This is a genomic window from Stenotrophomonas sp. NPDC077461, from assembly GCF_049545475.1.
GTDB classification, from domain to species: domain Bacteria; phylum Pseudomonadota; class Gammaproteobacteria; order Xanthomonadales; family Xanthomonadaceae; genus Stenotrophomonas; species Stenotrophomonas nematodicola.
The window spans coordinates 1-57,671 of sequence record NZ_JBMWDO010000015.1 but is presented as its reverse complement, the minus strand read 5'-3'; the positions used below and the strand labels follow the sequence as shown (position 1 = coordinate 57,671).

Here is a 57,671-nt window from a genome sequence, read left to right as displayed (position 1 = left end):
AACTGCAGGTCGGTGCCGCGCAGCAGCAGATGGTCGCCCTGCGCGTGGGTGGACGCGATGGCCTCCAGCGTCCCGACGGCCAGGGGGGCGCGCGCGACCAGCAGCGCCAGGTCGTCCGCGAGGTTTCCCGTGGAGGGCAGCCAGTCGATCCGTGCCTGCGGCAGGACCACCTGAAGCGACTCGCTGAAGCCCTGCACGACCGGATAGCCGGTCCGCAGGATTTCATGGCGGTCGACCACCGCGCTTACCGCCGCCTGCAGGCGCGCGGGATCCAGCCCGGCGCCCAGCGCCCAAGCATGCACGCCGATGCGCCCGGCATGATCGGCCGGGCGTGCTGCCAGGCGGGTCCGCTGTTGCTCCGAAAGGCTGTACCCGGTGTGTTCGTCCTGCATGTCACGTCCCCTCAGTAGTCGTTTCAATGGCCATGCCGCGCTGCGCCTGGGCCATGCCCGTCAGCACCCTCCTCTGCCCCTGGAAAGGCTCCCGACCGTGCACGACGAGCATGTTGTCCAACCAGACAACGTCGCCGGCCTGCCAGTCGAACCGGGTCATCTCGCGTCGATAGATGTCGCGCAGACACGTCAGGTGGTCCGGATCGATATCACCGCCGTCCCCGTGGAAGGTATTGGTCGGCATGTCATGTGCGGGGAAGGTGCGCATCAGCTCCGCGCCGATGCTCGGCGGCAGGGTGCTGACGTTGAAGAAGGTGGCGTGATTGAACCAGAGCCGCTCGCCGGTCTGCGGGTGCGGCACCATCGCGTTGCCGATCTGGCGCGTCATCAGTCGATCGCCGGACTTCCACACGGTCTCGATGCCGACGCCTGCGCAATAGCGCTCGACCTCGGCACGGTCATCGGTCTGGAACACGGTCGGCCAGGGCAATCCGAAGCCATCGCCATAATTGCGGACGTACAGGATCTGACGTCGCTCGAACGCCTCCACGATGTGCGGCGGAATCGCCGCGGTGATCCGGCGGGTCGATCCAAACGGCGTGGCACCACCCGTGGACGACGGGAGGGCGCAATGAAAGTAGAGGTGAAGCGGATAGACCGGCGAGTAGGAATGCTCGTTGTGCGGGAAAATCCACTGGTCGCTGGGATAGTCGGTGGACGTATAGATGTTGCCGGCCACGGTGGTGCGCGGCGAGGCGCGGAACCGGTACTCCAGCGACGCGCCCGACCCGGCGACGATGCATTGTTCGAAGGCGGCACTGGTGCCGACCGCGAAGCCACGGAACAGCAGTGCGCCGTGTTCAAGCAGCAGGGCGGCCAGTTCCTCGCGGTTGGCCTGTATCCACTCGCCGAGGACCTGCCCGGGCGACTGGGCGGTGAACACCAGCGGCAGGCCGGACTGCGCATGCATCACCGACCGTGTCACGCGCCCGGCACCCGACACGCTCATCCCGCGCCGGCGCGTGCCGCGCAACCCGCTGGCCGCGTCCTGTTCCATCGTCATGCCTCACTCCTGTCAGCCTGGGCGGCAACCTTGCCGCTGATTGGTCGTCGCTTGACCATGCCGATTCTGCCGGCGGCCAGTCGTTCATCCTGTTCCCGGCGTGCCTGGTCGGCCGCATGCAGCTCAGCCAGCAGCGCATCGACCGGCACCCCGGTCTGCTCCACCAGCCGCTGCAGCAGCAGGCACAGCTTGCCCAGCCAGCGCTCACCCGCGTCGGCGTCGAACAGCAGCCGGTTGTACTCGATGCGCAGCCCCGCCCCGGCGTCGTTGCTCCAACCGGTCACCACCATGTCCAGCTCAGCCGACTCGCGCGCATGCGGCCAGGCGAGCACCTGCACGCCGGGCAGCTGCAGCGGTGGCACGGGCGCGTTCTGCAGCACCAGTTTGTGCTGGAACAGCGGCGCGAAACGGCGGTCGCGGGGCAGGTCCAGCGCGGCCACGACCTGGTCGAAGGGCACGTCCTGGTTGGAGTGGCCGTCGATCGCCAGCGCCTGGACGCGCGCCAGGTACGCGTCCACCTGTTCGCCGGGCTGCAACCGCACGCGCAGCGCGAGCAGGTTGACGAAGAAGCCGATCATGCCTTCCATCTCGGGACGGGTGCGGTTGGCGACATCGGTGCCGATCACGATGTCCCCCGCGCCGCTTTCCTGCGCCAGCAGCAGCGCATAGGCCGCCAGGTACAGCGAGAAGCGGGTGGTCCGGCGCTGACGCACGAACCCGACGATGGCCGATTCCAGCGATGCATCGAGCTGGCGCGTCACCACTCTGCCGTCGAAACTGCGTTCAACGCTGCGGCGTGCCGGATCGGCGATGCTGGCGTGCGTCTGCGCCCCCGCCAGTGTCTGCGTCCAGTACGCCAGCTGCCCGCTGGCCATCGCCTGCCACTGCGGCGACCGCTGCCAGGCGGCCACATCGATCGCGTCCGGCGAGCGTACGCCAGGGGCCGGGCCGTCGGCCGCGCCGATGCTGCGCAGGTAGTGCGCCTGCAGATCGGCGATCAGCACGCCCATCGACCAGCTGTCACCCACGATATGGTGCAGCGCGACCGCCAGCACCAGGTCGTCTTCGCCCAGAGAGACCAGCAGGACGCGGATCAACCCACCCTGCTCCAGATCGAACGGCCGGGCGGCGAAGTCGCCCAGGATCCGATCGACCTCCCCGGTCTGCAGCGGCCCCTGCGCGACCGTGACCCGTTCGATGTCGACCGTGGCTGCCGGCAGCACGCGCTGCCAGGGACGGCCGTCCTCTTCGAAGAATGCCGTGCGCAGCGGAGCATGATCGGCGACCAGCGCTTCGAAGGCGGCGCACAGGGCAGCGTGATCGACGCGTCCGCTCAGGCGCGCGGTGGTCAGGATGGTGTTGGCGCCTGCACCTCCCTCATGGCGTTCAAAGAACCACATCCGCTGCTGGGCGGCGGACAGCGCCACCTTGCGGGTGCGTTGTGCGGCGTCCAGTGGTGACACGTCCGGTAGCGGCGTCGCGGCCGGCGCCGGCGATGCCTGTCGCGCCCGCTCCACCACGTCGCCCAGCGTGGGGGCGGACAGGAACTGGTCCAGCGTGATGCGGCTGCCCGTGGCGGCACGCAGATGCGCGATCAGTTGGGTCGCCACCAGGGAATCGCCACCGAGATCGAAGAAGTTGTCCGCCGGACCCGCGTGCGCGCGCCCGAGCCGCTCGGCGCAGAGGGTGAGCAGCAGCGAGGCCAGTGCATCACCGGACACCGGTGCCGTCTCGTGCCGTGGCTGCGCAGCGGCCTGCGTGGACGGTACCACCGCCGCCTTCGGCGGCGCAGCCATGCCTGGGCGTTCGACCCAGTGGCGACGCCGCTGGTACGGATAGGTCGGCAGCGGGACACGGCGGCGCTCACCTGCGGGAGGCACGTTCCAGACCACACCGGCACCGTGACACCAGAGCTGCGCGTGGGCGCGCGCCATCGCCGCCGCCTCGTCGCCAACGGCTGCTGGATGCCCGAGGGTGGACAGTGCGACCGCGGCGTGCGCGCCGTCGGCCAGCGAGTGCCGTACGAGCGAGGTCAGCCCCTGGCCAGGGCCGACTTCGAGCAGCAGGTCGCTGCCACCGGCCAGCAGCGTGCGTACGGCGCGGTCGAACCGGACCGGGCTGCGCAGGTGGTCCACCCAGTAGTCGGACCGGGCGCAGTGCCCTGCATCGACCCAGTCGCCGGTGACGTTGGAGACGAACGGACGCACTGCCGGGCGCATCCGTACCGAGTCCAGCACCGCCCGGAATGCAGGGACGGCACTTTCCACGAGGGGCGAGTGGAAGGCGTGCGAGGTCACCAGGCGGCGTCGCGCGATGGTGGATGCCAGCTGCGTGTCGAGCGCGTCGATGTCTGCTGCGGTGCCTGCCACCACGCAGTGTCCTGGCGCGTTGTAGGCCGCAATGGTCACGCCCTGCGGCAACAGCGGCGCAAGCGCGTCGGCGGGAAGCGCGACGCTGAGCATGGCCCCCTGCGGCGTTTCCTGCATGACGCGCCCACGCGCCACGACCAGCGTCAGGGCGTCCGCCAGGTCGAAGACCCCGGCCAGGGTGGCGGCGACATACTCGCCCAGGCTGTGCCCGAGCATCGCATCGGCCTCCAGACCCCGGGCCTGCCATGCCTTGGCAAGCGCATGGCTGACCAGGAAGATGGCCGGTTGCGCCACCTCGGTCTGGCGCAGGCATTCGGCCGCCGCCCCATCGCCCGGCTGCAGCAACAGCGCGCGCAGGTCGTGCGGAAGCAGGCGCCGCAGGAGCTGTTCGCCGGCATCGAACGCGTCACGGAAGGCCGGATCGGCGGCATGCAGCGCCGCCGCCATGCCTGGATACTGGCTGCCCTGGCCAGGGAACAGCATGGCCACCCGCGCGCCAGGCTGCGCCACGCGCGTCCCGGCATCCGGCCGCCGCAGGGCCTCAACGGCGTCCTCCAGCGTCCGCGCGACGACCGCGCGCCGCAGCGGCAACATCCGCCGCCCCTGCTGCAGGGTATGGGCCACGTCGCACAGCGCCAAGCCGGCGTTGGCCTGCAGATGGGCCGCCAACGCGGCGCTCGACTGCGCCAACGCCACCTCATCCAGCGCCGACACGGGCAGCACGTGGATGCCGCCCTCCCGCCCCGGCGCGCGCGGCGGCGCCTGCTCCAGCACGGCATGGACGTTGGTACCGCCGATGCCGAAGGAACTGATGCCGGCACGGCGCGGCCGCGCCCGCGTTAGCCAGGGCGCAGGGTTGGCTGCAATCCGGAACCGCGATCCGCTCAGCTGCAGCGCCGGGTTCGGGGTGACGAAGCCCACCTGCGGGGGAATCAGCCCATGCGCCAGCGACAGCGACGCCTTGATCAGTCCGGCAACGCCGGAGGCGGCATTGAGGTGCCCGATGTTGGCCTTCAGCGAGCCAAGGTAGCACGGCTGCGTTCCACCCGCGCCGTAGGTCGCATGCAGCGCGTCCAGTTCGATCGGGTCGCCCAGCCGGGTGCCGGTGCCATGCGCTTCGATGTAGTCCACCTCGGCCGGATCGACCGCCGACACCAGCAGCGCCTCGCGGATGACCCGTGCCTGCCCTTCCGGGCTCGGCGCGGTGAAGCCGATTTTTCCGCGGCCGTCATTGTTCATCGCCGAGCCACGGATCACCGCGTGGATGTGGTCGCCATCGGCGATCGCGTCCTCCAGGCGCTTGAGCACCACCATGCCGACACCGCTGCCGGGCAGCGTGCCGGCCGCGGCGGCGTCGAACGGACGGCAATGCCCGTCCGGCGAAAGGATGCCGCCTTCGTTGTAGGCGTAGCCGCTGGTCTGCGTTGCCAGGATGGACGCCGCCCCGGCCAGGGCCATGTCGGTCTCGTACTGAAGCAGGCTGCGGCAGGCCAGGTGGACCGCCGCCAGCGAGGACGAGCAGCCGCAGTTGACGTTGAGGCTGGGGCCGCGCAGCCCGAGGGTGTAGGAGACAAAGGTGGGCGCGAAGTCCTTCTCGTTGTGCAGGTACAGCGGGTGCACGCCCACCCTGTGCACGATGTCCGGCGAGGCCAGCAGATGCTGGTACAGATACCCGCTGGTGCCCACGCTGGCGTAGATGGCAATCAACCCCGGATAGGTGGCGGCCACGTAGCCGGCATCCTGCAGGGCGGTTTCCGAGCACTCCAGCAGCGCCTTGTGCTGCGGGTCCTTCAGCTGGGCGTCGCCCGGGGTGATACCGAAGTAGGCCTCGTCGAAGTCCTCGACGGCCGCCATCACCGCCGCACGACGGACATAGCCGGGGCGTGCTGCCGTGGCTGCATCCACGCCGGCCGCCTGCAGCGCAGCGGCGTCCAGATCGACGATGCACTCCCGACCGTCACGGATCGCCGCCCAGAACGTGTCGGTATCGGGCGCGCCCGGGAACCGTCCGGCCATCCCGATGATGGCCACGGCCTGCGCCGGCACAGAGGTATCAGCCATCGGTACGTACCTCGCGTTGGCGCTGCAGCGCCGCGCGCGCCTTCTCCGCACGGCGCGCCATGTCGTGCTCGGCCGTCGAAGCGCCCTGGCCCGTCGCCGGTGCCGACGATGCGTCGTAGAAGCGCGCCTGGGCGGCGATGGTGGTGGCCTGGAACAGGGTCACGATCGGCATCTCCCTGCCAAATGCGGCGTCCAGCCGTGCCTTCAGCTGCACCAGCAGCAGCGAGTGGCCGCCGCAGTCGAAGAAATTGTCTTCCACGCTGACCTCGTCCACGCCGAGCAGCGCGGTCCAGATCGCGGCGATGTCGTGCTCCCGCGACGTGCGCGGCGCAACCACGGCGCGGCCGCTGCCTCGCTGGCGGCTGGCAGGCGGCAGCGCGCGCCGGTCCACCTTGCCGTTGGCGGTCACCGGCAACTGCTGCATCCACACCAGCGCCGACGGCACCATGTGGGCGGGCAGGCACGTGTGCAGCTGCGCTAGCAGCGCCGCATCGCCGGGACGCACCACACCGGTGGGCACCAGATACGCCGCCAGCCACGCGTCCGCGCCGGCCTCCTGGGCAACCACCACGGCGGCGCCGACCCCGGGCAGACGGCCGAGCACCGCCGCCACCTCGCCCGGTTCAACGCGATGGCCGCGGATCTTGACCTGGTCATCGGCGCGACCGAGCAGCTGCAGCGCGCCGTTCGGCCAATAGCGGGCACGGTCACCGGACCGGTACATGCGCGTACCGGGAGCATCCTCGCCGGACACCGGCTCGGGCAGGAACCGTTCGGCGGTCAGGTCGGGCCGGGACAGATAGCCCTGTGCCACGCCGGCACCGGCGATGTACAGCTCACCGATCACGCCGACCGGACAGGGCTGCAGCTGTGCGTCGAGCACATGCAGCCGCAGGTGTCCCAGCGCTCGGCCGATGGGCAGGCCGGCATGATGCGGTGCGCCTTGCGCCTCATGGGTCGCCACGCCGATCGTGGTCTCGGTCGGGCCGTAGTGGTTGACGACCCGCAGGTCGGGCCGACGCTCGCGCAGGCGCGCCAGCAGGGCCGGTGCCGCCGCCTCGCCCCCCAGCACCAGGCACTGCCGCGGAAGCACGGCCTCGCCCCCCGGCACCTCCAGCAGCGCGGCCAGATGGGATGGGACGATCTTGAGACAGTCCACCGGATATTGGGCCAGATGCAGGCTCAGTCGAGCCGGGTCGAGCACGGTGTCGGACGGCACGATGTCGAAACAGCGCCCGGTGAGCAGCGCGCCATACAGCGCCGTGTAGCCGAGGTCGGCGGTCCACGTGGAAAGCGCGCTCAGCGACGCCGACGCCTCCAGCCCCAGACGCTGCTCGATGGCCTGTACGTAGTGGCATACCGCCTGGTGGCTGACTTCCACGCCCTTCGGTCGGCCGGTGGAACCGGACGTATAGATCACATAGGCGATCTGCAGGGGATCGACCGCTATCCGCGACGGGCGCACCGCCGCTTCGGCCCGCGCCGGCAACCGCGTGACATCCAGCGTCGCCATGCCGTCCAGCGACGCCCAGCGGTCCGTCGCGCCGGCATGCACCAGCACGCGCGGCGAGGCTTCGGCAAGGATGTCGGCAAGCCGCTGCGTCGGTGCGTCCGGGTCCAGCGGTACGTAGGCAACGCCACAGCGGAGCGCGGCCAGCATCGCCGCGATGCACGCCGCGTCGCGCGGCAGCACCAGCGCGATCCGATCACCGTGCCGTACGCCGAGGTCGAGCAGCGCATCGGCGATGCGGCCCACCTGGTGATCCAGCGCCGCGTAATCCAGGACCGTCTGCCCGGACCGGACCGCCGGCGCATGTGGGAACCCTGCCACACATGCATCGAACAGGGCATCGGCACTGACCGGACGCGCCGGGGTGACCGCAGGCCCGCACAGCGGGGTGTACCCCGCCAGCGGCGCCTGCAGCAGCGCGCTGCGCATCTGCTCTGCCAGCACGTCGATATCGGCCGCACTGAAGCAGCGGGCATCGAACACGAATTCAAGCATCCACGCGCCCGCGTCGATGCCCGCCCGCAGCACCAGCTGACCCGGCATGATGGCCAGCCCGCTGTCGCCGCGCCACCGCGCACCGCCGTTGCCGCCGCTCGTGCGCCACTGATATCCGTGCACAGGCAAAGGCAGGGCCGGATCGAAATACTCCTGATGCCGCCGCGCCTGCGCGAGCGCGTCCGCCATACGCGCCGCGCTGTCGGCCGCCGTCAGGCCGCAGGTATCGCAGCGCAGCGGAATCGCGCGGGCGACAGGCCCGATCACCGTGGCAAGTTCGTCAAACCTGCGGCCGTGATCGAACAGCGTCAGGTCCAATGCGCCCACGCCGCACCATCGGGAGAGCACGCCGTGCCAGGCGAGCAGAGCCTGCAGTTCCGGTTCGACCGGACCGGTCACGCCGCTCTCCACCCGGTAGTTCCGCCGCGCCGGGGTGACGCTGGACGAGGCGGCATGGCGCGCGAACGGCAGCCGTGCCGCGTGCGCGGCGTCTGCGTTGAGCGAGGACCAGAACGCGCGCCCGGCTTCGGCGACCGGGCTTTCCAGGACGTCGTGCATCCACTCGGCGATATCGATGTACTGCGTGTCGGCCACGAACGGCTCGGACGCGGCCAACGCCTGCGCGAGCAGTGCCAGCGCGGCGTCATCGGCGATCCAGGTGGGCGCGCGCAGCAGCAGGTGCCGAGGGCCGGTCGCTGCGTCCAGCAGCGCCACCGCCAGGTTCGCCTGCCGGCTCGCGCTGCAGTCCAGCCAGGCATCGACCAGCGTGTCGACGTCCGCGTCCGCCTCCGCCTCCGTCGCCAGCCTGCCTGCGACCACATGGCAGCGCGCCGTTTCGCGGACGTACTGCACCGGTTCGCGCAGCCCATCCACCTGGACAAGTTCGACCCGCAGGATTTCCAGCTCGGCAGCCAGCCGCTGCAGCCGCGCTGCCAGTGCATCCGGCGTCAGCGGCGCATCCAGAGCGAACACTGCGGCGCTGTACCCCGTTCCCGTGCCGCGTCCCTGCCATGCATGGCGCTGCAGGGGTGACAGACGATATCCGACATCAGTTTCCAGCATGGTTTTCCTTCATCCCTTGAAGTCCAACTGCGTTCCTGGCTGACAGTGCTGCAACGGTTCAGTCCGTCATGGCCACCAGAATCCTCCTGGGGCCGCGAAACGGCATGCGACCGTGCGCGAACAGCATGTTGTCCAACACCAGCAGGTCACCACTCTGCCAGGGGAAGCGGATCGCATGGCGTTCATAGCAGCCACGGATCTCTTCCAGCACGCTGTCCTCTATTTCCCCCCCATCGCCGTAGCACGCATGCCGGGGAAGGTTGTCCCTTCCGCATGCGGCCAGCAGCATCGCCCCCTGGTCTTCCGGCAAGGAAGACACATGGAACAGGTGGGCCTGGTTGAACCAGACCTTCTCGCCGGTCAGTGGGTGTGTTGCAGACGCCTGGCATACCTGCCAGGTGCGAAGCCGTTCCCCTTCCCGCCACGAGAACCCGATGCCCGCCTGGGCACAGAATGTTTCGACCTCGCTGCGCGATTCAGTCTGAAACACTTCCTGCCAAGACAGGTCCAGTTCACCGTAGTTGCGAACATACATTATTTTTCGCCGTTCGAGGCGCTCGCGAAGCGCCGGATCGAGCGACGCATACACTTTCCTGCTGTCGGCGATCGGCGTCTCACCGCCTTCGGCGCTCGGCTGCTGCGCATGGAAATAGATGACGCCCGGCCACGCATGCGTGTACGAGTTCTCGTTGTGCAGCGGAATGGCGTACTCGGCGGGATACTCGGTGGAGGTGTAGATGCGGTCGTCCAGCTGCGTGCGCGGCGTCGAGCGGTTCTCGTAGGTCAGCCGTTCGCCGCCGCCCAGCGCATCCACCACGCCTTTGAACACGGCCACATCGTCGATGCCCATGTTGCGGTACAGCAAGGCGCCGTGCCGCAGCAGGCACTCGCGCAACTGCGCGCGATGGGTGCGGGTCCAGGCCACGGGATCGATCTGCGCCCCGGCGTTCGCCTGCAGGCGCCGAGGTATCGGATGCCCGTCGGCGAAGTCCAGCTCCTCCACCAGGTTGCCCGACACCGGCACCTGGCGCCGCCCGCTGCGCTGGCGCAACAGGGACAGCGAGGACGGCGATTCGATCTCACTCATGGTCGACGACTCCTTCGTTGATGATGGCGTTGCGCCGACGACTGCGCGCCAGCATGCCGTGGGATGCTTCCTGCAACGATGCCGCCTGGCGCGCCTGCGCGGCGTCCTCGATCCGTGCCAGTGCCTCGATCAGCGCTTCCACGGTCTGCGTGGGTGCTGCACTGGAGACGTCGAGCAGGTGCGCGAACTGTGCCGACAGGCGCTCAGCGGTGGCGCGGGTGAATACGTCGGTGTTGAAACTCAGGCTGCCACGCAGTTCGCCTTCCACCTCCTCGATGGTGAACTGCAGGTCGAACTTGGACGAGCCGGCGTCCACACCCACCGGCTCGACCATCAGGCCGGGCATCGCCTCCTGCTGGATCGGGACGTTCTGCAGCACCAGCTTCACCTGGAACAGCGGGGTGTGGGCCAGCGTGCGGGGATGGCCCACCGCGTCCACCACCTGGTCGAAGGGCGCGTCCTGATGCGCATACGCATCCAGGGCGGTCTGACGTGCGCGCCGGAGCAGTGCCTCGAAGGTGGGATCACCAGCAAGATCCACGCGCATGACCACCTGGTTGGCGAACAGGCCGAACACCGCTTCCAGGTCCCGCTCGGCGCGGTTGGCCACGGTCGCTCCCACCGCGATATCGCGGCTGCCACTGGCGTGCGCAAGCACCACATCCAGCGCCGCGAGCAGGTACATGTACAACGTGATGCCCTGCTTGTTGCACTGCGCGACAACGCGATCCCGCACGGCGCCGCCGATGCGCAGGTCCACTGTGGCGCCCCGGAAGCTCTGCACGGCCGGCCGCGGCAGGTCGGTGCGGATCGGCAGCAGCGCGGGCAGGCCGGCCAACCGGGCACGCCAGTAGTCCAGCTGCGTCCCGGTGACACCCTCCATCTGCAGCGCGCGTTCGCGCGCGACGTGATCGGCGTAGCCCAGCCGCAACGGCGGCAACCGGGCGCCCTCGGTACCGCCTGCATAGAGTGCCGCCAGCTCGCGCAGCAGCAGCGCCATCGACCAGCCATCGGCGGCAATGTGATGCACGCTGAGCAGCAGCACATGCTGCACCGGCCCGATCCGCACCAGGGTGAACCGGTGCACCGGCCCGGCCGCGAGGTCGAACGGCGCTGCGGCCTCTTCACGCGCGATGACCTCCAGCGCCTCCGCGTCGCAGGCGATCAGCCGCATCGCGTCCGCCATGCCCTCATCCACCACCCGCCGCGGAACGCCGGCGTCGTCGACAAAGCGCGTGCGAAGGGCGGCGTGGCGCTCCACCAGGTGCGCGAGGCAGTCGCGCAGGCGCTCCTCGTCGAGCACCCCGTCAAGGCGCAGCGCGGTGGTGATGTTGTAGGTCGCGTCCTGGCCCTGGAGACGGTCCAGGAACCACAGACCACGCTGCGCATAGGACAGCGCGCCATCGTCGGCGACCGGCCCCGACGGCGCTCGACGGGAGATGCCTGCAGACCGCTGCGCATCGATGCGGGATGCCAATCCAGCCACCGTGGGCGACTCGAACAGCGCGCGCACCGGCAGATCAATGGAGAACGCCTCCCGCGCGCGGACCACGACCTGGGCGGTCAACAGCGAGTGCCCGCCCATCTCGAAGAAGTTGCTGTCGCGGTCCACGACCGGCCGGTCCAGCACTTCACTCCAGATGCCGAGCAGCAGTTCCTCGCTGGCCGACAGGGTACCGGGCGCCACCGGCAGCGTCGCCGCCTGCCCGTCCGGCAGCGGCAACTGCTTGCGATCCACCTTGCCGTTGGCCGACAAGGGGAAGGCCGCGAGCGTCACGTAATGCCACGGCACCATGTAATGCGGCAGGCGCTCGGCGAGTGCCTCCCGCAGCGTGGCCGCCACCGGTCCGCCGGTCTCCGAGGGCCGCACGTAGGCCACCAGCCGGCGTTCGCCCGGCGTGTCCTCGCGGACGACCACGAGCGCATCGCCAACGCCCGGCTGCTGCTGCAGCGTTGCTTCGATCTCGCCCAGTTCAATGCGATAACCGTTGACCTTCACCTGGAAGTCGGCGCGCCCCAGGAACTCGATGTTGCCGTCGTCCAGGTAGCGCCCCCTGTCGCCGGTGCGATAGAGGCGCTCCCCCGTGCCGGGATGGACAATGAAGCTGGCGGCGGTCTTCACCGGGTCGCGCCAGTAGCCGAGAGCCAGGCCGACGCCGCCGATGAACAGGTCGCCCTCGATGCCGATCGGGCAAGGCGCCAGCCTTGCATCGAGCACGTAGAAGCGCTGGTTGGCCAGTGCCTTGCCGTACGGAATGCTGGGCCAGGACGGGTCGACCTCGCCGATGGGATAGAGAATGGACCAGATCGACGCCTCGGTGGCCCCGCCCATCGACACGATCGCGCCGCCGGGGAAGCGCGCCCGGTAGCGCTGCGGCAACGACAGCGGTATCCAGTCGCCGCTCAGCATCGCCAGCCGCAGGCTGCCGGGCAGACAGCGGTCCTGCCGCTCCAGCTCGTCCACCAGCAGCTGCAGCAGCGCCGGCACGGAATTCCACAGCGTCACCCCGTGGGCCTGCAGCAGCTGCGTCCAGGCGGCCGGATCCTGCTGCGCGGACGCGGCAGGCATCACCACCGCAGCCCCTGCTGCCAGCGGGCCGAAGATGTCATACACGGAAAGATCGAAGCTCAGCGACGATACCGCCAGCACGCGATCCCGCGCCTCCACGTTGAAGCGCGCATTGATGTCGCGGACGGTGTTGACCGCGCCGCGATGATCGATCATCACGCCCTTGGGTTGCCCCGTCGAGCCGGAGGTGAAGATCGTGTACGCCAGATCGGCCGCCACCTGCAGTGCGGGCACCGGCCCCTCCAGCAGCGCATCATCGGCGTGGATGTCCAGCCGTGCCACGCCCGCGGGCAGCACATCGCCGCAGGCGACACCCGGCACCGACAGCACTGCGGCTGCCTCGCCGTGGCCGACCAGGAAGGCACGGCGCTCGGCCGGCCAGGACGACTCGATCGGCAGGTAGGCCGCGCCCGCGTACAGAACCGCGTACACCGCGACCACCTGCTGCCAGCCCTTCTCCATCACCACTGCCACGTGCTGCCCGGGGCGCACGCCGGCGTCGGACAGCCGCCGGCTCACGGCAAGCGCGTGCTGGTGCACCTGTCGGTAGGTCATCTGCCTGTCGTCGGCGATGACCGCCACGGCATCCGGCGTCCGCGCAAGCTGGGCAGCGAACAGGCCATGCAGGGTCGCGTCGGGGTCCCCCAGATCGGTGGCAGTGGCGTTCCACTCCCCATCAATGGCCGCCTGCTCGGCTGCGGTGAGCATGGGCAGCGCGCCCAGCGCCGAGGCCGGTTGTTCGGCCATCGACTGCAGCAGCCGGGCCAGATGGCCGAGCAGCCGTGTCGCAGCAGCCGGGGCGAAACGCTGTGCATCGTGGTACAGGCAGAACGACAGGCATTCGCCGGGCTCGACCATCAATGTCAACGGCAGCTCGGTCTGGTCCAGCGCGTCGGCCCAGTCGATCCGCAGTCCATCGCCCAGAACGCCATCGACCGCAGGATAGTTCTCGAACACCACCAGGGTGTCGAACAGCGGCGTGCCGGCGGCAAGGCCCGTCCACTGCACGATATCGGCGAGCGAGCAGTGTCCGTGCGATTCACGCTCGGACTGCGCGGCATGCAGACCGGCCAGCCACGGCAGCAGTTCCCGCGTGTCGTCGACCTGCACCCGCACCGGCAGACTGTTGATGAAGGGTCCGACCGTGCGTTCAACGCCCGGCAGATCCACCGGCCGCCCCGAGGCGGTACACCCGTACACCACGTCCGCGTCGCCGCTGTAGCGGGCGAGCAGAATCGCCCAGGCGCCCTGCACCAGCACGCCGAGCGTCAACTGGCAGCGACGCGCAAGCGCCTGCAGGGCCGCCGTGTGCCGTCCGTCGAGGGTGCCGCGCGAGGCGCACGGACGCTTCTCTCCGCGTGCGGGAGCAGCGAGGCTGCCACCGGCCAGTGGCTGGCGCGGCGACAGTCCCTCGAAGGTCCGTTGCCAATACGCGGCCATCGAGGTGCGGTCCTGGCGGCGCAGCCACGCCACGTGATCGGCGAAACGGCGGGGTTCGGGCAGCGTCGGCCGGCGGCCTGCCACCAGCGCCTGGTAGCACGCCAGCACTTCGGCGAGCACGATCGATCGCGACCACCCATCAGACACCGCGTGGTGTTCGCTGAGCACGAAGCGGTGGACATCGTCGGCAAACTGCAGCAGGTAGACCCGCAGCAACGGCGCCTGTTCGAAACAGAAGCCGCGCTCGCGGTCCTCCTGCAGCAGCGCCTGGTAGCGCTGCTCCTGCTGGGCCGGCGGCAGCGACCGCCAGTCATGGAAGACCCACGGAAGGTCGACGCTGCGCTGTACCACCATCACCGGTACCGCACCCGCTGCGCGCTGCACGCTGGCGCGGTAGACATCGTGGCGCCCTGCCACGATCTGCCAGGCCTGCTGGAAGGCAACTGCGTCCAGACGCCCGCTGATCTGGTTGCGGAGGTGCGATACATACACGCCCTCACCGGGGGCCAGCAGCGAGTGGTAGATCAGTCCGTGCTGGATCGGGGTGACCGGGAAGATCGTCTCGATCATGCGGGCCGAGGCCAGCCCGGTGGACGCGACCAGCGCGTCCAGTTCCTCCTGTCCGTCCTCCAGCAGCGGCACATCGGAGGGCGACAGTCCGCCGCTGGATGCCAGCACGCAGTGTCCCACCAGGCCGCGCAGCGCCTGGACATACTGCGCGGCCCATGCGGCGACATCCTCCTTCCGGACGTACGTCGGACAATAGGTGAACACCACCTGCAGCCGCTGGTCCTTGACGAAGGCGACCACGTCGATCGCATGGGTACGCGTCTCGTCGTGGGCCTGCATGGCCCCAGGGTGTTCCAGCGCGAGGTCGAACAGGCTGCCCTGCCCCATCGACTGATCGAACTGCCCGAGGTAGTTGAAGCTCACCGCCGGTGCAGGCGCCTCATCCACACCCGCCCCGAGGTAGCGCACCACGCCATAGGCCAGTCCCTTGCCCGGAAGCGCGCGCAGCTGCTCCTTCACCGCCAGCAGGCAACGCCCTTCGTCGCCCGCGGCAGGCAGGTCCAGCGTGAGCGGGAACATGGACGTGAACCAGCCCACCGTCCGCGATACGTCGATCTGGTCGAACAGGTCTTCGCGTCCGTGGCCTTCCAGCGTCAGGCTGAGCTGAAGCTGGCCGGTCAGCGCACGGGCAGACAGCGCCAGGGCGCACAGCAGCAGATCATTGATCTCGGTGCGGTAGGCCGCGCCGGCCTCCCGGAGCAGGCAGTGGGTGTCGCCTTCGTCCAACGCCAGTTCGTACTGCTCCTGTCCACCATGCCGGTTGTGGCCACCGTCGAGCAGCGGCACGGGCAGCGGCGCCAGCGGCATGCCGTGCCAGTAGCGCGCCTGCTCGTTGGCCTGCTCAGTGCGGGCGTAGTGCTGGAGTTGCCCGGTCCACGCCTTGTAGGCGCTGGTCTTGGCCGGCAGCAGGGCCGGTGTACCCGCCGCATGCGCGGTGTAGAGCGTGGCCAGGTCTTCCAGCAGGATGCGCCAGGACACCCCGTCAGTGACGAGATGGTGGACCACCAGCAGCAGTCGCAGCTCGCCGTGTCCCAGGTCGAAGCACGCGGCACGCAGGGCTGGCGAACGCTCAAGCACAAGACTGCCCTGCATCGCGGCGGCTTGGTCCTGCATGGCCTGGGCGGCCGCCTCCGGTGCATGCATGCCCAGGTCGTGCCACTCCGGCACCACCTCCTCCGGAGCACCGTAGGACTGATGCCAGCGGCCCCCGTCCTGCCGATAGCACAGCCGCAACGCGTCGTGGTGCTCTACCAGCGCGGTAAGCGCGGCCTGCATTGCCGCCAGGTCCAGCGAAGGCCGGTTGACCTTGAGCAGCAACGACTGGTTCCAATGATGCGGGTGCGCGAATGGCTGCGCGAAGAACCACGCCTGGATCGGTGCCAGCGGACAGTCGCCGCTGAGCACCCCCTGCTCGGCCAGAATCGCCGGTGCGTCCGGTTGCGCCGCGACCTCGGCCAGTTCGGCGATGGTCTGCCGCTCGAACAGCTGCCGGGAGGTCAGGCGCAATCCCGCCTGGTTGGCCCGTGCCACCACCTGCGTGCCCAGTACCGAATCGCCCCCCAGCTCGAAGAAGTTCTCATGCACCCCGATCCGCTGCAGCCCCAACACCTGCCGCCACACCTCCACCAGCGTGCGCTCGCAGGCGTTGCGCGGCAGCTGCGGATCATGGCCTTCAGCAGCGCCCGTAGCGCCCATGCCGGCCAGCGCGGCCTCGTCCAGGGAGCCGTCGGGCAGGCGCGGAATGCGCTCGCACGGCCGCACATCCAGCACATGCCGGTGCCCCAGCCCATCGCGGTAGGTATCCGTCGCCTGTGCGACGAGGGCCGCAGGCGCCGCGATGTAGGCAGCCAGCACGCGGCGTCGGGCCGGCGTGCCCTCGATGTCGGGCAGCAGGTGTCGATTGGCACCGTCCAACCCGACCGAATAGCGTCCTGGCGACCGGCACAGCAGGGCCTTCATCGACACCCAGCCCTCTTCCAGGCTGATGGCGTGGTAGCCCATCGCGCGCGAGGCCTCGCGTGCATAGCCGGGGTTGTCCTGGCTCATGCCCACGTCGTCCCACATGGCCCAGTCGATGACGTAGGTGTTGGGGAAGCGCGGGCGCAGCTGTTCCGCATACCCGGCCAACGCACCGTTGGCCATCGAATAGGCACCAAACGTCGCACCGCCGTACAGCGCGTTGACCGACGAGAACGCCACGCAGAGCAGCGACGGGCGTTCCTCGAGCAGCGGCACCACGGCATGCAGCCCGCCCACCTTGGGCGTCAGTGCGGCACGGTAGGCCTGCTCGGTCTCTTCCGCAAGGCCGTGGCGGCTGGCCTGCGACCAGTGCGCGGCTACATTGCCGCCCTCCGCCAGATCGCCCGCCAGGTGGAACACCCCGTCCAGCCTCCGTCCCCACCGCCGCTCGGCCTCGGCCACGGCGGCGCACACGGCAGCGCTGTCGGTGACATCGGCCTGGACATAGAGCACAGCGCCATCGCGCGCACGCGACCGCAGCTCGGCAAGGACGCGGGCCCGCTCACGCTCACGTGCATCGCCATCGGGCGTGGCAGCGCTGCGCCCGATCAGCAGCACCTGCGCATCGAACTCGTGGCACAGCCGGTTGGCCAGGTACCGGCCGATACCCCCCAGGCCACCGGTCAGCAGGTAGGTTCCGCCCCTGACCAGCGGCAACGGCTGTGCATCGGCGGCGCTGACGTCCAGCTCGGACAACCGAGGCAGCAGGCGCTGCGACCGCCGGTACATCACTTCGTGATCGAGCGCGGCGGCACTGCCTTCTTCCAGAAGCCGCGCGACGGTCCCCTCCGCGTCGGCATCGGCAAGGTGCACCAGGCTGGGTTCGAGACAGCTCGCTTCCAGCGCGGCGGTGCGCAGCAGGCCCGGCAACGCGGCATCTGCCGCCGTGGCGCCGGCCTCACCGCCGCGTGCGAGCAGGAACTGCACGTCCTGCGCGGGGGCGCACTGCGCCAGCACCCGCAGCAGCGTGCGCACCGGAGCGAGGGCCGCATCGGTCTCACTCACCGGGTCGTGCGCCGGCGCATCGACGGGGTCCTGCCAGAACCAGAGCAGCTGCAGCACGCCAGCCGTGCTGGCAAGCGCGGCATCCAGCAGTGCCCGGTAATCCTCGGCGCGGTCGCGGCGCACCACATGGGTTCGAGGCGTTGCCCCGTCCGGTGCGACGATGTCCACGGCAGGCGCGCCACCGGCCGGCCACACCAGCCATAGCGGCACGGTGTCGCCCGACGCTGCCAGCAGCGCGCGCGCCTGCAGCGCATCATCCACGAACGCGATCCGCGCAGCAGGCGTGCGTGCCCCCATCGCGCGACGCTGTGCAGGCCGCCACGTGCGTCGGTGGAACCACGCCGGCACCGTGTTGGCGTTGCCGGCCAGCAGGTCCTGCGTGCGCAGCAGGCTGTCGAACCGGCCGGCCATCAGCTGCGCGGCCAGCTGGCCACGCTGGATCTTGCCGATGGAGGTCTTGGGCACATCGTCGACCGACAACGGGACGATGTAGGACGGATTGACCTGGCAGCCGCGCAGGACCGCCTGCCGCACCGCGCGGATGGCGGCATCGGTGTCCCCCGCTTCTGCGGCGGGAACGAAGAAAATCGCCAGTCGATCGGTCGCCGCGCCCGGCTCGCGCACCGCGGTGGCAGCGGTGAAGGAGATCTGCACGGCGCCGGTCTCATCCACCACCTGTTCGATCTCGTGGCTGTGGAAGTTGGCGCCGTTGATGATGATCACGTCCTTCTCGCGACCGGTGATGGTCAACCCCACCGCACCGATCGTGGCCAGGTCGCCGGTGTTGAACCAGCCATCGGCGGTGAACGCCTCCGACGTCGCCTCGACGTTGTGCAGATAGCCGCTGGTGACATTCGGGCCCCGGATCTGCAGGCGTCCGACCCGTCCCATCGGCTGCACGCGGTCGTCGGCGTCCACGATGCGGATGGCCACGCCGGGAATCGGCTCGCCCACCGCGACGAACGGATCGTCATCACGGCTGCCCTCCAGGGTCAGTCGCGAGAACACGACGCCCGAGCACGTCTCGGACATGCCCCAGGAGGGGCGCATACTGGTGCCGGGCAGGCCGAAGGCGCGCAGGCGACGCAGGAACCCACGCGCGCTCTTGCTGACGATCGCTTCGCCGCCATTGAGGATGAACTGCATCGAGGACAGGTCCCAGCTGCGTTCGGGCGCGTGGTCCACGGCTTCATTGACCAGCGCGAAGGCGAAGTTGGGTGCCCAGGTGGCGGTTGCGCGGTACTGTTGGATCAGGTCCAGCCAGCGCAGCGGCGCCTCCAGCACATACTCGGTGGCGACCTGAAGCTGTTCGCAGGCAAGCCAGGTATCGAGCACGTGGAACATGACCAGCCCACCGACGTGGTCCAGCGGCATCCAGTTCATCGATACGGCACCGGCATCGAATCCGTTGTGCAGCGCTGTGGCGGCCGAGCGTGCGATCAGCGCCCGGTGGCTCTGTCGCACCGCTTTGGGCATGCCGGTACTTCCGGACGTCAGCAGCAGCAGGGCGACGTCATCCGCATCGGGCGTGTGCAGGTGACCCGGTGCCTGCGCGCGTGCGAGCACGGCGCCGTCGAGCACGGCGACGGGCACGTCTTCGCGACGCAGCAGCGCGGCGATTCCACTGTACTGGGCCGCGCTGGCCACCACCGCCCTGGGCTGCAGCAGCCGGCAGGTATTGAGCAGCTTGTCGCGTCCGGCACTGGGCACATCATAGCTGGGCAGCACCCCCAGCGGCACCGGCACCAGTCCGCCGAGCACGCAGGCCCAGAACACCGGCACGACGTCCAGGTTGTCGGCCAGCTGAAGCACCACGATGTCGCCGGGGACAACGCCTGCCTGACTCAACCCGCCCAGCACCTTCTCGGCCTCCACCAGCACCTGGGCATAGCTGCGGCGCACGGCCACGCCGTCGCGGTCGATGCAGATGACCCCCCGGTCGCCGGCCGCCGCGCGCCGTAGCACGGCCCCCAGGTCGGTCGGCAGGTCCGACGGCAGGGCATTGCCCTCGAGCAGCGCGTCAGCCTGCGGCGCGGTCGCCGCCTGCAGTGTCGCGTCGGCGGCATCCTCGACCCGGGCCTGCTCCACGGCCTGGCGACGCCAGCCCGGAATCGCATCGGCCAGGTGGTGGCGACGCGCCTGCACCTCGGTGTCCACCAGCACTGCGGCCGTATCGGCGCCTGCGGTCGCCTCGGACAGCGCCTGCGCTACCCGCGCCATGTCCGTGTCTGCCAGCGCAGGACACATCTTCAGCGCGGCGAGGTCGACCCGACCGTCGGCGCACAGCGGAATGGTCGATACGCTCACCCAGATGTCCGGACGGAGGCCCACCGGCAGCAACAGCGCGGTGGCCTCGGCGACCGACGCCACCGCTTCGCTGCGCGCGACCACGACGTACACCACGAGCCGGTCGCCGTCAGCGGTGGGCTGGAGCGCGACGTGCGCATCCTTGACCATCGCATGCGCCTGCACCGTCGCTTCGATGCCCGCCAGTGCGAGCGCATGGCCATCGCGGCGGACCACATCGGCCGGCCCCGGCAGCAACTGCAACTGTCCGTCCGGACGCCAGCGCGCCCGTCGCTGCAGCGTCAGCGGCGACGGACCGGCCACGCGCACGTTGCCGGCGATGGTCGGGGCGCAGCCACGGCCCTGCGCGTCGCAGATCTCCAACGCGGCATCCCACGCCTCCCAGCGGTCCTGACCCGGCGACGCGCTGCCGCCGGCCATCGACTGCGCGACTACATGCGCCGGCGACGGGGTCAACGCGTGGAGATGGTGAAGCTGGGCGAGCGCGCCGCCGACCTTGGCCTGCAGGCGGTTCAGATCGGTGGCCCCGCCCACGTAGATCAGGATGGGCGGCAGCAGGCCCGGATGCGCCGCCTGCACCTCGCCGATGCAGCGGTCGTCGCAGAGCAGCGCCTGGCCCGACATGCCACCGGCGTGCAGGATCACGCGCGCCGCCTGGCCTGCCCACAGCATGTCGCGCACGAATCCTGCCGTACCGGGATGCCGCAACAGGGTCACGTCGTCGCCACGCACCAAGGCGCAGCAGCGGCCTTGCCGCAGAACCGCTGCATGCAGCGTGTCATGCGAGCAGACCCGTGCGGTGCCTTCGCAGTCCACCTGCAGGGCCGGTACATCCAGACGGGGCGACCAGAGGGCGTCCGGGACGACGGCGGCGTCCGGCGCGACCAGATCGCGCCAGGCGATCGCGCGCAGGTCAGCGTCGAGCGGCGACGCCGGTTCCTCTCCGTCATGGATGAGGACGGTGCAGCCGTGGCGCCCCAGCAGCGCGCGCAGCGCGCCTGCCGGCAACGTCCGGTCCACCAGCAACGGCACCACGCCTGCGTGCCAGCACGCCAGCACCGCCGTCCAGCCTGCCACCGCATCGTCCATCGCCACACCGACCACCGCCCCCTGGCCGGCGGTGCCCGCCAGCGCGCGGGCCGCGGGGACCGCCGCCTGCAGCAGATCCCGGCCCTCGTGGACGCCGTCTGCGTCCACCAGCCGCATGTCCGCGCAGCGGGCCTGCAGGGCGGCCACCGTGGTGGCATCGACCGCCGCCCCTTCCGGCAACGGCAACCGCGGGGGCAGTGCCGCCGCGATCGTCCCAGCCACCGGCGCCTCCGGCGCGCGCACCAGCGCGCTCAGCAGCGCGCCGTACTGGGCACCGAAGGTGCGCATCGTCGCGGCCTGGTAGAGGTCCGTGCTGTACGTGAGGATCGCACGGTACCCGGCGGTCTGCGGCTGCAGTTCCAGCACCAGATCGAAATCGCTGCCCTCACGGCCGATCTCGATCGGCTCGATCGCCAGCCCGCCCAGCGCGAGATCCCCGCCGGGCACGTTCTGCACCGCGAACAACACCTGCGCCAAGGGGGCGTGCGCGGTGCTCCGCACCGGATTCAGCGCGTCCACGACCTGGTCGAACGGCAGCTCCTGGTGGGCATAGGCCTGCAGCGTGCCGTGCCGCACCTGCTCCAGCAGCTGGGTGAAGCTGAGTGCCGTGTCGATCGCATCGCGGAGCAGCACGGTGTTGGCGAAGAAGCCGATGACCCCCGCCAGCTCCGAGCGTCCCCGATTGGCCACGGGAGTTGCAACGAGAATATCGCTGCGCCCGCTGTGGACGCCCAGCAGTACCTCGAATGCCGCAAGCAGCACCATGAAAGGCGTAGCGGAGCAACGACGGGCCAGCGCGGCCACCGCGTCGGCCGTGGACGCATCCAGGTCGAAGAACAGCGTCGCGGCCTGGAAGCTCTTGGTCGCGGGGCGAGGATAGTCGCCCGGCAGGTCCAGCAGGGGCGGAGCATCGGCAAGACGCTCGCGCCAGTACGCAAGGTGGCGCCGCGCCTGGTCAGGGCCCATCTGGTCCTGCTGCCAGTGCGCGTAGTCGACGTACTGCACCGGCAACGGGTCCAGTGCCGCCGTCGCCCCGCTCGCATGGGCCGCATACAGGCGGCTCAGCTCGCCGATCAGGACACCCATCGACCAGCCATCGGAGATGATGTGGTGCATGTTCACCAGCAGCACATGCGATTCTGCGTCCTCGCGCAGCAGCTGCGTTTCGAACAGGGGCCCGGTCTGCAGATCGAACACGCGCTGGCTCAGCGCGGCGCAGCGGGCGTCCACCGCCGCGGCGCGATCGGCGGCTGTCAGCGGTGACAGATCCACCTGGGTCAGCGCCTGGCCCCCGGCAGGATGTACGCGCTGCACCACCGCAACGCCATCCAGCTCGAAGGTGGTCCGCAGGGATTCGTGACGCGCCTGCAGGTCGTCGAGCGCGGACTGCAGCGCCGGCAGATCAAGGGGACCACGCAGGCGAACCGCCGACGACATGTTGTACGCCGCATTGCCGCCGCGCTCCTGGAACATCCACATGCGCTGCTGGGCCGGACTGACGGCATGTACGGACTGGCTGCGATCCACCAGCGGGATCGGTGCCGGTGCCGCCGTAGTGCCTTGCTGGCGCAGCGCACGCATCAGTGCGTCGCGTTCGGCGGGAGAGAGACGGGCGATCCTGTCGTTCAGCGAATCCATGTCGTAGTGCCTCCAAGTCCATTGCTTCGGCACGGACGCCTCCCGCCCGTACCCCTGTGCCCGGCCGCGCAGCTCAGCCTGCGAGCGGCTCGGGCGCTCCTTCGATCTCCGCCAGCAGGCGCGCCAGCAATGCGTCATCGGCCCCGTCGACCTGCGCCAGCAGCAGCCGGTTGGCCAACCCGGCCACCGTGGGCGCGCCGAACAGGTCGGCGATGGTCAGGCGAACGCCGGTACGTTCCTCCAGGGCGACCAGAATCCGCGCCGCCAGCAGCGAATGGCCGCCGAGTTCGAAGAAGTCCTGGTCGACGTAGATGCGCGCAATGCCGAACTGGGCCTGCCAGACGTCGGCAACGGTCCGCTCCATCTCATCGCGCGGCAGCACACCGCTGGGTGCAGCTGCGGTGGCTGCCAGCGCTGGCGGCAGAACCTCGGCCGGCATGATCTGCCCCGGCGCTGCGATCCAGTGCCGGCGGCGCTCGAACGCCACACCGGGAAGCCCCACGCGCCGCCCCCTGCGCGCCTGGTTGAAGGCACGCCAGTCAATCTCGACACCCGCCATCCAGGCCTGGGCCAGGCCCGCCATCAGCGCGGCGTGGTCGCTGCTGGCATCGCGCGGATGGCGCAGGGAGCTGCACACCACATGCGCATCGATGCCCGGCTGTTGCCGGGCCAGCGTCGTCAACGTGACGCCGGGCCCCACTTCGATCAGCACCGCAGCGCCGCCGTCCAGCACGGTGTCCATGCCATCGGCGAAGCGCACCGGCTCACGCAGATGCCGGACCCAGTACGCTGCGGAGGTCGCCTCTTCGGGTGCCAGCAGGCGCCCGGTGACATTGGACACCAGCGGAATCCGCGGGGCGAGCAGCCTTACGCCACGCATTACATCGCCGAACGCGGACAGTGCCGGATCCATCATCGGCGAGTGGAACGCGTGCGAGGCGGGCAGCAGGTGGCACTCGGTGCGCGGCGCCAGTCGATCACGCAGCCGCTCCAACGCCTCCACGGGACCGGCCGCCACGCACAGTGTGGGTGCGTTCACCACGGCTGCCACGCAGCCGGCCGTGGCCTCTCCGCCGTCGGCCAGGGCCTGCTGAAGGGCCGCCTCGGAGAGCGGCACGACCAGCATGCCGCCGGGCGCCAGCGCATCGAGCAGTGCGCCGCGCCGTGCCACGACCTTGATCGCGTCTTCCAGCCCGAGCACGCCGGACACGCAGGCGGCCACGTACTCGCCCAGACTGTGGCCGATCAGCAGATCCGGCTGGATGCCCCAGGCCTGCAACTGGCAGGCAAGCGCGTACTCCACGCAGAACAGGGCCGACTGGGTGTAGCGGGTCTGCTTCAGCCGGGGGTCGTCATCGGCGAAGAGAATGTCGCGCACGTCGCAGTCGAGCTCCGGCCGCAGCAGATCCGCGCACTCGTCCAGTGTCTGCCGGAACACGCGCTCGTGCTCGTACAGCCCGCGGCACATGCCCGCATGCTGCGCGCCCTGCCCGGGGAACATGAACACCACGCGGCGCTTTTTCGAATGGACCTCGCGGCCGGCGCGGGCCATCTCCCGCCGCAACGCGTCGGCTGCGGAGGCGCCATCGGCGCAGGCCACGGCACAGCGGAACCGGTGATGGCTGCGGCCGGCCTGCAGGGTGAAGGCGGCATCGGCGATGTCCACCCCGCCTTCGGCCAGTGCCGTTGCCAGCGCCTCCACGGTGTCGGCCAGTGCCGCCGCGCTTTTCGCGCTCGCCACCAGAAGTTGCGACCGCGCCGTGGGGGTACCGTGGGCGGGGTGGACCTGGACAGGTGCAGGTGCGGGCGGCGGCGCCGGCAGCGGCGCCTGTTCGAGAATCACATGTGCATTGGTGCCGCCGATGCCGAACGAACTGACGGCGGCGCGGCGGGCATCGAAGGACGCCGGCCACGGCGTGGCCTGGGTGGGGACGTAGAACGGCGACGACGGAAAGTCGATCGCCGGGTTGGGTGCCTCGAAATGGGTGGCAGGCGGCAGCACGCCCTGCTCCACCGCCTTGGCAGCCTTGATCAACCCGGCGACGCCGGCGGCGATGTCGAGATGACCGATGTTGGCCTTCAGCGCGCCCAGCGCACAGTACTGCGTGCGCGCCGTGGTGGCACGATAGGCCTCCGACAGTGCGGCGATCTCCACCGGATCACCCAGCTGGGTGCCGGTGCCGTGCGCTTCCACGTAACCGATGCTGTCGGCCGGGACGCCGGAAACGCCCAGCGCCTGGGCGATGACCGCAGCCTGGCCGTCCACGCTGGCCGCAGTGAAGCCGACCTTCTGCGCACCATCGTTGTTGACCGCCGATCCCTTGATGACGGCGTACACGCGATCGCCATCGGCAATGGCATCGTCCAGCCGCTTCAGCAGCACGATTCCCGCACCGGCGCCCTTGACCGTTCCCTGCGAACGGTGGTCGAAAGGGCGGCACAGGCCATCGGAAGCGACGATGCCGCCTTCATGGAACTGATACCCCTCGTCCACCGGCACGTTCAGGCTGACGCCACCGGCCAGCGCCATGTCGCATTCGAACGACAGCAGGCTCTGGCACGCCTGGTGGACCGCCACCAGCGAGGTGGAGCAGGCGGTATCCACGTTGACGCTTGGCCCCTGCAGGCCGAGCTTGAACGACACCTTGGTGGCCGCGAAGCTCTTTTCGTTGCCGATGGAGAACTGCAGCGTACCGATCGCATCGATCAGGCCCGGTTCCGGCAGCAGGTTGCGGATCATGTAGGCCGGCGTCCCCACGCCGGCATACACGCCGATCAGCCCGTCGAACTGCGCCGGGGCATGCCCGCCGTCGTCCAGCGCCTGCTGGCAGCACTCCAGCAGCAACCGGTGCTGCGGGTCCATCGTCTCCGCCTCGCGCGGCGTGAAACCAAAGAAACCCGCATCGAAGCGGTCGATATCCTGGGGGCCGTACGCCACCCGCACGTAAGCCGGATCGGCGATGCGGGCCGGGTCCACCCCGGCGTCGCGCAACTGCTGCTCGCTCAGCGGACGTGCCGCGACCTGCCCTGCCAGCACGTTCCGCCAGAGAGCGGCGACATCGTCCGCGCCGGGGAACCGTCCTGCCATGCCAATGATCGCGATGCCTTCCATCGGGCTGTCCAACCTGTCATCCATTGCGGAGTCGCTCCTTCAACTGCTGTCGTTGCCGCTGTGCCGCCTGTCCGCGTTCCCGACTGCGCGTGGCGATCATCGCCGCACGCGCGCTGCCATCGTCGTCCTGCTCGGCATCGAGCAGATCGCCGAGGCCGGCAATGGTCGGGTTGCGGAAGAGATCCACCACGTTGAGTTCGCGACGCCCCATGCCGCGCAGGCGCGCGTGCATCTGCGCCAGCAGGAACGAGTGCCCGCCCAGCTCGAAGAAATTGGCATGACGGCCGATGCCCTCCACACCGAGCAGCGACGCCCATATCTTCGCCACCGCGCGCTCGGTGTCGGTCGCAGGCGGCTCATCCTCCCGGGTCGGAAGCTGTGCGGCATCCGGTGCCGGCAACGCTGCCCGGTTCACTTTTCCGTTCGGCGTCAGCGGCATGTGCGGCAGCACCAGGACGAGGTCCGGCTGCATGTAATCGGGCAGCATCCGCTGCAGGCGCGTACGCAGCGCGTCCTGCAGCACGCTGCCCTGCGCGATGCCGGTGGCCACCACGTAGGCGACCAGCCGCGGCGGTGCGCCGCTGTCGTGGCGCACCACGGCCACGGCCTGCGTCACCGCCGGGTCTGCTTCAAGGGCCGCCTCGATTTCGCCGAGCTCGATCCGGAACCCGCGCCACTTGGTCTGCTGGTCCAGGCGGCCCAGGAAATCGATCGCGCCATCGCGGCGGCCGCGCGCCCCATCGCCGGTCCGGTACATGCGGGCGCCGGGCACGCACGACAGCGGGTCGGGAAGGAAGCGCTCGGCGGTCAGCGCGGGCCGCTGCCAGTAGCCACGGGTGACGCCGATGCCGCCGATGTAGAGTTCACCGGCCACACCGGTCGGCACCCGTTCCAGGTCCAGGTCCAGCACGCGGATCTGCTCGCCGCCAAGGGCGCCGCCCAGCGTGGGGGCTGCCTCGGTGACCTGGGTGGCCCCGGACCACACGGTGGTCTCGGTGGGTCCATACATGTTCCATGCAGACCGCGCAGTGGCCGCCAGCTGTTGTGCCAACGGTGCGGGCAACGCCTCACCGCCGACCAGCACCGCATCCAGCCGGGCCACCGCCTGCCGGCCCGGCTCGGAGTCCAGCAGCAGGCGCATGAACGACGGCGTGCACTGCAGGTGCGTCACCGCATGGCGGGCCATCGTCTCCTCTGCGGGATGGTAGGTGCGCCGCGCCAGCATCTGCTGCCGCGCGTGTTCGGCGTCGGCCAGCTGGCGCAGCCGCTTCAGCTGCGCGAATCCCTCGACCACGTGATCCTCGTCGATACCGAAGTCGACCAGGCAGGCCGCCTCGTCGACGCCGATCGCCTGCAGCCGTCCGATCATTGGCAGGCATTCCTCGGGCGTGCCGAACAGCGCGCTGGAACGGGCGTAGCGCTGGAAGCCGGCTTCGACCAGCACGTCCTGGTCGACATCCGGGTCCAGGCCATTGGCTTCGGCCACCGGCCGCAGCAGGTTGACCGAACTGCGCAGATAGTCCTTGAACGGGGCTTCCACACGCGCGCTGACCTCCGCGCTGTCCTCGCCCACGTAGGTGTGCAGCATCAGCGTCACGCGGCCCGCCTCGGGGTCGTGCCCATGCTCGGCGCGGGTACGCCGGTACAGCGCGATCTTGCCCGCAAGCTCCTCCAGGCTCTGCCCCAGCAGGTGGGTGAGTACGTTCGCACCGATCCGCCCGGCATACTCGAACGTCTCGGGGCTGCCGGCCGCCGTGATCCACACCGGGAGTTCGGGCTGGATCGGCTCGGGACGGGTGCGGATCTCCACCTCGCTGCCGTTGCCGGCGCGGAACGGCCGCGATTCGCCACGCCACAGCGCACGCACCGTGTCCACCCCGTCGCGCAGGACCTGGTGGCGCTCGGCATAGTTGTCCGGGTTGAAAACGAAATCGTTGAAGTGCCAGCCCGAGGCAAAGGCGATGCCGGCACGGCCCTTGGACAGATGGTCGATCATCGACCACTCTTCGGCCACCCGCACCGGATGGTGCAGGGGCAGCACGACGCTGCCGGCGCGGATGCACACGTTGCGCGTCACCGCCGCGAGCGCAGCGGCGGCGACCGCCGGACTCGGGTACTGGCCGCCAAAGGCATGGAAGTGGCGCTCAGGCACCCACACCGCCTCGAAACCGCTTTCATCGGCAAAACGCGCGCCGTCCATCAGCAGCCGATAGCGGTCCGCGCCCGGCGCGCTGCGTTCGGCGGCGAAGTAGAACAGGCTGAACCCCACCGGCGCTGCCGGCCGGCGCTGTACGGTGCCGGCCAACGGGAGTGCCGCTGCAGCCGTGGCAGCAGGCTGTTCCTGCTGCAGTACCACCTGGTGCCCACGCGACAACGTCCACAGCAGCTCCAGGACGGAGATGTCGAAGGAGACGCTGGTGACGGCCAGCCACACCTGGCGCTCGTTGGGCGCCGGCTGCAGCCGCTGGTCCAGGCCATGCAGGAAACCGCAGAGGTTGGCGTGCGACACCATCACGCCTTTGGGGCGACCGGTGGAGCCGGACGTGTAGATCATGTACGCAAGGGCCTCCGGCGGTGGCGCCGCCGCAGGCTCGTCCATCGCAGGCGGCGGCAGCGGATCGCCGACACCGAGCATCTCGACCGGCACACCGGCACCGGCCACCTCGGCGATCGCGCCCAGCGACGGCGCGCTGATCAGCAGGCTCAGGCCCGCGTCCTCGATCATCAACGCCTGCCGGGCCACCGGGTAGTCCGGATCGATCGGAACATAGGCCGCGCCGGCGTCCAGCACCGCCAGCAGCGCCACGACCATCTCCGGACGGCGCTCCAGCAGTACGCCAACCCGGTGCTCAGGACCGACGCCCCGTGCCCGCAACCGCGCCGACAGCGCTGCCACCTGCGATGCCAGCGTGCCGAAATCCAGCGACACGTCACCGCAGCGCAGTGCGACGGCATCCGGATCGCGCTGCGCCACGTCACGGAAACGACAGGCCACCGAGCGCTCGTCGGCAGCGATACCGGGGCCTGCAGGGTCGACCGCGTCGGCCGGCAGGCGGAACTGCGGCAGCCGCCGAGCCGGCGCCGCGCCGGCCTGCTCGAGCAGCGCGGCGAACTGGCTGGCCAGGGCATCAACCGTGTCGGCATCGAACAGATCGGTGTTGTACTCCAGGCCCATCTCCGTACCGTCGGGAGCGTGCTCGAGGGTCAGGGTGAGATCGTATTTGGCGACATGGGTATCGGCAGCAATCGCCTCGACGTCGCAGCCGGACAGCCGCAGGCCGTCGGTGTCGCGCTCGATCATCGAGAACATCAGCTGGAACAGCGGCGTGTGGCTGAGGCTGCGCGGTGGCTGCAGGAGCTCGACCACCTGCTCGAACGGGATGTCCTGGTTTTCCTGCGCGGCCAGTACAGTCTCACGGACCTTGCCCAGCAGGTCCTGGAAGCGCTCACCGGGCTGCACGCGGGTGCGCATCACCAGCGTGTTGCTGAAGAAGCCGACCAGATCGGTCACTTCGGCGCGCACGCGGTTCGCCACCGGGGTACCGACCACCAGATCGGTGCTTCCGGTATGCCGCCACATCAACAGATTGAACACGGCCAGGCCGGCCACGAACGGCGTGACGCCGTGATCGTGCGCCAGCGACTGCAGAGCCTGCTGCGCCCCGCCCGGCAGCGCCCTGCGCAGCACCGCACCGTGGTAACGCTGCGTGACCGGCCGCGGGCGGTCGCCCGGGAAGGTGGACAGCACCGGGGCACCGGCAAGCTGCTGCCGCCAGTACGCCTGCTGCGCCTGGATACGCGGGCCACTGGACTGCAGCCAGCTGCGCTGCCATGCGGCATGGTCGGCATACTGCACCGGCAGCGTCGGCAGCGTCGCACCCGCGTACAGCGCGCCGAGATCGCGCTTGAGAACATCCAGCGACCAGCCATCGGCCGCAATGTGATGCAGCACGATCAGCAGCACGTGCTCGCCGTCATCCAGTCGTATCAGCGTCACCCGCAGCGGCGGCGCCCCGGCGAGATCGAAGCCACGGCCAGCCTCCAGCACCAGCAGCGCGTCCAGGTCCGGCCCCTGCGCGGAGACGGCGCGCTGTTCGATCGGGGTGGGCATGTCGACCCAGGAAGCGCCGGCGATGTCGGCCCCGTCGGGGTAACGGGTCTGCAGCACCTCGTGCCGCCGCACCAGCGCGTCGACCGCCTGCTGCAGCCGATCGACATCCAGCGGCCCGCGCACGCGGAATGCGACCGGAATGTTGTATGCCGCTTCGTTGCCGCCCAGTGTGCGCATGAACAGCAGGCGTTCCTGCGCGTGCGACAGCGGCAACAGGTCGCCCCGCTGCACCCGTAGCAGCGCCCCACCGGCATCGGTGCTGGACTGGTAGGCCTCCAGGGCGCGGATGATCGCGGCCTTGGCAGCCACCACGCGCTCCTTCAGCTCCGCGTCGAAGCGGCCTTCCGGTGCCCGATAGCGAAGCGCCCCGTTCTCCGTCCAGACCTGTATCCCGCGTTCCCGCAGCTCCAGCAGCAGTGCATCAATGGACATTACAGGCTCCCCTCGTCGACAAGCTCATCGCTGCTCACTCCCTGTGATCGGTCTGCGTTGGCGAGCCACTGCTGCGCCGACAGGTGACGGGCCAGACCGCGCACGTCGGGGTGTTCGAACACCGCGCGCATCGATACCGGCACGCCGAACATGGCTTCCACACGGGGCAGCATTTTCAGCATCAGCAGCGAATGGCCGCCCGCCAGGAAGAAGTTGCTGTCCACGCCGGCGACCTCGCCGGGCAGCATCTCCCGCCACAGCGCCAGCAGGCCGCGTTCGGCCTCGTTGCCGGGCGGCAGGGCCGCGGTCGCCTGCGCCACGGGGGCGGAGGCCGCGTCATCGAGCGCGAGCGCCCTGCGGTCGAGCTTGCCGTTCGCAGTCCTGGCCAGGGCCGGCAGCAGGACATAGCGCGTTGGCAGCATGTGGGCGGGCAGCGCGCGGGCCAGCGCGTCACGCAGCCCGGCAGCCTGCAGCACCTGCCCTTCGGCCGGCGAGACAAACGCGACCAGGGCATCCTCCCCTGCGCTCGGCACCACCAGCACCGCGCACTCTCCAACCCCGTCCAGACGGCCAAGGTGGTGCTCGACGTCGCCCAGTTCGATGCGGAATCCACGCAGCTTGACCTGCTGGTCGGCGCGTCCGATGAACTCCAGCGCACCGCCTTCCGCGCAGCGCACCAGATCGCCGGTGCGGTACATCACCGCGCCCGCGTCGATCGCAAACGGGTCCGGCAGGAAGCGCTCGGCCGTCGCGCAGGGACGACCGAGATACCCCTGCGCCACACCGTCGCCCGCCAGATACAGTTCTCCGGGGACGCCCCACGGCACCGGATCACCGGCGCTGTCGAGCACATACGCGCGGGTGTTGGCGATCGGAACGCCAATCACCGGCTTGACGCCGGTCCGGCGCGGCATCAACGCCCACGTCGAGTACGTGGTGTCTTCGGACGGGCCATACAGGTTGTAGACACGCAGCGCGGGCGACTGGTCGTGCAGTCGCTCCACCAGCCTTGCCGGCAGCGCTTCGCCGGCAAGGTTGACCACGCGCACGCTGGCCGGCAGCGGACGCTCGCGCGTCAGCGCATCGATGGCCGACGGCACCGTGTTCACCAGGGTCAGCGGTCGCCGCGCGGCGGCCTGGTGCAGAGCCAGCGCATTGTCGCCCAGCACCACCGTGCCACCGGCCACCAGCGGCAGGAACAGTTCGTACACGGACAGATCGAAGCACACCGAGGTACAGGCAAACACGCCCTGCAGATCCGCGTCGTCCACCTCGGTCAGCGCCCAGTCGAGCATCACATTCGCATTGACATGGCGGATTGCCACACCCTTCGGCCGGCCGGTCGAACCGGACGTATAGATCACATAGGCCACCGCCCCGACCGGCACGGCCGGCAGCGCGGGCATGGCGGCCGGCACCGGTCCGGCCAACACCTCGTCCAGCGTGATGACCCGCACATCACCGATCTGCCCGAGCACGCTGTCACGGATGCGCGCGTCCACGATCAGCAGCGCGGGCGCCGCATCGTCCAGGATGTCCAGCAACCGCTGGCGCGGGTAGTCCGGATCCAGTGGCACGTAGGCCGCGCCCACCGACTGGATCGCCAGCAGCGTCGTCACCAGGCGGGCGGTGCGCGGCAGGCAGACCGCAACGCGCTCGCCCGGCACGATGCCCAGGCGTTGCAGGGCGTGCGCGGTGGACGCCACCTCGGCGGCCAGCCCGGCATAGGTCAGGCACTGTGTCCCATCGTCGATGGCGACGGCGGCCGGCGTGCGCAGCGCCTGATCCAGCACGCGTGCGTGCAGCGCGTGGGCACACCGGTCAACCCGCGAGCCGTCCAGCAGCGACGGCTGTGGCCAGCGCGGCGCCAGTGCGTCCAGGCGCCGCGACGGATCGTCCAACAGCGCCTCCACGACCGCCACGTAGGCGTCCGCGAGCTGCGCCGCCGTGGTGGCGGTGAACAGGTCGCGCGCGAACTCCAGGCTGCCCTGCAATGTTCCGCCCGACGCGCGCATCGACAGCGTCAGATCGAACTTGGCCGCCCGGTCGCCGGGCGGTGCTGCGGTGACCCGGACGCCATCCAGCGCCAGGGTCGCTTCGTCGCCCTGTTCCATGACGAACATGTGCTGGAACAGCGGGCTGTGGCTCAGCGCGCGATCGGGCTGCAGGTGTTCGATCACCCGTTCGAACGGCAGCTCCTGGTGGGACAGCCCGTGGATCAGACGCGACCGCGTCTGCTCCAGCAGATCGGCCACCGTGGCGGTGGGCTGCAGTTGGAAGCGCAGCGCCAGCGTGTTGGCGAAGAAGCCGATCAGCGACTGGGACGCCAGCGATTGGCGGTTGTCCACCGGCGTGCCGATCACCAGATCCTGCTTGGCCGAGAAGTACGACAGCAGCAGCGCATACGCGCTGGACAGCACCACAAACGGCGTCATGCCCAGTGCCTGGCAGCGCTGTCCGAGCCTTGCATGCAGGGCGGCCGGCATCTCGAAGCGGTGCAGTCCCCCCCGGTGCGACTGCACCGGGGGGCGAAGCGATGCCGTGGTCAGTTCCAGCAAGGGAGGCGCGCCGTCCAGTGCCTCGCGCCAGTACGCCAACTGCGGCTCCAGCAGGTGCGCGGTGTCGTGCTGCCACACCGCGTAGTCGGCGTACTGCAGCGTGGGCGCCGGCAGCGCGGCCACGCCATCGGCGTACAACGCCCGCAGTTCGTGGCAGAAGATCGCCAGCGAGCTGCCGTCGAAGGCAATGTGGTGGATGTTCAGCAGCATCGTCCAGGCGGCGTCGCCGTGCCTGACCAGCGTGCAGCGCAACAACGCACCTGCGGCGAGATCGAACGCGTGCGAGGCATTGGCATCGATCAGCGCCGCCAACCTTGTCGCCCGTTCGGCGTCGCCAAGGTGGCGAAGATCGATCACCTCCAGCAGTCCGGTCCGCGCGGGCTGGACCTGCTGGTGCAGCACCCCGTCGATGGCAACGAAGGACGCGTTCAACACCTGGTGGCGCGCCACCAGCGCATCCAGCGCCACCGACAGGCGCGCGGTGTCGAGCGCACCGTCGATGTGGAACACCCCCGGCATGGTGTACAGCGTCGGGTCGCCGCCCAGGCGCTCCAGGAACCACAACCGCTGTTGCCCGGTGGTGGCCACCACCGGGCCGGAACCGGCGCATGGCCCAAGCACCGGCAATGGCTGCCCGCGCCCGGCAGTGCGCGACCGGATGCAGGCGGCAAGGCCCGCTGCCGTCGGGTGATCGAACAGATCGCGAACGGTCAGGCCCACGGCGAACACGGCCTGCAACCGCGCGCTGGCGCGGGCGGCCAGCAGGGAATTTCCGCCCACGCTGAAGAAATCGTCATCCCGACCGATGGACGCCGAGCCCACCAGCTGCGACCAGCACTGCAGCACCAGCCGCTCGGTCTCGTCGGCGCCGCCGACCGGCGCCGCGGTGTCGGCAGCGCCGCCCGCCACGCGTGCCGCCGCCAGTGCCGCCTCATCGACCTTGCCGTTGCGGGTGAGCGGGATCGCCGGCATCGGCACCCACATCCCCGGCACCATGAATTCCGGCAGGCGGCCACGCAGGTGGCGCATCCAGCCGGCGGCGTCCAGGCTGCCGCCATCGGCCAGCACCACATGCGCGGCGAGCTGGCCATCGCCGGTTGCCCGCGCCACCACCTGGCCGATACCGGGCAGGCTCGCGCAGGCCGCCTCCACTTCCCCCAGTTCGATGCGGAAGCCGCGCACCTTGACCTGCTGGTCGCGCCGCCCGATGTAGTGCACCTGGCCATCGTGCGCCCGGCGGACCGCCAGGTCGCCACTGCGGTACATGCGTGCGCCGGGGATCGGCGAGAACGGATCAGGCAGGAAGCGTTCGGCCGTCAGCTCGGCGCGTCCCAGGTAGCCACGTGCCAGCCCAGGGCCGGACACATGCAGTTCGCCCGGCACGCCTGCAGGCTGCGGAACGCCGTTGTCGTCCAGGATGTACATGGACAGATCGGTCAAGGCTTCGCCGATCAGGCTGCCGGGCGCGTCCACGTCAACGTGTTGGATGATCCGCGCCGTGACATGCACCGTGGTCTCGGTGATGCCGTACATGTTCACCATCACCGGCCCCTGCGGATACCGCTCGAACCACGGCGCAAGTGCCGCCAGGTTGAGCGCTTCTCCACCAAACACGATGTAGCGCAGCGCGGGCCAGGGCCGTGGGGGGCCGGCGAGATCGGCCTGCAGCAGTTGCTGGAAGGCCGACGGCGTCTGGTTCAGTACGGTCACGCCCTGCGCGCGGACGAACGGGCCGACCTCGTCGGCCGAGCGCGCGACCGCGTACGGCACCACGGCCAGCCTTCCTCCATGCAGCAGGGCGCCCCAGATTTCCCAGACCGAGAAATCGAAGGCGTAGGAGTGGAACAACGCCCAGACATCCTGCGGGCCGAACGTGAAGGTCGCCGCCGTGGCCTCGAACAGCCGCAGCACGTTGGCATGGGTCACCACCACGCCCTTCGGACGGCCGGTGGAACCGGACGTGTAGATCACATACGCCGCCTCCTGCGGATCGATGGCCACGGCCGCCAGCGGTGGCGCATCGGTGGTCTGCAACGCTTCTACCGGCAGGTAGCGCAGCGACGCATCGGCGAACAGCCCTGCATGCGCGTGATGCCCGAGGATGCCGGCCACGTCGGCGTCGCGTGCCATGTACAGCAGCCGCTCGGCCGGGTAGCGCGGATCCAGCGGGACATAGGCGGCACCGGCCTTGAGGATGGCGAGCATGGCCACGATGAGGTCGCAGCCCCGCTCCATGCACAGCCCGACGCGGCTCCCGCGCCCGATGCCGGCCTCGCGCAATGCGGCCGCCCATTGCCCGCTGAGCGCATCCAACTGCGCATGGGTCAGTGCCTGGTCCGCGCAGTTGACCGCAATGGCCGTCGGGAAGCGCTTCGCCGTTGCGCTGTAGCGCGCAGGCAGATCGCCTGGCACACCCGGCACCGTGGCCGGTGCGGCCGCAGCCGCCGTCGGCGCCACTGCCGCCCCGAGCGGCAGCGCAGCCACTGCCTGCAGGGGATGCTCCAGCGCCGACGCCAGCAGACCGGCGTAATGCGCGAGCATCGCCTCTGCCGACGCGGATGTGAACAGGTCGCGCCGGTACTCCAGCTCCAGGCGCATGCCGTGGCGCGTGAAGGTGATCAGCAGGTTGATGTCGAACTTGGCCGTTGCCGTGTGCAGTGGCAGCCACGCGGCCTGCACGCCGTCGGGCCACGCGCAGGGGTCGACCACGTCCGGCTGCAGCGTCACCATCGCCTGCACCAGCGGGCCGTGGCTCAGCGAGCGGGAGGGTGCCAGCGCATCCACGACATGGTCGAAGGGGACGGCGGCATCCTGCAACGCGGTCACGCCATCGCCGGCAAACCTGCGCAGATGCGCCTGGAAGCTGTCCGCTGGCTGGATGGGGCTGCGCAGCACGAGGGTGTTGACGAACAGACCGACCGTATCCCCGTGCCGCGCCTGGTCACGCGTGTCCACCGCGGTCCCCAGCGGTACGTCCTCGTTGCCGCTGTAGCGCCACATCAACAGCTGGAAGACCGCGGCCAGCAGCATGAACGGGCTGCATGCAGTGGCGGCGGCAAGCGACTCGACACGGTGGCGTTCGGGCAGCGACAGCGTGCGCGACACGACTCCGCCACGGATGCCCGCCACGGGCGGCCGCGGCAGGTCGGTGGGCAGCTCCAGCAGCGGCGGCATGCCCTGCAGGCGCTGCGCGATCCGCTGCAGGCCGGCCTGCCAGGCATCGGCCTCGCGCGCCGCCTGCTGCGCCTGGCAGTACCCCGTATGGTCGCCCGCCCGCAGCGCGTCCGCCCCACTCCACCGCGCGGCGATCTGCCGCAGCAGCACGGCCAGCGAACCACCGTCGGCGGCAATGTGATGCGCAAGCACCGTCAGCACGCACTCCCCATCCCCCAGCCAGGCCACATCGGCCCGGCAGATCGGCCCGGCCGCCAGATCGAAGACGGTCCCGGCCAATGCCTGCAGGTGCGAGGCGAGCACATCCTCGCGTGCCTGCCCGATGTGTCCGGACAGATCGGTCAACGCGACCGGCGGGTGCGGGTGCGCGCCGACAACCCGCTGCGGACCGTCGGTACCGGCCACGTAGCAGGCGTGCAGTTCCGGATGCAGCGCGAGCACATGGGCGACGTGTCCGCGCACGGTGTCAGGGGCCCGCACGCCGGCCAGGCGGATGCTCAGCGGCATCGTGTACGCCGCGCTGGGGCCGTGCAGCTGGTCCACGAACCACAGCCGCTGTTGCGCCGGCGACAGGACCTCCGGTGCCGACGGCGCAGGCGGGGCGTCGACATCGCCACCGGCCTGACGCTGGTCGGCGCGCCGTGCGAGGTCGCCGATCACCGGGTGCAGCAGCACGTCGGCGACCTGCAGGTGCACCCCCGCCGTTTCGCGCAGGCGCGAGCACAGGCGGGTGGCCAGCAACGAGTGGCCGCCAAGCGAGAAGAAGTTGTCGGCGGCCGAGGCCTCCGGTACCGCCAGCAGCTCGCGCACGGCCGCCAGCACCTGCGCGCCCACCGGCGTCAGCGGTGCGGCCTCGACGGCCGCGACCGGTGCCACGTTCGCCGATGTCGGCAGCGCGGCGCGGTCGATCTTGCCACTGCTGTTCAACGGCCATGCGTCCAGCAGCGTGAACCGTTCCGGGACCGCATAGGACGGCAATCTGGCCCGCAGGTGGGCAGTCAGCAGCTCCAGCCGCTCGGCGTCATCGAAGGCGCCGGCACGCACAGCGTGGCAGAGCAGATAGGGCTCGCCATTGGCATGCCGCGCCAGGACGGTCAGCGCACCGGCAACGGCGTCGCAGGTGCCGGCCAGCGCATCGATCTCGCCCAGTTCCAGCCGCTGGCCGCGAAGCTTGACCTGGAAGTCGAGGCGGCCGAGGTACTCGATGGCGCCGTCCTGGCGCTGGCGGGCAAGATCTCCGGTGCGATACAGCCGCTCGCCAGGCGCGCGCGGCACCGGCGAGGGCACGAAGCGTTCGGCAGTGAGCGCCGGCGCTGCGGCATAGCCACGGGCCAGCCCCTCCCCGCCCAGGTACAGCTCGCCAGCCACGCCTTGGGGTACCGGCTGCAGGTCGTCGTCAAGCACCACCATCTGCACGTTGTCGATCGGATGCCCGATCGGCACGCGGGTGCCCGCGTCCTGTGCATCGCAGTCCCAGCAGCTCACATCGATGGCCGCTTCGGTCGGGCCATACAGGTTGGCCACCCGTGTGGTCGGGAAGCGCTGCCGGCAGCGGGCCAGCACATCGATGCCCAGTTCTTCGCCGCTGCATACGATCTGCCGCAACGACGGCAGCGCACCGAGCCCGTGCGCATCGACGAAGGCGGCCAGCATCGACGGCACGAAATGCACCACACTGACGCGCTGGTCGCGCATCAGGGCATGCAGGTAGTCCGCATCGCGGTGTCCATCGTGACGGGCGATGACGAGCCCGGCACCGACCATCAACGGCCAGAACAGCTCCCACACCGAAACGTCGAACGTGTACGGCGTCTTCAGCAGGGCGCGCTCGTCAGGCTGCAGGGCGAAGCGCCGCTGCATCCACTGCAGCCGGTTGGCCAGCGCCGCGTGCGTGTTGACCACGCCTTTGGGCTGTCCGGTGGAACCGGACGTATAGATGACGTAGGCGGCCTGGGCCGGCGCGTGGACGCGCGGTGCGGTGCGCCGGTGCGTGCCGTCGGCACGCAGATCGGCGACGCTGCGACTGCCCGGGAACAGTGCGTCGGCACCTTCGTCGTGGATGCCCGCCATCGGGCGGGCGGTGTCCAGGATGGCCTGGATGCGTGCCGCAGGCAGCGCCGGGTCCAGGGGCAGATAGGCGGCACCCGCCTTCATCGTCCCCAGCAGCGCCACCAGCAGATCGGCAGAACGCCGCATCGACACCGCGACCACATCGTCACTGCCCACCCCCTGGGCCAGCAGCGCGGCAGCGACCGCATCGGACTGCGCATCCAGCGTCGCATACGTCATGGTGCCGCCGTCGACGTGCAGCGCGATGCGGTCCGGCGTCTGCGCGGCCTGCCGGCGGAACTGCGCGTCCACGGACAGGAAGGCGCCCCAGTCGCGGTCCTCGCCCCAGCCCGGATGTGCGTCCCGGGGGGCCAGCGGGATCTGTCGCAACGGTGCGGTCGGCTGCGCCACCCCCTCGCGCAGCACCCGGGCGAAGCTGTCGGCCAGGCTGGCGGCCACGCTGGGTTCGAACAACGCGGTGGCGAAGTCGATGCGGCCTTCGTAGCGACCATCGCCCCGCTCGACCAGCGACAGCGACAGATCCAGCGGGCTGGTGCCCGGTGACAGGCGCACCGGCCGCACCTGCCAGCCGTGGAGCGCTATCGCAGCGTCCTGCTGCCCCTGGATGAGCGCCGCGAGGCCCGGAGTGCCGCTGGCGGTATGCAGATTGAGCAGCACCTGCACCAGCGGCGGCACGCTTGCATCGCGTTCCAGCGACAGCGCCTCCACCACCTGCGCGAACGGCAGCCGCGCGTGCGCGATGGCCCCCCGCAACCGCGCCCAGAGCGCCCGGTGGAAGGTCGCGAAATCGAGTTCCGCAGCGTCCCCCGAGAGCGCGGAGTGCAGGACCACCGTGTTCACGAAATAGCCCACCGACGTGCGGGCGGAGGGCGTCGAGCGGCCCAGAGTCGGCACCCCGATCAGCACCTCCGGCTGGCGTGCATAGCGGTGCAGTACCCAGGCGAAGGCCGCAGCGAAGAGGCTGAAGGGCGTACACGCCCACTGCGCGGCGAGCGCGTCGACCGCCGCGCCCTCGGCTGCGGAAAGGTGGAAGTGGACGCTGTCCCCCGCCACGTCCTGCACGCGCGGCCGTGGGCCACGGCGCGGGAGGTCCAGCACCGGCGGCCGCGCTGGCAGGGTGTCGCGCCAGTACGCCCGCTCGACATCGGTACCGTGCCGGAGATGGCGCGCCTCGTCCTCCACATACTGGAAGAAGCCCGTCGCTGCGGACGGCGGCAGTGCTTCACCGGCATACAGCGCGGCCAGCTCGTCGATCAGGCGCAGCATCGAGGCCAGATCGACACAGATGTGGTGCGCGACCAGCATCAGTACATCGCCGTCGGCCTCGCGCAGGTGTTCTACCCGGAACGGAGGCTCGACATCCAACCGGAAGGGGCGCGCGGCCAGGCGCTGCAGGAGGGCCGGACGCTCGGCGGCGGTGACCCCGTGCGCGGCGCGCATCGGCTGCAGCGCGGCGGCGTCGGGCGCCTGCACGATCTGCTCGGGCCCCGCCGGGCCGTCTTCGTAGCGGCAACACAGCACCGGGTGACGCGCCAGCAGCGCGGCCACCGCCGATCCCAGGCGTTCACGATCCAGCGGATGCGTGCAGGCAATCGGCAGGGCCACGTTATAGGCCGCGCTCTCCGGCTGCAGGCGGTACAGGTACCACAGCGCGGCCTGGTTGGCCGACATCGGGTGGCGATCGCCCACCGCTGCGGACGACAGGGCCGGCGCAGGTGCGGGGGCGGATGCAGGCGACGCGTCGGGGCGCGCCTCCAGCGAGGCAGCCAGTTCGTCCAGCGACGCGCCATCGAACAGCCGTTGCAGCACCCCGTTGGTGCTGAACGCCGCTTCCACGCGGCCGGCAAGGTCCACCAGCGCCAGCGAATCCAGCCCCAGGGCAAGCAGCGGGCGGTCGCGCGCGACCTCGTCGGCGGATATCGCCAGCGCGGGCGCGACCATCGCCTGCAACCGCTGCAGGGGCGTCTCCACGTTGCCGGCGGCGGCGCTGGCACGCGGACGGCGGCGTGTGCCGTCGACGCGGCCATCGATGCTGTCCAGCAGGTAGTGCTGCCGGATCCGTCCGCGCTGGATCTTGCCGCTCGATGTCTTGGGAAGATGTGCTGGCCCAATCAGGACCAGGTCGTGCAGGCGCGCGTCGCAGGCCAGCGCCACCGCTTCGCGGGCCAGCGCCACGGCATCGGCCACCTGCAGGTTGCGCAGTGCGGAGCGGTCCACTTCCTGCACCACCACCAGCCGCTCTTCGCCGTCCTGTTCGATCGCGAACGCGGCACCGCCGCCACTGCGGAATCCCTTCCACGACCGCTGCACCGCCGCCTCGACATCCTGCGGATAGAGGTTGCGGCCGCGGACGATGATCAGTTCCTTCAGGCGTCCGTTGATGAACACCCCGCCGTCGCTCACGAAGCCGAGGTCGCCCGTGCGCAGGTGGTCGGCGTCCACGTCCGGCAGGCGGGCCGCGAACGTTTCCGCGGTGGCATCCGGCCGTCGCCAATAGCCGTGCGCCACGCTCGGGCCGCGCACCCAGATTTCCCCCACCTGCCCCTCGTCGCACCTGCGGCCGGTGACCGGATCGACCACCTCCACCGCCAGGTCGAACCAGGCGCGTCCGCATCCCACCAGCGCCCCGCCGCCCTCGTCCAGGCGCGCCTGCCCCTGCTCCAGCGCCTGCCGGTCGAAGCGACGCGTGTCCGCGCCCCGCCCGCGCCCCCGGCCACAGACGAACAGCGTGGCTTCGGCCAGGCCGTACCCCGGGTAGTGCGCCTGCGGGTCGAAACCGCAGGAGGCGAACGCCGCGTTGAACCGCTCCAGCGTGGCCGCACGCACAGGCTCGGCGCCGTTCAGGGCGAAGGTCCAGCTGGACAGGTCCAGCGTCGCCTTCTGTGCGTCGGTAACGCGCTCGGCGCACAACGCAAACGCAAAGTCCGGTGCGAAGCTGGATGTACCGCGATAGTCCGAAATGGCCTGCAGCCACCGCGCCGGCTGCTGCAGGAAGGCGACCGGCGTCATCAGGTAACAGCGCGCTCCAAGGTAGAGCGTGTGCAGCACGTTGCCGATCAGGCCCATGTCATGGAACAGCGGCAACCACGACACGAATACGCTGTCGGCATCGTGGTCGAACGCGGCCTGCATCAGCATCTGGTTGTGCAGCAGATTGCCGTGGGACACCATCACGCCCTTCGGCGCGCCCGTGGACCCGGACGTGTACTGCAGGAAGGCCAGGTCGCTCGCGCGGGCGCCGGGATCCACCCAGGCGGCCGCATGGTCAAGATCCAGCGTGTCGGTCAGGCAGCAGGGCACCGTACCCAACCGCGGCGAGGCCGCCAGGCGGTCGTGCAACGCGCGGTGCATGTCTGCGGTGGTCAGCACGAATCCCGCATCGGCGTCGTCGCTCAACTGCTCCAGCCGCTGCCAGTGTTCATCCCGTGCCTGCGGGGTATACACCGGTACCGCAAGGGCGCCCGCATACAGGCACCCCATGAAGCCGGCAATGAAATCCAGACCCGAACTGTAGAGCAGGATCACCCGCTCGCCGCGTCCGCCGCGCGCCTGCAGCCACGCCGCGATCGCGCGGGCGCGCTCATCCAGCTGCGCGTACGTCCAGCTCGCCTGCGGCTGGTGGCCGTCCTTGAGAAACACGAATGCCGTCTGCCCGCCGTTCTCGGCGGCACGATGCCGTCCCAGATCGACAAGACTGGCGAAACGCTGCGTCGGCTCGGCCTTGGCCGGCTTGAAATCCCTTCCGTTGGCGCCCTGCATGACCGCGTACCGCCTCCTCATCGTCCTGATGCATTGAGAACCGCTTGCTGCCGATCGTGGTGTTGCCTGTTTCGACGACCCGGATCACCCATGCGGTGCGTCCGGTCGATTGCGTGGGGCGCCCTTCCCCGTCGGTGCCTGTCATGGCATCGAAGCGCTCCCCCACTGTTGCGATACGGATGCGCACCCCACGGCGCGCCTGTTGCTCAGCCCGCTGCGCAGGCTGTTTCCACCACCGTTCCACGTCCCACCGACGACAACAGCCGTTGGCCGATGCGCGCCCCCAATACCGGCAGCATCTGGTCGACGTAGAAGTGCCCACCGGGGAACATGTCCAGCTCGGTGGGGCCGGCAAAATGCTGTGCCCATTGCGCAAGCTGCGCGCGGTCTGCGGCGTGGTCCGAGAGTCCGCCCATTACCGTGGCCGTGCACGGCAGCGGTGCCGCGTCGGCGTGGACGTAGCGCTCGTTGAGCTGGAAATCCGCGCGCAGAATGGGCAGCAGCAGTTCCAGCAGTTCCTCATGTTCGAGCACGGCCGACGGCGTTCCCTCCAGGCTGCGCAGTTCACGCAGCAGCTCGTCGCGCGGCAACCCGTGCAGGGCGCGGCGCGGGCCGGCGAGATGCGGCGCACGGCGGGCGGAGAGGAACATATGCAGCGGCATCGGTGCGCCACGCTCACGGAGTTCGCGGGCCACACAGAACGACATCAGCGACCCCAGGCTGTGGCCAAGGAAGGCGAAGGGACGGTCCAGCCACGGCAGCAGATCATCGACGATCGCCGCGACCGCAACGGGCATGTCCACGTGCAGGTCTTCAGACAGCCTGGACTCGCGCCCCGGCATCTGGATGGCCATCATCTGCACGTCCCGGGACACATGCGGCGTCCACTTGCGGAACACCGACGCACCGCCACCGGCGAATGGAAAACAGAACAATCTCACGCGGGCGTCGTCGTTGCGCGCAAGCGCAATGACAGAACGCGCACTTCCCTGCTCGACCTTGTGCATCCTTCCCCCTCAACGACCCGGACGGGACGCGTCCGGCAGCCATACAACTCCATTGAAGCTGCGCTGTTCGCGGCGCGTCGTGCGAGCCCGGACAGCGGTACTGCACACGGCAATTCCCCTGCCGCGCGAAAGATCCCGAAAGGCAATGTAGATCGACAATTCGCGATCAACACCTTTCTTCAATCCAATAGGGTTTTATCGATATGTGATGGCAATGTCAAGGCAAACACGGGCCACGACAGAGCGGCGCACGCGGATGCTCAGCGATGCGCGTCGTCGGTGGTGAAACTCTCTCCGCAACCGCATTCGGCCGCTGCATTCGGGTTCCTGAACGTGAAGGTTTCGCTCAATCCCTGCTTGCCGTAATCGATCACCGTGCCGTCCACCAGCGGCAGGCTCTGGGCGTCCACGTAGATCCGGACCCCCTCCTGCTCGAAGACGCTGTCGCCCTCCCGCTCATCACGGGCAAGGTCGGTGATGTGGCCCCAACCTGAACAGCCCGTCCGGGTCACGCCGAACCGCAGGCCGAGCGCGCCCGGCGTGCCGGCGACAAAGCGCTGGACGCGCTGGAGGGCGATCGGGGTCAGGCTGACGGCCATGTGCAGTGCTCCGGGAAGGGACTTGACGATTATAGAGGACACCGGTACCGCAGAAATGCCTCGCAAGCGGAACACTGCAGCCGGTAAACTCTCCCGTTCACAGATCGAGTCGATCAACAGAGGATTCAAGTCATGACGGTGGTCAGCGTTGAACATGCGCTTGCCGGGAAGATCCCGGAAGGCGGCGAGGCAACCGTACGCGGTTGGGTACGGACGGTGCGCGGGTCTGCGGCGCTTGCCTTCGTCAATGTCACCGATGGCTCCTGCTTCGCCCCCATCCAGGTGGTGGCCAATGACACGCTGGCCAATTTCGACGCCGTCAAGGGCCTGACCCCGGGCTGTTCGGTCATCGCCCGCGGCACCCTGGTCAAGTCCCAGGGCAAGGGCCAGTCCTTCGAGATCCAGGCCAGCGACATCGAGATCGTGGGCCTGGTCGAGGACCCGCTGACCTACCCGATCCAGCCCAAGCCGATGAGCGCGGAGTTCCTGCGCGAAGTGGCGCACCTGCGCCCGCGCACCAACCTGTTCGGCGCCGTCACGCGCATCCGCAACTGCCTGTCCCAGGCCGTGCACCGGTTCTTCCACCAGAACGGGTTCAACTGGATCAGCACCCCGATCATCACCACGTCCGACGCCGAGGGCGCCGGCCAGATGTTCCGGGTCTCGACCCTGGACATGGCCAACCTGCCCCGCAACGAAAAGGGCGAGGTCGATTTCAGCCGTGATTTCTTCGGCAAGGAAACCTTCCTGACCGTGTCCGGCCAGCTCAATGTCGAGGCCTACTGCCTGGCGCTGAGCAAGGTGTACACGTTCGGCCCGACCTTCCGCGCCGAGAACTCCAACACCACCCGCCACCTGGCCGAGTTCTGGATGATCGAGCCGGAGATCGCCTTCGCCGACCTGGCCGAAGACGCGCGCCTGGCCGAGCAGTTCCTGAAGTACCTGTTCCGTGCGGTGCTGGACGAGCGTGGCGATGATCTGGCCTTCCTGGCCGAGCGCGTGGACAAGAACGCGATCACCAAGCTGGAGGCGTTCATCAATGCCCCGTTCGAGCAGATCGACTACACCGAGGCGGTGAAGCTGCTGCAGAACTCGGGCAAAAAGTTCGACTTCCCGGTCGAATGGGGCCTGGACCTGCAGACCGAACACGAGCGCTGGCTGACCGAGGAGCACATCGGCCGCCCCGTGGTCGTGACCAACTACCCCGAGCACATCAAGGCGTTCTACATGCGCCTCAACGACGACGGCAAGACCGTCGCCGCGATGGACGTGCTGGCGCCGGGCATCGGCGAGATCATCGGCGGCAGCCAGCGCGAAGAGCGCCTGGACGTGCTCGACGCCCGCATGGCCCAGTTCGGCCTGGACCCGGCGCACTACGGCTGGTACCGCGATTTCCGCCGCTACGGGTCGGTCCCGCACGCCGGTTTCGGTCTCGGCTTCGAGCGCCTGGTGGTATACGTGTGCGGGCTCGGCAACATCCGCGACGCCATCCCCTACCCGCGTGCACCGGGTACGGCCGAGTTCTGATCCCACCACGGAGGCACCGAGCCCATGACCCTGTTCTTCGCGCTGTGTTTCGTCGGCGTGGCGATCGCCGGGTTCAGTGCCTTCGTGATCTTCTGGCCGCTGACCCTGGTGCACATCCGCGACCGCCACCCGGCGCTCGCCGAACGCTTCGGCAGCGGTGCCTTCCTGCGCCCGGATGCGCTGCGCTGGCTGCTGGGCCGCGACTACCGGCTCAGCACGGACCGCTCGTTGTCGGGGCTGGCCGCCCCGGCATGGGTTTCCCTGCTGACCCTGTTGGCCGGGCTGGGCATGGCCGCCCTGCTCTGGCTGCTTTCGATGGTAACGACATGAACGACGACACCTCCCACCGCGACGAGTGGTTTCTTGCCAGCCTCGGCAACACGCTGATCTGGGCCCGCCTGCGCATCCGGCCAGCCGGCACCGCCGAGGTGCTGGACAGCGACGGCAACACCCTGAGCTACGACAGCGAGGACACTGCGCGCGCGCAGCTGTTCGACGCCGAGTTCGTCGCCTACGACGGCCTGGACGAGGAGGACGCACTGATCCGCGGCTTCTCGCTGCACGAGGTGGCGCCGCCGCAGGCCGCCAGCGACGCCGACCTGCACGGCCGGATGGTGCAGAGCCTCGGCGCCCGCGCCTGACCCACCATGTTCATCCCGTCCGCCTTCGCTGAGACCGACCTGATCTGGCTGGACCGGCTGCTGGCGCGCGACGCGTTCGTGACCCTGCTGACCACCGGTGCCGATGGCCTGCCCCAGGCCACGCGGCTGCCGGTACTGTACCGGCGCGACGGCGAGGACATCCTGATCGAGGGCCATTGGGCCCGGCCCAACCCGCAGGCCGGCCACGCCGGGCCCGCGCTGCTGCTGGTGCATGGCCCGCACGCCTATGTGTCGCCGGGCTGGTACCCCGACAAGGAGGCCCAGGCCCGCGTCCCGACCTGGAACTACGCGGCCGCCGAACTGCGCGGCGTGCTCGAGCCGGTGGACGACCCGGACGCACTGATCGCCATGCTCGACGGCCTCAGCGCGCGCCATGAAGCCGGCGTGGGCGGCGACTGGGACCTGCAGCCGATCGACCCGCGTCAGCGTCGGATGCTGGCGGGCATCGTCGGGTTCCGCTTCCGTCCCGACCAGGTGCAGATCAAACTCAAACTCAGCCAGAACCATCCCGAGGCCAACCAGTGCAGCGTGATCGACGCGCTGTCGGCGCTTCCGGCCCCCGCGTCGCAGGAGCTGGCGCAGTGGATGCGCTGGCGCCGCGACGAACGTACCACCGCCAACTGACCTTCCCGTTTCCCGCGACGACGCGACCACCCCGGCCGCGCCTTGCCCCCACCCGACGTCAGGGACTCCGCACCATGAAAGACATCCACAAACTGCTGCAGAACAACCGCGAATGGGCCGACCGCATCGAGAGGGAAGATCCCGAGTTCTTCCACCAGCTCGCCAAGCAGCAGCACCCCGAATACCTGTGGATCGGCTGCTCCGATTCGCGCGTGCCGGCCAACCAGATCATCGGGATGGCGCCGGGTGAAGTGTTCGTGCACCGCAACGTCGCCAACGTCGTGGTGCACACCGACCTCAACTGCCTGAGCGTCATCCAGTACGCGGTGGACCAGCTCAAGGTCAAGCACATCCTGATCGTCGGCCACTACGGCTGCGGCGGCGTGCACGCCAGCCTCAACAACACCCGCGTCGGCCTGGCCGACAACTGGCTGCGGCACGTCGGCGATGTCGCGCAGAAGCATGCCGCGATCATGGATGCCATCGACGAGCCGGACCTGAAGCACGCACGGCTGTGCGAGCTGAACGTGATCGAACAGGTGGTCAACGCCTGCCGTTCCACGATCGTGCAGGATGCCTGGGCCCGCGGCCAGAAGCTGATGGTGCACGGCTGGGTCTACAGCCTGAAGGACGGCCGAGTGCGCGAGATGGGCATTGACGTCGGCGCCCCCGACGAGCTGCAGGCAGCCTACGAAAAGGCCTTGTCCTACGTCCCGCGCCACGGCCGCCGCGACTGACCGCCGCTCTTACGGAACCGCCACCATGCTCCCCTCCCCCATCAATCTGCTGGCCTGGATCGAGGAACACCGCCACCTGCTCAAGCCGCCGGTGGGGAACAAGATGATCGAGAACGGCGACTTCATCGTGATGGTCGTCGGCGGGCCGAACAGCCGCACCGACTACCACTACGACGAGGGTCCGGAGTGGTTCTATCAGCTCGAGGGCGAGATGGTGCTGAAGGTGCAGGAAGACGGCGCGGTACGCGACATCCCGATCCGCGCCGGTGAGATTTTCCTGCTGCCCGGCAAGGTGCCGCATTCGCCGCGTCGCCCGCCGGGCGGCGTTGGCCTGGTGGTCGAGCGCAAGCGCCTGGCGCATGAGCAGGATGGCCTTATGTGGTTCTGCGAACAGTGCAACCACAAGCTGTATGAAGAGTATTTCGCGCTCGAGAACATCGAAACGGATCTGCCGAAGGTGTTCGCCCGCTACCACGCCTCGCTGGAGCTTCGCACCTGCGGAGCCTGCGGGCACGTGGACCCGCTGCCGGCCAAGGTCGCCGTCGAGGGCTGACGCCGCGCCTGCGGCCTGCGAGGGGCGCGCTGTGGTGCATGCGCCTTCCGCTTTTTCCGTGCGCGCCGATACGCGGTGTCCGGGCGGGGTGCGGCTGGGGTGACGCGACCCTTCGCCGCATGGATGCGGCGATGGAGCTTACGGGGACGTACGTGCAGCCTGTCCCGGCACCCCAGACGCATTCCGCCACCCTGCGGCGTTGGCGGCGACGTTGCTGTCGCTGTTGCGCACCGATGCGCTGCGGGCGCGGAAGGGAGAGCAACCGGGCAGAGCCCGGCGCCACGGGGTGAAGCTGTGGAGCGGTGGGTGGTCGAGCCCGGGCGGCCCGGCAGCCGGTAAACTGTCGGTCACTGTCACCGCCGGTCGCACCATGTCCGAGATCCTCAGCCGCACCCATGCCGTTGCCCTGGACGCCGCCGATCCGCTGCGCGCCATCCGCAGCGAGTTTGTGTTCCCCCAGCACAACCACCGCGACCAGACGTACTTCGTCGGCAATTCGCTGGGCCTGCAGCCGCGTGGCGCGCGTGCGGCCGTCCAGGAGGTCATGGACAAGTGGGCCAGCCTGGCCGTTGAAGGCCACTTCACCGGCGACACCCAGTGGCTGCGCTATCACCGCCTGGTGAGCGAACAGCTGGCCCGCGTCGTCGGCGCGCTGCCCAGCGAAGTGGTGGCCATGAACACCCTGAGCGTGAACCTTCACCTGATGATGGTCAGCTTCTACCGGCCCACCGCCGAACGCCCCGTCATCCTCATTGAAGCCGGCGCGTTCCCCACCGACCGTCACGCGGTCGAATCGCAGATCCGCTTCCACGGCTTCGATCCGGCAACGGACCTGGTCGAAGTGCAGCCGGACGAACCCAACGGCACCCTGTCGCTGCAGGCCATCGAGCGCGCCATCGTCGCGCACGGCCCCCGCCTCGCCCTCGTCCTCTGGCCTGGCGTGCAGTACCGCAGCGGCCAGGTCTTCGACCTGGATGCCATCACCCGCATGGCCCGTCTGCAGGGCGCCCGCGTCGGCTTCGATCTTGCCCACTCGGTCGGCAACGTCCCGCTGCAGCTCCATGACATCGCCCCCGACTTTGCCGTGTGGTGCCACTACAAGTACCTCAACGCCGGTCCGGGCGCCGTGGCCGGCTGCTTCGTCCACGAACGCCACCACCGCGACACCACCCTGCCGCGCTTCGCCGGCTGGTGGGGCCATGAAGAAGCCACCCGCTTCAAGATGGCCCCCCAGTTCGTGCCGGCCGTCGGCGCCGAGGGCTGGCAGCTCAGCAACCCCCCGGTGCTCGGCCTCGCGCCGTTGCGCGCCTCCCTCGACGTCTTGGACAAGGCCGGTGGCATCGATGCCATGCGCACCAAATCGCTGCGCCTGACCGGCATGCTCGACGCCCTCGTCCGCGCGCGCCTGCCCGGCGTGCTGCAGGTGCTGACCCCCGCCGAACCCGAACGCCGCGGCTGCCAGCTCTCCCTGCGCGTAACCGGCGGCCGCGAGCGTGGCCGCAGCCTGTTCGAGTACCTGCAGACCGTCGGCGTCCTTGGCGACTGGCGCGAGCCCGACGTCATCCGCATCTCGCCCACCCCGCTGTACAACCGCTACCTCGACCTGCACCACTTCGTCGAGGAAGTGGAAGCCTGGGCCGGCCTCTAAGGACACTGTCTTGATCGCAACCCCCTCCCGCTCGCTGAGCATCATCGGCGCTGGCCTGGCTGGTTCCCTGCTGGCCATCCTGCTGTCGCGCCAAGGCTGGCGGATCACCCTGTACGAGCGCCGCGGCGACCCCCGCATCAGCGACTACGAGTCCGGCCGCTCGATCAATCTTGCCCTCGCCGAACGCGGCCGCAACGCCCTGCGCCAGGCCGGCGTCGAAGACGCGGTGATGGCCAAGGCCGTGATGATGCGCGGGCGCATGGTCCATCCGCGCGACGGCGCAGCGCAGCTGCAGCGCTACGGCCGTGACGACAGCGAAGTCATCTGGTCCATCCACCGCAAGGACCTCAACACCACCCTGCTGCAGCTGGCCGAGGACGCCGGTGCCTGCGTGCACTTCCACCGCCGCCTGCATACGGTGGACTTCGACGCCGGCTACGCGCGCTTCATCGACGATCGCGACGACCAGCCCCACGACATCCGCTTCGACACCCTGATCGGTGCCGACGGCGCCGGCTCGGCCCTGCGCGCGGCGATGAACCGCAAGCAGCCGCTGGACGAGCGCATCGAGTTCCTCGACCACTCCTACAAGGAACTGGAGATTCCGCCGGGCCCGGACGGCAGCTTCCGCATCGAGGCCAACGCCCTGCACATCTGGCCGCGCGGCCACTACATGTGCATCGCCCTGCCCAATGACGAAGGCACCTTCACCGTCACCCTGTTCCTGCCCAACACCGGCGACCCCAGCTTCGCCACCACCACCACCGGCGCCCAGGCCGAAGCCCTGTTCGCGCGCGACTTCCCCGACGCACTGCCGCTGATCCCGAACCTGCGCCGCGACTGGGAAGAGCATCCCCCCGGCCTGCTCGGCACCCTGCACCTCACGCATTGGCACCTGCAGGGCCGCGCCGTACTGCTCGGCGATGCCGCCCATGCAATGGTTCCCTTCCACGGCCAGGGCATGAACTGCGCGTTCGAAGACTGCGTCGCCCTTGCCGGGCACCTGCTCCAGCAGGACACCCTCGCCGAGGCGTTCGCCGCCTTCGAACGTGACCGCAAGCCCAACGCCGAGGCGATCCAGCAGATGGCGCTCGAGAATTACCTGGAAATGCGTGACCGCGTCGCCGACCCGGCCTTCCTGCTGCAGCGCGAGCTCGAACAGGCCCTGCAGGCCCGCTGGCCGACGCGCTTCGTGCCGCATTACACGATGGTGACCTTCCTGCACACGCCCTATGCGGTCGCCCTGGCGCGCACCGACCTGCAACGGCGCATCCTTGAGGATGCCACTGCCGGCCACGACAGCCTGGACCACATCGACTGGGACGCACTCGAGCGCATCGTGCACGCGCAGCTGCCGGTGCTGGAGGGCGCACACTGATGGCGGCCGACAGCTTCCTGTTCTACGACCTGGAGACCTTTGGCCAGGACCCGCGCCGCACCCGCATCGCGCAGTTCGCCGCGATCCGTACCGACGCCGACCTGCGCGTCGTCGACGAACCGGTGAGCTTCTACGTCAAGCCGGCCGACGACCTGCTGCCCTCACCCGTCGCCACCCTGATCACCGGCATCACGCCGCAGCATGCACTGGCCCAAGGCGTCAGCGAGGCCGAGGCCTTCTCGCGGATCAACGACCTGATGGCGCGCCCCGGCACCTGCACGCTGGGCTACAACACGCTGCGCTTCGACGACGAGTTCGTCCGCCACGGGCTGTTCCGAAACTTCTACGACCCGTACGAGCGCGAGTGGCGCAACGGCAACTCGCGCTGGGACCTGCTGGACATGCTGCGGCTGGTGCACGCGCTGCGCCCCGACGGCATTGTGTGGCCGCAGCGCGAAGACGGCGCCACCTCGTTCAAACTCGAACACCTCGCCCTGGCCAATGACGTCCGCCAGGGCGATGCGCACGAGGCATTGTCGGACGTGCACGCCACCATCGGCATGGCGCGGCTGTTCAAGCAGTCGCAGCCGCGGCTGTGGGAGTACGCGCTGAAGCTGCGCGACAAGCGCTTCGTCGCCAGCCTGCTCGACGTGGACGCCCTGCAGCCGGTGCTGCATGTGTCCATGCGCTACCCGGCCCAGCGCATGTGCGCCGCGCCGGTGCTGCCCATCGCGCGGCATCCGTACATCAACAACCGGATCATCGCGCTGGATCTGGAGGGCGACATCGACGGCCTGCTCGCGCTGCCGGCCGATACGCTGGCCGCGCGCCTGTACACGCGCGCGGCGGACCTGGCCGAGGGCGAGCAGCGTGTGCCGCTCAAGGAAGTGCACCTGAACAAGGTGCCGGCCCTGGTCGCATGGAACCACCTGCGCCCGGCCGACCATGCCCGTCTGGGCATCGATGCCGCCGCAGTGGACGCCAACGCCGCACGGGTACGTGAGGCCGGTCCGGCGCTGGTCGAGAAGGTCCGGCAGGTGTACGGCGGCGAGCGCACGGCCACCGTCAGCGACGTGGATGCCTCGCTGTATGACGGCTTCCTCGCCGACGGCGACAAGGCCCTGATGCCCCGCCTGCGCACCAGCCCGCCGTCGGAGCTGGCCGGTTTCGCCGAGCGCCTGAAAGATCCGCGCATGCCCGAGCTGCTGTTCCGCTACCGGGCGCGCAACTACCCGCAGACGCTGGATGCCGCCGAGCGCGGGCGCTGGAACGACTACCGGCGGCAGCGCCTGCTGGGCGACGCCGCGCTGGGCGAACAGACCCTGCCGGCGTTCCGTGCGCAGCTGGACAGCCTGGCCATCGAACATGCCGCCGATCCCGCCAGGCTGGCCCTGCTGTCTCAGCTCGGCGACTGGGGCACCCACCTGGAGCAAAGCCTGTGAGCAGTTATTTCACTCCCGCCAGCTTCACCTTCCTGCGCGGGCTGGCGCGCCACAACGACAAGACCTGGTTCAACGACCACAAGCCGGCCTACGAAGAACATGTCCGCCAGCCGTTCCTGCGCCTGATTGCCGACCTGCAGCCGGACCTGGCCACGATCAGCCCGCACTTCCGCGCCGACCCGCGCGGCGTGGGCGGGTCGCTGTTCCGCATCTACCGCGATGCGCGCTTCTCCAACGACAAGTCGCCCTACAAGACCTGGCAGGGTGCCCGCCTGTTCCATGAGCGGCGCAGGCAGGTGCCGGCACCGTCGTTCTACATCCACCTGCAACCGGGCGAGAGTTTCGTCGGTGCGGGCCTGTGGCACCCCGAGCCGGCCACGCAGCGCAAGGTGCGGCACTTCATCGTCGACAATCCCGGCAGCTGGAAGGCCGCCGCGCACGCGCCGGCGCTGCGGAAGAAGTTCGATTTCGAGGAAAGCGAGAAGCTGGTGCGCGCACCGCGTGGCTTCGACGCCGACTTTGAATTCATCGACGATCTCAAGCACCGCAATTGGGTGTTCTGGCGCGCGCTGGACGACGCCACCATGACCGGTCCGCGTCTGCGCCAGACCCTCGCGGCCGACCTGGCCACGCTGGCGCCGTTCGTGGACTACCTGTGCGCCGCGCTGGACCTGGAGTTCTGAGCACGATGACCAGCCCGGTCGCGCCGCCACCGATGACCTACCGCGCGCTGGGCAGCAGCGGGCTGCAGGTCTCGCAGATCGGCCTCGGCTGCTCGGGGTTCTGGGGCAACCGGCGTTTTCCGGAGGCCGAGGCCGAACGCATCGTGCGCCGCGCCCTGGAGCGCGGGGTCACGCTGTTCGATACCGGCCACAACTACGCGGCCTTCAACGCCGAACCGCGGCTGGGGCGTATCCTGCAGCGGGCATTCGCTACGCATCCGCGCGATGGCCTGGTGATTTCCAGCAAGGCCGGCACCCTGACCGGCCAGGCCGGCATCAGCGGTGCCGAGCAGCGCGATTTCTCTCCCGCTGCCATCGAACGCAGCTGCGCCGCCTCGCTGCGCAACCTGCACTGCGACCACCTGGATATCTTCCAGCTCCACGGCATCGGCCTGGAGCAGATCAGCGATGAGCTGCTGACCGCGCTGGAGCGCATGCGGCGCAGCGGGATGTTCCGGCTGCTTGGCATCAATACCCATACCGGCGCGGTGATGCGACACCTGGCCGAACGCCGCGGTCCCTTCGACGTCGCCCTGATCGACTACAACGCCCTGCAGCAGGACCGGGAACCGGTCATCGCCGCCATGCACGCCGCCGGCATCGGCGTGCTCGCCGGCACCGTGCTGGCCCAGGGCCACCTGCTTCCGGCCCGGCCGCGCGTGCCCCGGCTGGCCGATGCGTGGTACCTGGCGCGGGCTTGGCTGAAGCCTTCCAGTCGGGCCTTGATGCGCAGCGCCAAGGCGATGCAGCGCACGATCGCCCGCGTTGGCTCGCAGGCACCGGCGCAGACAGCCTTCGCCTACGTCCTGCAGAACCCCGCCGTCGCCTCTGGCGTGCTCGGCACCACCCGGGTTGCGAGTCTGGATCAGGTGCTGGACACCCGCGTGGACATGCTGGCGCCGCAGGAGCGCGAGCGGCTGGTGGCCACCTTCCAGCAGACTGGCGCGTCGCCGAGCCAGTAGCCTTCACGTCGGCTGACGCGTGCTGCGGCAAGCTGCTGTCGTTCTCCTGGAGGCCGCCACGGCATGAAGAAACTCCCCTGGCTCGTGCTTGCCGTCGTCGTCCTGCTCGCCGGCGCCTGGTTCAGTGGCCCGTACCTCGCGGTGCGCGGCCTGGCCCAGGCCATCGAAACCCGCGACACCACCCGGCTCGACCGTTACGTCGACTTCCCGCTGCTGCGCGCCAATCTGCGCGCACAGCTCAACGACTATGTCGTCCGCCGGGCCGGCCCGGAGCTGCAGTCGAACAGGATCGGCGCGCTGCTGTTGTCGGCCAGCCAGACGCTCACCGGCACCGCCGTGGATGCGATGGTGACCCCGACCGGCATCGATGCCCTGCTGCAGGGACACACGCTGTGGAAGCGCGCCAGCAATGATCTGGACAGCACCGACGCCTACGCCGCGCCACGCGCCGCGCGACCGCTGCAGGGCGCCGAGCACCATTTCGAATCGCTGTCGCGCTTCACCGCCACCACGCACACGCCGGACGGCACACCGGTGGTCTTCGTGCTGCAGCGCCACGGGCTGCGCTGGAAACTGGTGAACATCGTGCTGCCGCTGCAGTGAGTGTTCAGGGCGTCCCGACCGACGGTCGTGACCCGCCCTCTACCCGGCTCAGTCGTTGGCCACGCCATGCGGAACATGACCAGCCGCCACGCTCTGGTGCTGGCGGGCGCTGTCGATGTTGTGCTGCGAATCATCGAAGAAGATGTCCGCGCCGAACGCTTCCAGGAACGGCCCCTTGTGACGCCCGCCCAGGAACAGCGCCTCGTCCAGGCGCACGCCCCACTCGCGCAGGGTGCGGATCACCCGCTCATGCGCCGGCGCGGACCGCGCGGTGACCAGCGCCGTGCGGATCGGCGCGTCTTCGCCGGACGGGAACACCGCCTGCAGGGTGTGCAGCGCCGACAGGAAGTTGCGGAACGGGCCGCCGCTCAGGGGCTCGCGTGCATTCTCGCGCTCATGCCGGCCGAAGGCTTCCACCCCCTGTTCGCGCGAAATACGCTCGCTTTCATCGCCGAAGATCACCGCGTCGCCATCGAAGGCGATGCGCAGCTGCCCGGCGGGCCGGCCCAGATCAAGCTGCTCGGCGGCGGCGATGGTTTCGCCCGGGGGCTTGGGCAGGATCGTGGCGGCAGCGATGCCGTGCAGCAGCGCCCGCCGCACCGACTCGGGGTTGGCCGACAGAAAGAGATCGGTGCCGAACGGCTTCACGTACGGCCAGGTCGGTTCGCCGGCGGTGAACGTGGCCCGGATGATGCCCAGCCCGTAGTGCTGGATAGAGTTGAAAATGCGCAGCCCGGTATCGGCCGAGTTGCGCGACAGCAGGATCACCTCCACCCGCGGCGACTCCGGCGACTGCCCCTGGTTGAGCGCCAACAGCTTGCGCACCACCGGGAAGGCCACGCCGGGGCGCAGCACATCGTCCTCGTGCTTGCGCTGGTACTCGGCATAGGCATCCACGCCTTCCGCCTCGAACAGCGCGTGGCCTTCTTCCAGGTCGAACAGGGCGCGCGAGGTCACGGCCACGGTCAGCAAGCGGGGGGTGTTGTCGCCCATGTCGGTCAGCCATCCAATGCGGCCAGATCGGCCGGCCAGCTATTGTCCGTCAAAACATGAACTGTTCGCTGAGGATCCGGTCTTCCAGGTTGTGTTCGGGGTCGAACAGCATCGTCACCCGGCGCTCGCGCGACTCGCGGATGGTCACTTCGACCACGTCGCGGGTCTCGTGGGAATCGGCGGTGACGCTGACCGGACGCTTGTAGGGATCGAGCACGCGGAAGCGTACTTCGGTATCGGCCTTGAGGATCGCGCCACGCCAGCGCCGCGGGCGATAGGGTGCCAATGGCGTCAGGGCGATGGTGTGCGAGCCCAGCGGCAGGATCGGGCCATGCGCGGAATAGTTGTAGGCGGTGCTGCCGGCCGGGGTGGCGACCAGTACGCCGTCGCCGATCAGCTCGGCAACCCGCTCCTGGCCATTGAGATCGATGCCGATATGCGCGGCCTGGCGGGTCTGGCGCAGCAGGGAGACGTCGTTATAGGCCAGCGAGCCGGTGGTCGTACCCGATTCGGTCAACGCCAGCATCTCCAGCGGGCGCAGGTTGGCCGGCTCGGCGGCCGCCAGCCGCGCCGGCAGGTCGTCGTCACGGAACTGGTTCATCAGAAAGCCCACGGTGCCCAGCTTCATGCCGAACACTGGCTTGCCCAGTGCGCCGTGGCGGTGCAGGGTCTGCAGCAGGAAGCCGTCACCGCCCAGCGGGCACAGGACATCGGCCTCCTCGGGCGGGCATGCGCCGTAGCGGGCCAGCATCAGCGCCAGGGCCTGCTGCGCGGGCTCGGTGCTGCTGGCCAGAAAAGCGATGCGGGGGGTGTCGCTCATGGAAAGTCCGGGTAAGGCATACGACCGAAGCATACCCGGTCGACGCATAGACACGTATGGCGTGTTACAGGCTGTTCCCAAGGCCACCGATCCACTGTCCAGGGGCCGTCGGGTGCGGGGGTGCGGGACCGTAGAGAACATGGGTGTTTTCTACGAGCCCCCAGGGATGGGTTTACGGCGTGTCCCGTACCCCCGCACCCGGCGGCCCTCAGACAGTGGGTTGCCAGATCAACACGCCGTCGCCCCAAAGAAAAGGCCCCGCCGAAGCGGGGCCCTTTCGTTCTCACGCGTCAGCGCGGGTTACGCGCCGTGCGCGGCCAGCTGACCCAGGCGCTGCACCGCGACCGACACGGTCGGGTAGTCCAGGGTCTTCTGCTCGGCCAGTTCGGCCAGCATCGACAGGGTGAAGCGCAGGCTGCTGTCGTCACGGCCGATCCAGGCGGCGACCTTGGCCTCCGCGCTGCCGCCCTTCATCGACAGCACCTGGGCAGCCAGGTTGCGGTGATGGGCGGCCAGCTCGTCGCGCAGCACGCCACGGGCCACGGCGTGCCAGCGGCCGTTGACCTCCAGCGCGTCGATCTGCTCGAACAGCCACGGCAGCTGCAGGGCGTCGCCCAGGCGGAAGTGGATCTTGGACACGTCCACCGGCTTGAGCTTGCGGGTGCGGGCCAGTTCGATGATGTCGAACGCCGGTTCCAGGAACTGCAGCTCCGACAGCTGCTGTGCCAGTGCCGGCGGCAGACCCTTCTCCTTCCACTCCTGCACGCTCGCCTCGTAGGCCGGGCGCTGGGAGTCCGGCAGCACGCCGGAGGCCACGCGGATGTCGTTGAACGCCGCCTGGTAACGGTTCACCGCCTCGGTGATGCCCGGCATCGCGCCGGGGCGCGACAGCAGCCAGCGCACGAACGAGCGCTGCAGCTTCCAGATGACTTCCAGCGCATCGATCTGCACCGACTCCGGCAGAGTGCCGTCGAGGGCGTCGATCTGCGCCCACAGGGCGCGCGCGTCCAGCGTTTCACGGCTGATCGTGTACGCCTTGGCAACCTCGGCAATGCTGCGGCCGGTGTCTTCCTGCATGCGCATCAGGAAGGTGGCGCCCATGCGGTTGATGGTCTGGTTGGTCACGGCCGTGGCGATGATCTCGCGCTTCAGGCGGTGACGTTCCATCGCATCGGCATACTTCTTCTGCAGCGGCGTCGGGCTCTACGGCTGCAGTTCCTTGGACAGGTACGGATCTTCCGGAATGTCCGAATCCAGCAGCTGGGCGAACGCCACCAGCTTGGAGTAGGACAACAGCACCGACAGCTCCGGACGGGTCAGGCCCTGGCCACGCGCCTTGCGTGCCGACAGCTCCGCGTCGGACGGCAGGAACTCGATCTGGCGATCGAGCAGACCCTGCTGCTCCAGCGTGCGGATGAAGTGCTGCTTGGAGCCCAGGCGCTTGACCGCCATCCGCTCCATCAGGCTCAGGGCCTGGTTCTGGCGGTAGTTGTCGTTGAGCA

25 protein-coding genes and 1 pseudogene (1 of these 26 running past the window's edge) are annotated in these 57,671 nt (G+C 69.5%); 12 read left to right on the top strand and 14 right to left on the bottom strand.

What is annotated here, in order from left to right; genetic code table 11:
* The 11 genes from ACPEH8_RS19220 to ACPEH8_RS19170 all read right to left on the bottom strand — a co-directional run.
* On the bottom strand, positions 1-392 hold the start of the coding sequence (locus ACPEH8_RS19220; RefSeq protein WP_423667864.1) for an amino acid adenylation domain-containing protein. The gene continues 2,653 nt to the left of window position 1, outside the view; 392 of the gene's 3,045 nt are visible here — the first part of the coding sequence; it begins with the start codon at positions 390-392; the stop codon falls past the left edge of the window.
* 1 nt (position 393) lies between these two features.
* Positions 394-1,455, bottom strand: a complete 1,062-nt coding sequence (locus ACPEH8_RS19215) for a TauD/TfdA family dioxygenase (protein ID WP_423667861.1) — start codon at positions 1,453-1,455, stop codon at positions 394-396.
* Entirely contained in the window at positions 1,452-5,885 is a 4,434-nt protein-coding gene (locus ACPEH8_RS19210) for a type I polyketide synthase (RefSeq protein WP_423667858.1), read from the bottom strand. The genes ACPEH8_RS19215 and ACPEH8_RS19210 overlap by 4 nt, the downstream gene beginning before the upstream one ends.
* A complete protein-coding gene (locus ACPEH8_RS19205) occupies positions 5,878-8,952 on the bottom strand; it encodes a non-ribosomal peptide synthetase (RefSeq protein WP_423667855.1) in 3,075 nt (1,024 codons plus the stop codon). The genes ACPEH8_RS19210 and ACPEH8_RS19205 overlap by 8 nt, the downstream gene beginning before the upstream one ends.
* 58 nt (positions 8,953-9,010) lie before the next feature.
* Positions 9,011-10,003, bottom strand: a complete 993-nt coding sequence (locus tag ACPEH8_RS19200; protein WP_312708353.1) for a TauD/TfdA family dioxygenase — start codon at positions 10,001-10,003, stop codon at positions 9,011-9,013.
* A gap of 28 nt (positions 10,004-10,031) precedes the next feature.
* Positions 10,032-22,676 carry an amino acid adenylation domain-containing protein gene (locus tag ACPEH8_RS19195; protein WP_423667852.1) on the bottom strand — a complete coding sequence of 4,215 codons (12,645 nt, stop codon included), beginning with the start codon at positions 22,674-22,676 and terminating at the stop codon, positions 10,032-10,034.
* Between the two features lie 73 nt (positions 22,677-22,749).
* Complete coding sequence (locus ACPEH8_RS19190; RefSeq protein ID WP_423667849.1) at positions 22,750-25,812, bottom strand: type I polyketide synthase; 3,063 nt, start codon at positions 25,810-25,812, stop codon at positions 22,750-22,752.
* A complete protein-coding gene (locus ACPEH8_RS19185) occupies positions 25,805-30,331 on the bottom strand; it encodes a MupA/Atu3671 family FMN-dependent luciferase-like monooxygenase (RefSeq protein WP_423667846.1) in 4,527 nt (1,508 codons plus the stop codon). The genes ACPEH8_RS19190 and ACPEH8_RS19185 overlap by 8 nt, the downstream gene beginning before the upstream one ends.
* Positions 30,331-41,913 carry an amino acid adenylation domain-containing protein gene (locus ACPEH8_RS19180; RefSeq protein ID WP_423667843.1) on the bottom strand — a complete coding sequence of 3,861 codons (11,583 nt, stop codon included), beginning with the start codon at positions 41,911-41,913 and terminating at the stop codon, positions 30,331-30,333. The genes ACPEH8_RS19185 and ACPEH8_RS19180 overlap by 1 nt, the downstream gene beginning before the upstream one ends.
* Before the next feature lie 185 nt (positions 41,914-42,098).
* Positions 42,099-42,833 (bottom strand): thioesterase II family protein, encoded by a 735-nt coding sequence (locus tag ACPEH8_RS19175; protein ID WP_165699836.1) that lies wholly within the window; start codon positions 42,831-42,833, stop codon positions 42,099-42,101.
* Between the two features lie 326 nt (positions 42,834-43,159).
* Positions 43,160-43,498 carry a HesB/IscA family protein gene (locus ACPEH8_RS19170; RefSeq protein WP_017355232.1) on the bottom strand — a complete coding sequence of 113 codons (339 nt, stop codon included), beginning with the start codon at positions 43,496-43,498 and terminating at the stop codon, positions 43,160-43,162.
* Between the two features lie 132 nt (positions 43,499-43,630).
* Here ACPEH8_RS19170 and asnS point away from each other — a divergent pair, with 132 nt between their 5' ends.
* From asnS to ACPEH8_RS19110, 12 genes are all read left to right on the top strand, one after another.
* Positions 43,631-45,025: an asparagine--tRNA ligase gene (asnS, locus tag ACPEH8_RS19165; RefSeq protein ID WP_017355231.1), complete on the top strand. Its 1,395-nt coding sequence runs from the start codon at positions 43,631-43,633 to the stop codon at positions 45,023-45,025.
* Positions 45,026-45,049: 24 nt separating this feature from the next.
* Complete coding sequence (locus ACPEH8_RS19160) at positions 45,050-45,355, top strand: hypothetical protein (RefSeq protein WP_136003401.1); 306 nt, start codon at positions 45,050-45,052, stop codon at positions 45,353-45,355.
* Positions 45,352-45,666 (top strand): hypothetical protein, encoded by a 315-nt coding sequence (locus ACPEH8_RS19155; RefSeq protein WP_017355229.1) that lies wholly within the window; start codon positions 45,352-45,354, stop codon positions 45,664-45,666. The genes ACPEH8_RS19160 and ACPEH8_RS19155 overlap by 4 nt, the downstream gene beginning before the upstream one ends.
* Positions 45,667-45,672: 6 nt before the next feature.
* Positions 45,673-46,311, top strand: a complete 639-nt coding sequence (locus ACPEH8_RS19150; RefSeq protein WP_017355228.1) for an FMN-binding negative transcriptional regulator — start codon at positions 45,673-45,675, stop codon at positions 46,309-46,311.
* A gap of 74 nt (positions 46,312-46,385) precedes the next feature.
* Positions 46,386-47,048 (top strand): carbonate dehydratase, encoded by a 663-nt coding sequence (gene can, locus ACPEH8_RS19145; RefSeq protein WP_017355227.1) that lies wholly within the window; start codon positions 46,386-46,388, stop codon positions 47,046-47,048.
* 25 nt (positions 47,049-47,073) lie between these two features.
* Complete coding sequence (locus ACPEH8_RS19140) at positions 47,074-47,601, top strand: 3-hydroxyanthranilate 3,4-dioxygenase (RefSeq protein WP_017355226.1); 528 nt, start codon at positions 47,074-47,076, stop codon at positions 47,599-47,601.
* 370 nt (positions 47,602-47,971) lie between these two features.
* On the top strand, positions 47,972-49,249 hold the full coding sequence (gene kynU / locus ACPEH8_RS19135; protein ID WP_423667840.1) for a kynureninase: 1,278 nt from the start codon (positions 47,972-47,974) through the stop codon (positions 49,247-49,249).
* Positions 49,250-49,259: 10 nt separating this feature from the next.
* The gene (locus ACPEH8_RS19130; protein ID WP_136003396.1) at positions 49,260-50,627 is read left to right on the top strand and encodes an FAD-dependent oxidoreductase; all 1,368 of its coding nucleotides are present in this window, start codon (positions 49,260-49,262) and stop codon (positions 50,625-50,627) included.
* Positions 50,627-52,069 carry an exodeoxyribonuclease I gene (sbcB, locus tag ACPEH8_RS19125; RefSeq protein ID WP_136003394.1) on the top strand — a complete coding sequence of 481 codons (1,443 nt, stop codon included), beginning with the start codon at positions 50,627-50,629 and terminating at the stop codon, positions 52,067-52,069. Before ACPEH8_RS19130 ends, sbcB begins: the two co-directional genes overlap by 1 nt.
* Positions 52,066-52,752, top strand: a complete 687-nt coding sequence (locus tag ACPEH8_RS19120) for a DUF2461 domain-containing protein (RefSeq protein ID WP_017355222.1) — start codon at positions 52,066-52,068, stop codon at positions 52,750-52,752. Before sbcB ends, ACPEH8_RS19120 begins: the two co-directional genes overlap by 4 nt.
* A gap of 5 nt (positions 52,753-52,757) precedes the next feature.
* Positions 52,758-53,753, top strand: coding sequence for an aldo/keto reductase (locus ACPEH8_RS19115; protein WP_026070643.1), 996 nt, complete (start codon positions 52,758-52,760; stop codon positions 53,751-53,753).
* 63 nt (positions 53,754-53,816) lie between these two features.
* The gene (locus ACPEH8_RS19110) at positions 53,817-54,356 is read left to right on the top strand and encodes a DUF2939 domain-containing protein (protein ID WP_136003392.1); all 540 of its coding nucleotides are present in this window, start codon (positions 53,817-53,819) and stop codon (positions 54,354-54,356) included.
* Positions 54,357-54,404: 48 nt separating this feature from the next.
* On the opposite strand, the gene ACPEH8_RS19105 is transcribed toward ACPEH8_RS19110, so the two are convergent.
* The 3 genes and pseudogenes from ACPEH8_RS19105 to ACPEH8_RS19095 all read right to left on the bottom strand — a co-directional run.
* Positions 54,405-55,349 (bottom strand): 5'-nucleotidase, encoded by a 945-nt coding sequence (locus ACPEH8_RS19105; protein ID WP_017355219.1) that lies wholly within the window; start codon positions 55,347-55,349, stop codon positions 54,405-54,407.
* A 49-nt stretch (positions 55,350-55,398) separates the two neighbouring features.
* Positions 55,399-56,169, bottom strand: a complete 771-nt coding sequence (locus ACPEH8_RS19100; RefSeq protein WP_136003389.1) for an NAD kinase — start codon at positions 56,167-56,169, stop codon at positions 55,399-55,401.
* A 300-nt stretch (positions 56,170-56,469) separates the two neighbouring features.
* Positions 56,470-57,671 (bottom strand): annotated as a pseudogene (locus ACPEH8_RS19095) (NAD-glutamate dehydrogenase); the annotation flags it as partial.

What these genes read in the sequence shown, in the direction of transcription:
- ACPEH8_RS19215 (WP_423667861.1), bottom strand. Translation starts at nt 1,455, where the DNA reads ATGACGATGGAACAGGACGCGGCCAGCGGGTTGCGCGGCACGCGCCGG.
- ACPEH8_RS19210 (WP_423667858.1), bottom strand. Translation starts at nt 5,885, where the DNA reads ATGGCTGATACCTCTGTGCCGGCGCAGGCCGTGGCCATCATCGGGATG.
- ACPEH8_RS19205 (WP_423667855.1), bottom strand. Translation starts at nt 8,952, where the DNA reads ATGCTGGAAACTGATGTCGGATATCGTCTGTCACCCCTGCAGCGCCAT.
- ACPEH8_RS19195 (WP_423667852.1), bottom strand. Translation starts at nt 22,676, where the DNA reads ATGGATTCGCTGAACGACAGGATCGCCCGTCTCTCTCCCGCCGAACGC.
- ACPEH8_RS19190 (WP_423667849.1), bottom strand. Translation starts at nt 25,812, where the DNA reads ATGGATGACAGGTTGGACAGCCCGATGGAAGGCATCGCGATCATTGGC.
- ACPEH8_RS19185 (WP_423667846.1), bottom strand. Translation starts at nt 30,331, where the DNA reads ATGTCCATTGATGCACTGCTGCTGGAGCTGCGGGAACGCGGGATACAG.
- ACPEH8_RS19180 (WP_423667843.1), bottom strand. Translation starts at nt 41,913, where the DNA reads ATGAGGAGGCGGTACGCGGTCATGCAGGGCGCCAACGGAAGGGATTTC.
- ACPEH8_RS19170 (WP_017355232.1), bottom strand. Translation starts at nt 43,498, where the DNA reads ATGGCCGTCAGCCTGACCCCGATCGCCCTCCAGCGCGTCCAGCGCTTT.
- asnS (WP_017355231.1), top strand. Translation starts at nt 43,631, where the DNA reads ATGACGGTGGTCAGCGTTGAACATGCGCTTGCCGGGAAGATCCCGGAA.
- ACPEH8_RS19160 (WP_136003401.1), top strand. Translation starts at nt 45,050, where the DNA reads ATGACCCTGTTCTTCGCGCTGTGTTTCGTCGGCGTGGCGATCGCCGGG.
- ACPEH8_RS19155 (WP_017355229.1), top strand. Translation starts at nt 45,352, where the DNA reads ATGAACGACGACACCTCCCACCGCGACGAGTGGTTTCTTGCCAGCCTC.
- ACPEH8_RS19150 (WP_017355228.1), top strand. Translation starts at nt 45,673, where the DNA reads ATGTTCATCCCGTCCGCCTTCGCTGAGACCGACCTGATCTGGCTGGAC.
- can (WP_017355227.1), top strand. Translation starts at nt 46,386, where the DNA reads ATGAAAGACATCCACAAACTGCTGCAGAACAACCGCGAATGGGCCGAC.
- ACPEH8_RS19140 (WP_017355226.1), top strand. Translation starts at nt 47,074, where the DNA reads ATGCTCCCCTCCCCCATCAATCTGCTGGCCTGGATCGAGGAACACCGC.
- kynU (WP_423667840.1), top strand. Translation starts at nt 47,972, where the DNA reads ATGTCCGAGATCCTCAGCCGCACCCATGCCGTTGCCCTGGACGCCGCC.
- sbcB (WP_136003394.1), top strand. Translation starts at nt 50,627, where the DNA reads ATGGCGGCCGACAGCTTCCTGTTCTACGACCTGGAGACCTTTGGCCAG.
- ACPEH8_RS19115 (WP_026070643.1), top strand. Translation starts at nt 52,758, where the DNA reads ATGACCAGCCCGGTCGCGCCGCCACCGATGACCTACCGCGCGCTGGGC.
- ACPEH8_RS19110 (WP_136003392.1), top strand. Translation starts at nt 53,817, where the DNA reads ATGAAGAAACTCCCCTGGCTCGTGCTTGCCGTCGTCGTCCTGCTCGCC.
- ACPEH8_RS19105 (WP_017355219.1), bottom strand. Translation starts at nt 55,349, where the DNA reads ATGGGCGACAACACCCCCCGCTTGCTGACCGTGGCCGTGACCTCGCGC.
- ACPEH8_RS19100 (WP_136003389.1), bottom strand. Translation starts at nt 56,169, where the DNA reads ATGAGCGACACCCCCCGCATCGCTTTTCTGGCCAGCAGCACCGAGCCC.